The following is a 54086-nucleotide window of genomic DNA, read 5'->3' as shown; positions in this document are numbered from 1 at the left end:
GCGGCCTCGGCGCCATAGACGCCCGGCGCCCATTCGGCGACATTCAGATAGACCTCCATGATCCGCCGCTTGCCCCACAGGGTCTCGATCAGGACAGTGTAGCCGGCCTCGAACCCCTTGCGGATCCAGTCGCGGCCGGGCCACAGGAAGACGTTCTTGGCCGTCTGCTGGCTGATGGTCGAGCCGCCCCGCACCTTTCGCCCGCGCGCATTGCTGTCCAGCGCCTTCTCGATGGCCTTGAAGTCGAAGCCCCGGTGTTCGCAGAAGCGGGCGTCCTCGGCCGCGATCACCGCCTCCACCAGTCGCGGCGAAATGTCGTCGATGCCGCGCCAGCGATAGGTCAGGCCGTTCCCGGCCACGGCCTGCTTGACCATCAGAAGGGTGGTGGGCGGCGGCACGATGCGATGGATCGCCACCGCCCCGATCGGCAGCAGGGCCAGGATCAGCAGGGCCGTCAGGATCGGCCGCCCGCGCGTCTTGATCTCAGCCGCCCCGTTCATGCGCCAAGGCTTCCGCCATCACGGCCAAGGTTGCAAGTCAGAGATCGGCGATCCCGGCGCGCCCGTCCTCGTCGGCCCAGGCCAGGCGGGCGGCGGCGGCGTCGAAGGCCAGGGCCACGATGGGCGCACCCTTGTCCGCCTTGATGCGATCCAGCCCCTGGCCCGCCGGGTCGGCGACCCAGACCCGGCCGTCGTTCAGCCCGGCGGCGACGCGGCCGTGCTGCGGCCGGGCGGCGACCAGATTGACCAGGCTGGCCTCGTCATAGCCGATCTCGGTCGCCTCGCGTCCCATGGGGCCATGGGCGCCCTCGAAGGGCCACAGCACCACCCCCTGCGCCCCCGGCGTGGCCAGCAGCCGGCCGCGCGACAGGAAGGCCAGGTTGCGGATCTTGGCCGGATAGCCGCCCATCCGCATGTCCCGCTGGTCCTTCAGCCGCCAGCCGTGCAGCTGGCTGTCCTGCATGGTGGTGATCAGGAAGGCGCCGTCCGGCGACCAGGCCACCCCCGTGTGCGATCCGGCCCATTTCAGCATGACCGGCTGCTGCTGGGCGATCCGCGCATACCACAGGGCCGCCCCGCCATAGGTCGAGGCCGCCACCCGCCGCCCCCGGGGATCGAAGGCGACGCCCGAAACGGTGCGCTCATGGGCGAAATCGCGACGGAAATGGCTGTCAGCCGGGTCGATGACGGCCAGGGTCCGGCCATGGGCGAAGGCCACCAGCCCCGTCTCGGGCGCCGCGTCGATGGCGTCGATCCATTGCCCTTTCGCGGTGGCCAGGACCAGGGACTCGCCGCGCCGGCTCCACACCACCCTGCCGTCGTCGCCCCCGGTGATGACGCCCTCGCCCGACGGATGGACGCAGGCGCACAGGACGGCGCCGTCGTGCGCCTCGGCCCGCTCACCGCTCTCGAACACCACCGCCCCGTCGCCCAGGGCGAAGACGGCGCCGCTCGCATCGAACAGGGCGGCGGTGACCTGGGCGTCGAAGGTGAAATTCATGATGCGGCTTAGGCCAGAAGTCGGGCCGGTTGACCAGCCTGATCCAGCAGGCGGACCGCCTTGCGGTCGAAGGAGACGAACATGGCGGCGCCGCTCATTCGGCCTTGCTGGGCGATGACGCCGTCGGCGAAGTCGCCGCCCGCCTCCAGCATGGCAAGTCCGGCTTCGGCGGCGGACCGATCGAATTCAGCCGTCTCCGTATTGATCAAGGCGCGAAGCATGGCGGCGATCTCTGTTCCCGCCAACCGGTAGCGACGTTCCAGAACCCAGACGGTTTCGCAAAGGGTCACGGTCGGAAAGACGAGATACTCGGCGCTCTCCATCGCCTCGCGCGCAAGCGCGTACTGGTCAGGGTCGTCGCCGACCAGAAACCGGACCACGACATTGGTGTCGACAGCGACCCTCACAGGCCGCGCATACCGGCTTCCGCTCCGGCTTCTGCGATGGCTTCATTCATGTCCTCGATCGTCAGGACCGGCTGACCCGGCCGCTTCAGCATTCCGGCGAGGTCGGAGATTTTGCCTGTCCGGGGCCTGGGCGCGACCAGTTCGACCCGCCCGTCGGGCCGCAGATTGGCCTCGACCTTGTCGCCCGGCTTCAGGCCGAGATGCTTCACGACCTCCTTGCGGAGCGTCAGCTGGTTCTTGGCTGTGAGGGTGAGTGCGACCATATCGACAAAGTAAGGCAATATTGCCTTACCTTCAAGCCGCGCAGGCCTCGAACCCGGCTTTCAGGGCGGCTTCGTCCAGGTCGCGGCCGATGAAGACGGCGCGGCTCCAGCGGCGCTCCTTGTCGCCCCAGGGGCGTTGCAGGTCGCCTTCCAGGATCATGTGCACGGCCTGGAAGACCAGGCGGCGGTCTTCGCCGGCCAGGTCGATGATGCCCTTGGCGCGCAGGATGTCCTGGCCCTTTTCGGCCAGCAGACGGTCCAGCCAGGCGGTGAATCTGCCGCCGTCCAGCGGCCGGTCCAGCGACAGGCTGATGCCCTTGATGTCGTCCTGGTGGGCGTGGCCGCGCGGGCCATGGTCGTGGTGATCATGGTCGTGGTGATGATGGCCGTGATCGTGATCGTGGTCATGGCCACAGTGTTCGTCGTGGACGTGACCCTCGGCGCCATGGGGCGGGTTCACCCAGTCGGGCTTGACCTCCAGGATCCGGTCCAGGTCGAAGCCGTGCTGGCCCAGCACCTGGTCCAGCGGCACGTTCGACCGCTCGGCCCGGACGATGGGCGCCAGGGGGTTCAGGCCGCGCAGCCGGGCCTCGACGGCGTCCAGTTCCTCGGCCGTCGCCAGGTCGGTCTTGTTCAGGATGATGCGGTCGGCGAAGGCGACCTGTTCGCGCGCCTCTTTCGAGTCATCCAGCCGCGCCATCACATGTTTGGCGTCGACCAGGGCGGTGACGCTGTCCAGGGTGGTCTTGGCCTTGACGTCCTCGTCGACGAAGAAGGTCTGGGCCACCGGCCCGGGGTCGGCCAGGCCCGTCGTCTCCACGATGATGGCGTCGAAGGCCGGCTTGCCGGGGCGTTGCCGCTTCATCAGGCCCGAGACGACGCGGATCAGGTCGCCGCGCACCGTGCAGCAGACACAGCCGTTGTTCATCTCGAACACATCTTCATCCGCGCCGACGACCAGGTCGTTGTCGATGCCGATCTCGCCGAACTCATTGACGATGACGGCGTAACGCTTGCCGTGGTCCTCGGTCAGGATGCGGTTCAGAAGGGTGGTCTTTCCGGCGCCGAGATAGCCGGTCAGGACGGTCACGGGGGTCTTGTCGCTCATGGACGGGGAGATGGCGGCTGACAGCGCGAAAAGGAAGGGGTCAGACGCGCAGGATCGGGCCGGGATAGGCGCCCAGGGCGTGATCCGCGGTCAGGAGCGTCAGGCCCTCGGTCATGGCCTGGGCCAGAAGCAGACGGTCGAATGGATCTTTATGCAGGGACGGCAGAGCCGTCACCGCCAGGGCGTGATCGCCGGTGACCGGCAGCTCCTCATAGCCGCTTTCCAGCAATTTTGACCGCAACCGGACAGCATCGACGGCGAAATCGTCGTGGCGCTCCAGCATGGTCTTGATGACGATTTCCCACAGGCTGGCGATGCTGAAAGCCAAGGTGTTGCCAGGGTCTTCCAGCACCGCGCGCGCCCTTGCGGACAGCCGTTCAGGCCGCATGGAAGTCCAGAGGACCAGATGAGTATCGACCAGCAGGTTCACGACCGCCCGTAGAACATCTCTTCGATCTCTTCGGCGAATGGCGTCTTGATGTCGTCCGGAATTTTACCCTCGCCCTTCATGAAGCCCACGCGGCGCTTGGCGGCGTCGTCGGTCAGGCGAGGTTCCGGCTCAAGCGGCGCCAGCCGGGCGACAGGCTTGCCCGCCCGAGCGATGATCACGGTCTCGCCGCCGGCTGCCCGTTCCAGCAGGCGGGAGAAATGCGTCTTTGCTTCGTGGACGTTGACGGTGGTCATGGGTCCAATCTAGTGGACTAAGTCCACTTAGTCCATCCTAGCAGGCCGGACAGTCCGGCAGGGCGCCGGTTTCCAGCTGGAAGGTGGTGTGGCCGACGCCGAACTGATCCCGCGCCAGGCTCTGCGCCTGGGTCAGCAGGGCGGCCGCGTCGGGCCGGTCGTGCACCAGATGGGCGGTCATGGCGGCGTCGGTGGTCGACAGGCCCCAGACGTGCAGGTCATGCACCGCCGTGACGCCGGGCAGGGCCAGCAGGGCCGCGCGCAGATCGTCCACCCGGATGCCCGCCGGCGCCGCATCCAGCGCCAGATCGACCGAATCCCTCAGCAGGCCCCAGGTGCCGATCAGGATGACGGCCACGATCACCAGGCTGACGATCGGGTCGATCAGGCTGAAGCCCGTGAACATGATGGCGGCGCCCGCGACGACGACGCCCAGCGACACCCCCGCATCGGCCATCATGTGCAGATAGGCGCCGCGCACGTTCAGGTCCTTGTGCTGGTCCTTCATGAACAGCAGGGCCGTGCCCAGGTTGATGACGAAGCCGATCCCCGCCACCACCATGACGGTGACCGAATCGACCGAGGCCGGATCGCTGAACCGGTGCGCCGCCTCCCAGGCGATGGCCCCGCAGGCGAACAGCAAGAGGATGGCGTTGGCCAGGGCGGCCAGAACCGTGGCCTTGCGGAATCCATAGGTGCGCTGCGACCCCGCCGCGCGCCGCGCCAGCCAGGCCGCGCCCCCGGCCAGGGCCAGGCCCAGGACGTCGGACAGATTGTGCCCCGCATCGGCCATCAGGGCGGTGGACTGGGCGATCCATCCGGCCCCGAACTCGACCGCCACGAAGACCAGATTGACCGTCAGCCCGACCAGATAGCGCCAGTCGCCCGTGTCGGCCGGGGCATGGCTGTGCCCATGGGCGTGCGAATGCCCCCCGTGCCCATGTCCGTGATTGTGGCGGCTATGGTCGTGGCCCATGTGCCAGAGTCTAGTGCTGGTGCGCCATGACGAGAAGGCCCAGCACCATCAGGGCGACGCCCAGCACCATGCCTTCATACCGCGCCCACCGCTCCAGCCGCAGGATGGAGGCGCCGGCGCGGGCCAGGACGGTCAGGACCGCCATCCCCGCCACCGTGCCCGCGGCGAAGGCGGCCGTCAGCAGACCCAGGACCGCCAGCCCCTCCTGCGCCGTGGACAGATAGACCGGCAGCAGCACCTCGCCGGGCGACACGGCCATCATGGCCACCAGGCCCCAGAAGGCGGCGGCGTCGGTGACCGCCGGCTCGGGCAGGTCCAGGCTGGGCCCGCCGGCGGCGGCCGGCCGCTTCAGGGTCGCGCGCGCCAGATAGAAGGCGCCGAACAGCATCAGCAGGGCCGCCGAAATGTGGGGCAGCAGGCCCGACACCCACTGGTTCAGCGCCAGCCCCGCCAGCACGATCAGCCCGCCGAACACCGCCGTGGACGCGATATGGGCCAGGCCGGCGGCGACCACGGCGCCCAGGGTGCGCGACAGGCTCCATCTCTGGGCGCGCCCGACCAGGACGAAGGGCAGCCAGTGGGTCGGCAGGGCCGCATGCAGGAAGGCCGCCGCGAAACCGGCCCCCACGACGGAGACCAGGACGGGCTGTTGCAGATCGGGCGGGGACATGGGCCGCCTATATCGTGTTACTTTGTAACGGTCGAGAGGTTTTCTCGACGCCGGTTTTCGCCCGGCGGCGTTGACTCGGACCCCCGCCCCGTCTATGTCGCCCCCTCTTCGCCCGCGGGGTTCCTGCGGGCGCACTCTTTTTTGCGTTCAGCCGAGGCTTCCAAGATGTACGCGGTGATCAAGACCGGCGGCAAGCAGTACCGGGTTCAACCGGGCGATGTGATCGTGGTCGAGAAGATCGACGGCGAGGCTGGCGCCGACGTCAGCTTCGGCGACGTCCTGATGCTGGGCGGCGACAAGGGGGTGACCCTGGGCGCGCCGCTGATTTCGGGCGCCGCCGTCGCCGCCACCCTGATCGAGACCCGCAAGGGCGAGAAGGTGAAGATCTTCAAGAAGATCCGCCGCCAGGGCTATCGCCGCACCCGTGGCCATCGCCAGATGGAATCGGTCCTGCGCATCACCGGCATCGAAGGCGGCGGCGAAAAGGCCAAGTGGGACGGCGAAACCTCGCTGATGACCAAGGCCGAGATCAACGCCCGCGCCCGCGGCCTGGCCCCGCGCACGGCCGAAACCGAAGCCAAGCCGGCCAAGAAGGCCCCGGCTGCCAAGGCCGCCGCCTCCAAGGCTGAAGCCAAGGCCGCCCCGGCCAAGAAGGCTCCGGCCAAGAAGGCCGCCGCCAAGACGGCTGAAGACTGAAGATTTCACGGGCGCCCAAACCGGGCGTTTGTCGCTACAATAGGCGCTGAAGACAGGCCCCCGGGCCCGGCGCAAGAGGACGGAGCAGAGTTATGGCTCACAAGAAATCCGGCGGTTCGTCGCGCAACGGTCGCGACTCCGAGTCGAAACGCCTGGGCGTGAAGAAGTTCGGTGGCGAGCAGGTGCTGGCCGGCAACATCATCGTGCGCCAACGCGGCACCAAATGGCATCCGGGCGTCAACATGGGCATGGGCCGCGACCATACCCTGTTCGCCCTGGTGAACGGCGCTGTGAAATTCACCACCAAGGCTGGCGGCCGTTGTTACGTGTCGATTCTAGCCGCCAACGACCAGCAGGCCGTAGCCGCCGAATAGCGATCCGAGAAAGCCCATTTCGGATCGCGTTGCTGGAACAAGCAGCCGATCCGGACCAGGGGATTTTTCCGCGGGGAGTCTGGATCACCAGGCTCCCCGTTTTCGTTTCCCCGCCTCGAAGCCGCCCGAGCCCTGATCTAAGGAGGCGGCAGGAAATCGAGGCCACGCCATGTGCATCATCGAGACCTCACCCGTGATCGAGACGCGGCGGCTGATGCTGCGCGCGCCGGGCCTGCAGGACGTCAGCCGGCTGGCGCGCCTGGCCGACGATCCGGACATCGCCCGCATGACCCTGCGGATGCCGCACCCGTTCGGGGTCGGCGACGCCGAGGATTTCGTGCTGCAGGTGGCCGGCCAGGATCCGGCCCGGGCCGCGACCTTCGTCATCGACCATGAGGATCACGGCCTGGTCGGGGTGCTGGGCCTGTTCGAGGGCGGCGACGTGGCGCCCGAGACCGGATACTGGATCGGCCGCGACTACTGGGGCCGGGGGTTCGCCACCGAAGCCCTGGAGGCGGGCCTGGTCTGGGCCTCGCGCAAATGGCGCCGCCGCGCCCTGACGGCCGGCCACTTCGTGGACAACCCCGCCTCGGGCCGGGTGCTGGAGAAGGCGGGCTTCCTCTATACCGGCGAGGTGCGGCGCGGCTTCAGCAAGGCGCGGGGCGAGGCGGTCCAGACGCGGCGGATGGTCTGGCTGGCCTGAGGCCCGTCGATCAGCCGCCGGCCAGTCCGGGCCCGAAGGCGACGACGGCGGCGACCACGCCGCCCACCGCCGCCACCCCGACGCCGGCGATGAAGGCCAGGGCCACACGGGCCTGGCGCCGCCGCCGCCCGCCCGGCTTCATCGACCGGATATAGACGTGCGGCCGCTTTCCGAAGGCCTCGGAGCCGACGATATTGTGCTGGGACATGGCAACGCTCCCCTTACCGGCGCCCGGATGGGCGTCACCCGAAAAGGGAGGCGGTCTGGGCCGAAAGATGGCGAACGCTGCTAGGGCACGATCTCGTGAGCGTCAGCCGCACCAGACCAGTCGGCCGCTGTAGGCCCGGTAATAGCCGCTGGCCGGATCATAGGAGCGGTAGTTCCACCGGCACCAGTCGATCCGCGCCGGGTCACGCCCTGCGCTGGCAGGGCCGCCGCGTCCGCTGGGATAGACCAGGTCCGGCCGGCCATAGGCGCCGGGATAGACCGCCCCGGCCCCGCCGTGGGCCGATCCATAGCCCCGGCTGTAGCCGTAGCGGGACGCATATCCCCGCCCATAGCCGTAGCCATATCCGTAGCTCGAGCGATGACGCTGGTCCCGCCAGCCCGCGCCGCAGTCCGACCGGTTGGCGTCCCAGAAGGCGTCGCAGCGATAGTCCCCCGGCCGGTCCGCCTGGCCGTTGAACGACCGGTCATAGCCGCCGTAGCGGCCGTCGTAGCGGTAGGGATTGCTGTAATGACGGCCCGGCGTCGAATCGTAGGGTCGGTATCCGTCGTATGAGGTCCAGGTCTGGGCCGAGGCGGCGCCGGACGCCAGGGCGGCGGCGGCGCTCAATACGGCGATCGCGGACAGGCGCATGACGGCCTCCTTGCTTACATCACGACCTGGGTGACGCGGCCGCCGCGGGTCTGGACGAACCGCATCAGGACGATGCGCTCGCCGCCGGCGTCGACCGGCGTGATCAGGAACCAGCCGCCGTCCGGCAGGCCGGTGAACTGGAACCGGCCGTTCTGGCACGGCTCGGACCGCACATAGGCGCGATAGTCGGCGTTGGGATCCGGCACATTGCGCGCCCGGACCACCGCCTCGGGCACGGCGGCGCGGTCGGTCGAGCCATAGAGGGCCGCGAACCGCTGGCGCGTATAGGGGGTGTCGGGCGTCAGACCCACCGAGCCGGAACAGCCATAGGCCACGCCGTCGCGGCGATAATCGACCCGCCCCTCGATGGCGGCTGGGCCGCTGCGCTGCGACCAGGCGAAGTCCCCGGCGTTGAACACCGCCGTCGCGGGCGGGCCATAGCCGCCGGGCGGGGTGGTGGCGCAGGCGGCCAGGGTCGCCGACAGGGCGGCGGCCAGGACGAGGGCGAGACGGGCAGGGCGAACGGACATCGGCGCGCTCCGGGTGAGTCTGCGGCAGGGCGGAACCATCACGCCTAACGCAATGGCCAAGGTCAAGGTTGCGGCGATCACGAGGCGGCGCCACAAGCGGCTTACCGGGCGTCAAGACCTGGCGGGGCCGGGTGGCCCATGGGAGAACCGATGACCGTCACCTTCGCCGATATCGAGGCCGCCCGCGTCCGCATCGCCGGCCAGGTCGACCGCACCCCGACCCGCCATTCGCGCCGCCTGTCGCAGCTTACGGGCGCCGAGGTCTGGGTGAAGTTCGACAATCTGCATTTCACCGGCAGCTTCAAGGAGCGCGGCGCCCTGAACCGGCTGCTGCAACTCAGCCCTGATGAGCGCAAACGCGGCGTGGTCGCCGCCTCGGCCGGCAACCACGCCCAGGCCCTGGCCTATCATGGCGGCCGGCTGGGCATACCGGTGACCATCGTCATGCCGGAAGGCACCCCCTTCGTGAAGATCGACGGCACCCGCGCCCACGGGGCCAATGTGGTGATCCACGGCCTGGACTTCTCCGGCTCGACCGAAGAGGCGCACCGGCTGCGGGACGAGGAAGGCTTCATCTTCGTCTCGGCCTTCGACGACGCCGGCATCGTGGCGGGCCAGGGGGTCTGCGGCATCGAGTTCATGGAGGATGCGCCGGGGCTGGACGCCCTGATCATCCCCATCGGCGGGGGCGGTCTGATCGCCGGCTGCGCCATCGCGGCCAAGGCCATGCGGCCCGACATCCGCATCTTCGGCGTCGAGGCGGCCATGTATCCCTCCTTCAGCGCCCGCCGGGCCGGTCAGCCGTCCAAATGCGGCGGCCAGACCATCGCCGAAGGCATCGCCATCAAGGCCGCGGGCGACATCCCCTATGAACTGGGCAATCCGCTGATCGAGGACGTCCTGGTCTGTCAGGAGGCGGATTTCGAAAAGGGCGTGGCCTTCCTGGCGACCCTGGAGAAGACCGTGGCCGAGGGCGCCGGCGCCGGGGGACTGGCGGCGTTGCTGGCCTATCCGGACCGGTTCAAGGGCATGAAGGTCGGCATCGAACTGACCGGCGGCAATATCGACGCGCGCATGCTGGCGGTGGTGCTGAACCGCGAACTGGTCCGCGAACGGCGCCTGACCGTCTATCGCATCCTGTCGGACGACCGGCCCGGCATATTGTCGGCCATGGCGGCGGTGATCGGCGGGGTCGGCGGCAATATCATCGACGTGGTGCACAACCGCCTGGCCCTGGACGTGCCGGCCAAGGGCGCCGAGTTCGACATCATGGTGGAAACGCGCGACAGCGCACACGCCGACGAGATCGGCCAGGCATTGAAGGACAAGGGTTATGCGCTTCGCATGGGTTAGCGGCGTCGCGGCGGCGCTTCTGCTGTCGGCCTGCGGCGGCCAGGGGACCGGCCCCTCGCTGGAGGCGGCCCAGAAGGAGGCCGACTTCTACATGGCCGCCAACGCCCGCAAGGAGGGCGTCCACACCCTGCCGTCCGGCCTGCAGTACGAGGTGGTCCAGTCCGGCCCCGCCGGTGGCGCCAGCCCTGACAGCAACGATCTGGTCCGCGTCGACTATGAGGGCAAGCTAACCGACGGGACCATCTTCGACAGTTCGTTCAGCCGCGGCGCCCCGGCCGTCTTCAGCCCCGACGGGGTGGTGCCCGGCTGGACCGAGGCCCTGCAGCGGATGAAGGTCGGGGACGAATGGGTCCTCTATGTCCCGCCGGCCCTGGGCTATGGCGAGCGGGGCGGCCCGCCGCGCATTCCGCCCAACGCCGTGCTGATCTTCCGCCTGCGCCTCCTGGCCGTCGCCCCCACCCCCGGCGGCGACCGCCACGGCGCCGTGGCCATGGGCTGACGAATCCGTCGTCTCCTCCCCATTCCATGGGGAGGGGGACCGCCGAAGGCGGTGGAGGGGTTCTTCATGACACGATGAACAGACCCCCTCCGTCTCGTCGGCTGTCGCCGCCGATCCACCTCCCCATCGCTACGCGACAGGGAGGAGACGGACGTCATCGCGCCCACTCTTCGCGCACCTCCGCCTCCGCCTCATCGCCCTCCCGCGCCATCCGCTCGGTGGCCAGGCCTTCGGGGAACAGGCGCGACAGGGCCCAGACGGCGGCGCCGCGCACCACGGGCGCCGGATCGTCCAGCAGGGCGATGACGGGCGCGATCAGGTCCGGATCGTCGCTGTTGCCCGCCGCATAGAGGACATTGCGAAGGAACCGGTCGCGGCCGATCCGCTTGACCGGGCTCTTGGCGAACAGGGCGCGGAAGGCCGGATCGTCCAGCGCCAGCAGGTCCGCCAGCCGCGGCGAGACCAGGGCCTTGCGGGCCTGAAGCCGTCCTTCCCGCGACGCCTGGGCGAATTTGTTCCACGGACAGACCGCCAGGCAGTCGTCGCAGCCATAGATGCGCGCGCCGGTCGCGGTGCGGAACTCGACCGGCCAGGGCCCCGCGAATTCGATGGTCAGATAGGACAGGCACCGCCGGGCATCGAGCTGGAACGGGGCGGGGAAGGCGTTCGTCGGACAGGCGTCCAGGCAGGCCCGGCATGATCCGCAATGCTCGCCCTCGGGCGGATCGGGCGTCAGCTCGGCCGCCGTCAGTATGACGCCCAGGAACAGCCAGTTGCCGTGCTCACGGCTCAGCAGATTGGTGTGTTTCCCCTGCCAGCCCAGGCCCGACCGCTGGGCCAGGGGCTTTTCCATCAGGGGGGCGGTGTCGACGAAGACCTTTACGTCCTGTCCGGTCCGCGCCGCGATCTGGCCCGCCAGGGTCTTCAGCCGTCCCTTGATCAGCTCGTGATAGTCGTCGCCCCGCGCATAGACCGACAGATACCCCGCCGACCGGTCGGCCAGCTGCGGCAGGGGGTCTTCGCCCGGGCCGTAGTTCAGGCCCAGCACCACCGCCGACCGGGCGCCGTCCCACATGGCGGTCGGGTGGGCGCGGCGGTCGCGGGTCGTCTCCATCCAGCCCATGTCGCCGTGACGGCCGGCCTCGACGAAGGCGTGCAGCCGGTCGCCCGCGCCCCACGGCTCGGCCGCCGAGGCGAAGCGGCAGGCGTCGAAGCCCAGGGCCCGCGCCGCCTTGCGGATGGTGTCTCGCGGATCGGCCGCCATGGGCGACCCTTTGCAGCCGTCGGGCTCAGAAATCCAGTTCGGCGTACCAGGACGCCGGGGCCACCCCGGGGAAGCGGTCAGCCAGCAGCGGCCGGAAACAGGGCCGGGACTTCAGCTTCATGTACCAGGTCTTCAGGGCCGGATAGGCGCCCCAGGACACCTCGCCGAAATAGTCCAGCACCGACAGATGGCCCGCCGCGATCAGGTCGGCCTGGGACAGGCGACGGCCCGCCAGCCAGTCGCGCGCGCCGGCCAGGGTCTCCAGGATGATCAGATGGCCCTTCAGAGCCTCGCGCCCTTCGCGCAGCATCCGCGCCTCGGGCGGGCCCAGCCGCAGCAGGGGCTTCTCCATCCGTTCATGCAGCAGGACGGCGCCGACATCGTCGGTGAAGCGGCGGTCGAACCAGGCGGTCAGCCGCCGCGCCTCGGCCCGTTCGCCCGCGTCGGCGGGCAGCAGCAGGGGCTCCTTGGACTGGTCCTGGATCCAGCCCAGGACGGCGCCCGCCTCGCACAGGGTCAGGGCGCGGCCGGCGGCGGTGGTCTGCAGCACGGGCGGCATGCCCGAGGGGTTCAGGGCGTGCAGCGGACAGTCCGGCTCCCACGGGCGGCAGGCGGTCTCCTCGAAGGCGATCCGCGCCTCGCCCAGCGCCAGTCGCGCGGCGCGCGAGCCGGGATCGAAGGCGAAATGATACAGGACGGTCTCCGCCATCCCGCCGTTCTGGACCAAAGGGCCTTAAGCGGTCGTTTACTGCGTCTAGACCGAAATCGGTTCAGTCGGATGAAGTCCGACTGGGCTCGGATTTCGGTCCAGGGATTTCCCGGAGCCTGATTCACGGCATCGGCGGAATCGCGAAGCGATTCCCCCTCAACCGATCAGGCTTGAGGGAACCGCGGTCCGCGCGTCGGGGCCCGCGCCGTGCGGGTCGGGATGGATCATGACGTCCGCGCCGGGCCGCACGGCCTGGATGCGCCGCTCGGCCTCTTCCAGTATCTCGTGCGCGGCCTGCAGGCTGAGGTCGGCGGCCAGGTCGATGTGCATCTGGACCACCAGAGTAGTACCCGCCAACCGCGTCCGCATCCGATGCACCCCGCCGATGCGCGGATCGGCCAGCACGGCCTCGGTCACGGCGATGCGGTCCGCCTCGGGCGCCTGGCGGTCCAGCAGGTGATCGGCCGACCGGCGCAGCAGTCCTGTCGCGCCCCAGAAGATCCAGATCGCCACCACCAGCCCCGCCGCGGCGTCCAGTCCCGGCGCCTGCAGCCAGGCGCCCGAGGCCACTCCGATCAGCACCACCAGATTGCCCGCCAGGTCCGAGGCGTAGTGGGTCCGGTCCGCGCCGACGGCCAGGGATCCGCTGGCCCGGATCGTCCGGGTCTGGCGCCACACCAGCCAGCCGGTCAGCAGGCTGGAGGCCAGGATCACCGCCACGCCCCAGCCGCCGCCGGTGACCGGGCGCGGATCGATCATCCGCGAAATCGCCTCCCAGCCGATGAAGACGGTCGAGGCGAAGATCAGTCCCGCCTGGACCAGGGCCGCCATGGCCTCGCCCTTGCCGTGGCCGTAGCGATGCTCGTCATCCGGCGGGGCGGCGGCCCAGCGCACGGCGAAGAAGGTGGCCAGGGAGGCCGCCAGGTCCAGGGCCGAATCCGCCAGCGACGCCAGGATCGACACCGAACCCGAGGCGCCCAGGGCGAAGGCCTTCATGGCGATCAGGATCACCGCCACCGCGACCGACAGCCGCGTGACCTCGCGCGCGGCGGCGTGCGGATCGACAGGCGGCGGAAGCGGGGACTCGGCGGCGGCGCTCATCGCCGCCCTTCTCGCCGAAACCCGGCCGATTGCCAATGGCGGCCGCGGGCAGGGTTAATCTGACGGTCATCAAACCGCCGGAAAACACGGTTCCGAATGATCGGCGATCAAGGATCGGGGCAGCGAGCCATGGCGACCACCCAGGGATGGATCGCGCGCGAGGAGGCGCTGGCGCGTCTGGGCGTCAAGTCCCAGACCCTCTACGCCTATGTCAGCCGCGGCCGCATCGCCGCCCGTCCCGATCCGTCCGATTCCCGCCGCAGCCAATATGCCCTGCGCGACATCGCCCGCCTGATCCAGGGCGAGGCCGGTCCGCCCGCCGTCGTCATGCGCGCCCCGGCCCGAGGCGAGGCCGACCTGCGATCCAGCGTCAGCGTGGCCCTGGACGGGCGGCTGTTCTATCGCGGCCGCGACGCGGCCCAGCTGGCCGATCACGCGACCCTGGAGGCCACGGCCCGCATCCTGTGGGACGCGCCGGAAAATCCCTTCGCCGGCGTCCGGCCGCGCGTCGATGCGGTCGGCGGCGCCCGCCCGCGCCAGCGTCTGTTCGCCGCCCTGGCCCGGCGCGCGGTCGAGGACGGCTCCAGCCGGGGCAAGGACGCTTCGGCCCTGCGCGGGGCGGCCGCCTCCCTGCTGAACGAAGCCGTTGACGCGGTCGCCGGGCCGGGGCCGCGCCTGCATTTCCATCAGCGTCTGGCGCGGGGCTGGAAGGTGGCGGACCGCGATCACGACCTGATCCGTCGCGCCCTGGTCCTGGCCGCCGACACGCCCCAGGGGGACGAGGTGACCGCCGCCCGCGTGGCCGCCGCCGCCGGCGCCTCCCTGGCCGGGGCGGCCCTGGCCGGGATGGTCACCCTGGCGGCGCGCCCCACCATCCAGGCGGCCGAGACCGCCGCCTCGGCCATCGTCCAGGCCCGCCGCAACCCCTCGGCGCCCGACATCGATCCCGCCGGCGACCTGGACATGGGCGACCCCGTCTGGCCCGGCGCCGATCCGCGCGCCCAGGCCCTGCTGGCCGCCGCCGCCCTGCCATCCGAACTGGAGGCCGTGCGCCTGCGCGCCGAGGCCGGGGCCGGGCGTCCCGCCAGCCTGGCCTTCGCCCTGGCCCTGCTGGGGCGCCGGCTGGACCTGCCGCGCGAGGCGGTGCTGGACCTTCTGTTGGTGGCGCGCCTGTCCGGCCTTCTGGCCCATGCCATGGATCAGGTCACGGACGGCTCGCCTATCCGGTCCCGACTGCGCTATGTCGGACCCGAACCCGGCGCGAACTGAGGCCGGGTCTCTCTCCATAAAACGCGGGGCGTCATGTCGGACTGGTTGGCGGCGATCATCCTGGGCCTGGTCGAGGGACTGACCGAGTTCATCCCGGTGTCCTCCACCGGCCACCTGCTGTTGACCAAGGCGGCCCTGGGGCTGGCCGACGAGCCGTGGAACACCTTCATCGTCATGATCCAGCTGGGCGCCATCCTGGCGGTGGTGGCCCTGTATTTCGCCCGTCTTTGGAAGGTGCTGATCGGCCTGCCCGGCCGTGACCCGGCGGCGCGGCGGTTCGCCCTGTCGGTGCTGCTGGCCTTCCTGCCCTCGGCGGTGGTGGGGCTGCTGCTGCACGACTTCATCAAGCGGGTGCTGTTCAGCCCGACCATCGTCTGCATCAGCCTGGTGATCGGCGGCTTCGCCCTGATCGCCTTGGAGCGCTGGGCCCCCCGGCCGCGCCTGGACGACGCCATGCGGTTCGACTGGAAGACCTCGGTGGGCATCGGCCTGTGGCAGTGCCTGTCGATCATCCCCGGCGTGTCGCGTTCGGGGGCCACCATCGTCGGCGGCCTGCTTCAGGGGGTGGACAAGAAGGCGGCGGCCGAATTCAGCTTCTTCCTGGCCATCCCGACCATGGTCGGCGCCTTCGCCCTGGATTTCTGGGAAAGCCGCGACCTGCTGACGCCCGACTTCCTTCCGGTCCTGGCCATCGGTTTCGGCGTCTCCTTCCTCAGCGGCCTGGTGATCGTGAAAACCCTGATCGACTTCGTCGGCCGCCACGGCTTCGCCCCCTTCGCCTGGTGGCGGATCGCGGTCGGCCTGATCGGCCTGGGCCTGATCTGGTCCGGAACCCTCTGAACAGCCCCCGCTCCCAGATCCTCCCCCCTCGGGGGAGGGGGACCGCGCAGCGGTGGAGGGAGCCGGCCCCAGGCTCGGTCGCTTGACCTCACACACCCCCCTCTCCCACGGGGAGAGGGCTTGAACGCCCAAGAGCCCGTCAGGGCGATTGGACTTGCGTGAAAGGGTGAGGGGTTTCGCTCTCACCGGGCGGGCGCCGTAACCCCTCACCCTTTCGGCTATGCGCATCGCTACGCTCTGCGAGCCTCAAGCCCTCTCCCAACGGGAGAGGGGTCAGGACCGCCAACTGCGCGCGCCAAGGAACCTAGCCCCCTGACCCCGCTCACAAATCCCCATCGCTAGCCCCATCCCGCACGCCTGGGCTGAGAACGGCCCTATACTCCCCTGGTCCCGTCGCATGGGGAGGCCGCGAGGCCAGCGACTTCGCGGCGGCGGGAGCGGAGGAAGCGGGGCTGTGCGTGTCACTCACACGCACGGGCCTGCGGTCGTCGGATCGGACAGTCATTGGCGACGGGTCCGGCGACCGAGGGAGGGTCGAGGGGGTTACTCTGGCCGTTCCGGGACCGGGTCGTTGGCCCGGCCCGCCCGCCGCGGGCCACCGGGAGTAGCCGAAAAGATCGGCGCCCGCCCCGAGCTCGTGGAAACCCTCCGTGCGGAGCGTCAGACCTCTCGCCGAACACGGCATCGAATGCCCAATCCAGCCGGGCGAAGGCCCGACGCTCCGCCGCCTTCCCACAACTTCGCAGCCCCACCGGCGCGGAGGCGCCGCCAATTCCGCCCTCAAGCCGCGAGCCGCCGCGCGGCGAGCCTAGGGCAGGCAATTGCCCTCAAGCCGCGAGCGACCGCGTCGCGAGCCTAGGGCAGGCAATGCCCTCAAGCCGCGAGCCGCCGCGCGGCGAGCATAGGGCGCAAACATCCTTCTCCCCTCGGGGGAGAAGGTGTCATGCAGCGCATGACGGATGAGGGGGCTGGGTCCGCGCGATGGTCGTCGGATGATGGGGATGGGTCGGGCCGCCCCCTCATCCGAGCGGCTTCGCCGCCCACCTTCTCCCCCGAGGGGAGAAGGGCGATGGGGCAACGGAGAGGCTCTTGGGCCACGCGACGAACAGACCCCCTCCGTCTCGCCGGCTGTCGGTCGCCGATCCACCTCCCCATCGCCGCGCGGCAGGGAGGAAACGGCCGGCCTTCCTCCACCTGCAAGGGGAGACGAAAATCACAGATCGATCCGGGCCTCTCCGCGCAGGATGGCGTCGGCCCGGGGCGTGTGTTTGGCGTCGTCGCGGCCGTGCAGGACCAGGGGCGGCAGCAGGCGCAGGGGCGCCTTGCCCGTCCTGGTCGCCCCGACCAGCACCCGTTTGGCGGGTCCGTCCGCATGGGGGTGGACCGGCAGAATGGCGAACGATCCCGCCTTGGGCGCCAGCAGGCCCAGGAGATCGGCCAGGCGGTCGGCGCGGTGGATGAGGACGATGCGCCCGCCTTCCTTCACCGCCTTCAGCAGGAAACCGGTCCAGGCGGCCAGGCCGTCGTCGGCCATCCAGGCGGCGCGCTTGCCCTCGGCCGGGGCGCGCAGGGCGCCGGGGTCGTCGAAGAAGGGCGGGTTGGCCACGGCCCAGTCGCAAGGAACGCGGTCCAGGGCGCGGAACCCCTCGGCGACATCCGCGGTCAGGATCTCGGTGCGGTCGGCGACGCCGTTCAGCGCGGCGTTCTGGCGGGCCAGGTCGGCGACCGGCGCCTCGCGCTCGACGCCGATCAGGGCCGTATCGGGGCGCCGCGCCGCGATCTGGAACAGGGCCCCGCCCGCGCCGCAGCCGGCCTCGATCACCGTCTGGCCCGGCCGCGCCGCGACGGCGGCGGCCAGAAGAGCCGCGTCCATCCCGGCGCGATAGCCGCGCGCGGGCTGGCGCAGGCGGACCCGGCCGTTAAGCAGGGCGTTCTCGACGATGTCATCGGCTTCGGTCACGCAACTTGACCCCTCATGGCGCGCTCACCATTGTGCGCCGCGTCGCAAAGGGGCAAGAGCGCCCCTCGATCCTCACCCCAGCGAAGGTTTCCATCTTGGACGCAGCCGTCAGCCCCGCCGCCCGCGACAAGGGCGATGTCGAGGCCCTGGTCCGCCTGGCCCAGGCCGACATGACGGCCGTCGACGCCCATATCATCGCGCGGATGCAGTCGCCGGTGCCGGTCATCCCCAAGCTGGCCGAGCATCTGATCGCGGCGGGCGGCAAGCGGCTGCGCCCGCTGATCACGGTGGCGGCGGCGCGGGCGGCCGGGGCGGCGGCCGACATCGAACCGGCGCGCAAGCTGGCCGCGGCGGTGGAGTTCATCCACACCGCCACCCTGCTGCACGACGACGTGGTGGACGGGTCCGAGCTGCGGCGCGGCAAGGTGGCGGCCCACCTGATCTGGGGCGCCCCGACCAGCGTCCTGGTGGGCGACTTCCTGTTCGCCCGGGCGTTCGAGCTGATGGTCGAGACGGAGTCCATGCGGGCGCTGGGCATTCTGGCGCGCGCCGCCGGGGTGATCGCGGAGGGAGAGGTGCTGCAACTGACCCGCGCCCACGACCTGAACCTGGAGCGCGACACCTATCTGGAGATCATCACCGCCAAGACCGCCGAACTGTTCGCCGCCGCCGCCGAATCCGGCGCCGTGGGCGTGGGCGCGGACGAGGCGGCGGTTCAGGCCCTGCGCGCCTATGGGCTGAACCTGGGCATCGCCTTCCAGCTGGCCGACGACGCCCTGGACTATGGCGGCGCCGCGGCGGCCCTGGGCAAGAACGCGGGCGATGACTTCAACGAGGGCAAGGCCACCCTGCCGCTGCTGCTGGCCGTGCAGAAGACGCGTGGAACCGAAGACGCCTTCTGGGAACGCACCATCACCAAGGGCCAGCGGACCGAGGCGGATTTCGACCGTGCGCGCGAACTGATCGTCGCCTCGGGCGCGATCGCCGCGACGCTTGATGTGGCCGGCGACTACGCCGACGCGGCCAAGTCCGCCCTGGACGTGCTGCCCGACAGCGACTGGAAGACCGCCCTGGCGCAATTGGCCGACTTCGCCGTCAGCCGGGCGGCCTGAGGCAAATTCAGCCCAGGATCACTAGGATCCCGCCCAGAACGACGCCGAGCGCCGCCAGCACGCGGTGCCGACCTACCCTCTCCTTCAGGATCGCCGCTCCGATCAGCACGGCGAAGGCGACGCTGGTCTCACGCAGGGCCGAGACTCCGCCGGCCGGGGCCAGGGCCAGAGCCCACAACGCTGCTCCGAACGCCAGCACGCTGACCAGGCCGGCCGCGACGCCGCGCCGGAATTCGGCGCGCACCGCTCTGATCACGCCAGGACCGCGCAGGGCCAGGGCGATGGGCGCCAGGGCCAGGCCGTCCAGGAGGAAGAACCAGGCGATGAACAAAAGCGGTTCCGGCGCGGCCCGCACACCGGCCGCATCGATCAAAGTATAGGTTGTCGTCAGTAATCCCGCGCCCACGGCGGCGGCCAGTCCCGCCGGCGCGACGCGGCCCTTGGCGGCCATAAGCAGTAGGGCGCCGGTGACCACAGCCACCCCCAGGCCGGACAGGGGCGACAGTCGATCTCCCAGCCACAGGGCGCCCAGAAGCGCCGTCGCCAATGGCGCTGCGCCCCGCGCCAGAGGGAAGGCGACCGAAAAATCCGCGCTGTCGTACGCCCTGATCAGCACCAGCTGATACAGCGCATGGGCGCATGCCGAAGCCGCCAGCCACGGCCACAACTCGCCGCCGGGCAGGGGCAACAGCAGCACGAAGGGCAGGGCGACGACCGTCTGTGTCAGGCCCAGAACCAGCCGCACCGTCAGGCGATCGCCGCCGGATTTGAGCAGGGCGTGAGCGCAGGCCGTGGTCAGGGCCGAGCTCAGGGCCAGCAGCAGGCCTAAGGCCGCGCCGCCCATCCTATTTCAAGCTGGCGCAGAACCTCTGGATCCGGCGGCAGGCTTCCTCCAGCAACGCGTCCGACGTCGCGTAGCTGATGCGGAAATAGGGCGACAGGCCGAAGGCCGCGCCCTGGACCGCCGACACCCCTTCGGCGTTCAGCAGTTCGGTGACGAAGGTCTCGTCGCCGTCGACGACCACGCCCGACGGCGTCGCCTTGCCGATTAGACCGGCGATGGACGGATAGACATAGAAGGCCCCTTCGGGCCGGGCGCAGGTGATGCCCGTCGCCTGGTTCAGCATCGACACCACCAGGTCGCGCCGGCGCTGGAAATGGGCGGCGCGTTCGGGAATGAAGTCCTGCGGCCCGTTCAGGGCCTCGACCGCCGCCCACTGGCTGATGGAGCAGGGGTTGGAGGTGGTCTGGCTGATGACCTTGCGCATCAGGTCGATCAACGGCTTGGGCCCGGCCGCATAGCCGATGCGCCAGCCGGTCATGGAATAGGCCTTGCTGACGCCATTGACCGTCAGGGTGCGGTCGTAAAGATCCGGCGCCACCTGAGCCATGGTGACGAAGTCGAACCCGTCGTAGATCAGGTGTTCGTACATGTCGTCGGTCATGACCCAGACGTGCGGATGACGACGCAGCACCTCGGCCAGGGCCTCCAGCTCGGCGCGGGTATAGGCGGCGCCGGTGGGGTTGGACGGGCTGTTCAGGATCAGCCATCTGGTGCGCGGCGTGATAGCCGCCTCCAGCACCTCGGGCCGCAGCTTGAAGCCGTCGGCTTCCTGGCCCACCACCTCGACCGGCTCGCCGCCCGCCAGCAGCACCATGTCCGGATAGCTGACCCAATAGGGCGCCGGCACGATCACCTGGTCGCCGGGCGACAGGGTGGCCAGAAGGGCGTTGTACAGCACCGGCTTGCCGCCGGGCGCGACGTGAATCTGGTTCACCGCATAGGTCAGGCCGTTCTCGCGCGCGAACTTGGCCGCGATGGCCGCCTTCAGCTCGGGAATGCCGTCGGCGTCGGTGTAGCGGGTGCGGTTAGCCTGGATGGCGGCGACGGCGGCGGCCTTGACGTTCTCGGGCGTGTCGAAATCCGGCTCCCCGGCGCCCAGGCTGATGATGTCCCGGCCCTCGGCCTGAAGCTGGCGGGCGCGGGCCGACACGGCCAGGGTGGCGGACGGCTTGACGCGGGCGAGAGCGCTGGACTGAAGGCTGGACATGGCGAGGAAGACCCTGGGGCAGGTTCGGCGTCGGGGAGGCGTCCTCCTTAGGCTTTGCCGCACGTCGGATCAAACGGGCGGCGCTCGCCGACGGCGCCGACGGGTGATATGCCAAGGCCATGCGCCGACTGCTCGACTTCATCCTGAACATGGAGGCCGCGCGCTGGCGCACGCTGGCGGCGGGGGTGCTGCTGCTGGCGGCCATGGCGGGGTTGCTGATGGCGGGCAAGGCCATGCTGGGGCTGGAGGCCGAGCATCGGATGGAGGCCTGGCTTCAGGGCTATTCCGGCGGGCCGATGGCCTTTGTCGCCACCGTGGCCCTGTTCGTCGCCGCCGCCTTTGTCGGAGCGCCCCAGTTCATCCTGATCGCCGCCTGCGTGGTCGCCTTCGGGCCGTCGCTGGGGTTCGCCTATAGCTGGGCGGCGACGGTGGCCTCGGCCGGGGTGACCTACTGGATGGGGCGCGGACCGGCGGCCCGGATGCTGGACCGGTTCGGGGGGGCGACGGTCGAGCGGCTGACGCGGTTCATCGGCAAGAACGCCTTCTACGCCAGCTTCATCATCCGCAATGTGCCATCGGCGCCCTTCATCGTGGTCAACATGGCCTTCGGCGCCGCACGGGCGTCCTTCCCCGCCTTCCTGCTGGGATGCGCCCTGGGCGTCCTGCCCAAGACGGCCCTGGTGGCCTTCTTCGGCGGGGCGGTGGCGGCGGCCGCCAGCGGCGACGGCGTCTGGACCAGCCTGATCCTGGCCGGGGTGGCCGCGGCCTGGCTGGGCCTGATGCTGGCCGTGCGCGAATGGGTCAGGCGGCGCGAGGAGCGGGTCGCTCGGAACTGAACCTAATCTTGTGGCGGAAAGGGAGGGGGTCCATAGCGTTCTTCAGGAACCGCAATGTGGAGATCGCCGATGCTGACCCTCTATTATTCGCCGGGCGCCTGCGCCATGGCCTCGCATTCGGCCCTGGAAGAAGCCGAGGCCGACTTCGCCCTGGAGAAGATCGACCTGAAGGCGGGCCAGCAACGGACCCCTGAGTATCTGGCCGTCAATCCGGCCGGCGTCACCCCGGCCCTGAAAACGGAAAAGGGCGTCATCACCCAGAACGCCGCCATACTGACCTTCGTGGCCGAGACCTTTCCCCATGCGGGCCTGGCGCCAGTGGACGATCCGTTCGAGATGGCGCGATTCAACGCCTTCAACGGGTTCCTGGGCGCGTCCCTGCATCCCGCCATCGGCAAGCTGCTGTTCAGCCGCCCGCCGCTGGAGGGCGCGGCCAGGGATCAGGCGGCCGATCAGGCCCTGGCCAAGTATGACCTGGTCGAACAGCAACTGCTGGAAGGCCCCTGGGTGTTCGGCGAGGGCTGGACCCTGGCGGACGACTATCTGATGGTCTTCACCCGCTGGGCGCGCCAGGGCGGCCTGCTGGACAAGGGGCGGTTTCCCAGGCTGAACGCCCACCTGGACCTGGTCCAGGCCCGGCCCGCCGTCCTGCGTATGCTGAAGGTCGAGGGGCTGGAGCCCGTCACGGCCTGAGCCCAGGGGCCGCGCCGCCCTCACCATCGAGTGATCGTGTCGCGGCCCGTGCGAAAGGGGTTGTCATCGCCGGCTCATACGGGCAAACGGGCCGTTGGTCGGCGCGGCGAAAGACGATCAGGATTGCTCGGCGTATGGGGATGCGCCTGGGCGGGGCGTCGCCGGTGCAGGCCAGACCTTCAGACGCCCGACCAGGCCCCAACGCACGGTATCCGCACCCCATGTTCAACGTCTTCGGCGCCATCTCCAACGACATCGCCATGGATCTGGGTACGGCCAACACCCTGATCTACATGAAGGGCAAGGGCATCGTCCTGAACGAGCCGTCGGTCGTGGCGCTGAGAAACGTGGGCGGACGCAAGATCGTCCATGCCGTCGGCATCGAGGCCAAACAGATGCTGGGCCGCACCCCCGGTCACATGGAAGCCATCCGTCCGATGCGCGACGGGGTCATCGCCGACTTCGAAGTCGCCGAGGAGATGATCAAGCATTTCATCCGCAAGGTTCATAACCGCAAGGGCTTCGTGAACCCCAAGATCATCGTCTGCGTCCCCTCGGGCGCCACGGCGGTCGAGCGGCGCGCGATCAACGACAGTTGCCTGAACGCCTCGGCCCGCCGCGTCGGCCTGATCGACGAGCCGATGGCCGCCGCGATCGGCGCCGGCCTGCCGATCCACGAACCGACCGGCTCCATGGTCGTCGACATCGGCGGCGGCACCACCGAGGTGGCCGTGCTGTCCCTGTCGGGCATCGTCTATTCGCGCTCGGTCCGCGTCGGCGGCGACATGATGGACGACGCCCTGATCAGCTACATGCGCCGCAACCACAACCTGCTGATCGGCGAGACCACGGCCGAGCGCATCAAGAAGGACATCGGCACCGCCCGCATCCCGGCCGACGGCGAAGGCCTGTCGATCGAGGTCAAGGGCCGCGACCTGATGCAGGGCGTCCCGCGCGAGGTTCGCGTCTCGGAACGCCAGGCCGCCGAGGCCCTGGCCGAGCCGGTCAACCAGATCGTCGAGGCGGTCAAGGTCGCGCTTGAGGCCACCCCGCCCGAACTGGCCGCCGACATCGCCGACAAGGGCATCATGCTGACCGGCGGCGGGGCCCTGCTGCGCGGCCTGGACGCCGAACTGCGCGATCACACCGGCCTGCCCGTCTCGGTCGCCGACGACCCCCTGTCCTGCGTCGCGGTGGGTTGCGGCAAGGTGCTGGAGCATCCGCGCTGGATGAAGGGCATCCTCGACTCGGCGCTTTGAAGCCGCAGCACGGTCTTTTTGGCGCAAATCCACGTGATTCCGCGCCAGATCGCGGTTTCCAATCGGCCCGGATTTTGCGATAGGCTGCCAATCGTCGGCGCGAGGCGCTGCGCCGACTCCCTCAATCAGGAAGGCTGGCCGTGGCGTTTCGCGACGGACCGTTCGAGAATCTGAAGGTGCCGCTGGCCTGGACGGCCGCGGCCATGATCGGGGCCGGGCTGGTGGCCGCGACCCTTCTGCTCATCGCCGACGGCAAGACGCGCGAGGCGCAGGATCGTTTCGGCCCTGTCCGCGCGGGCTTCACCATGGGCGCCGGGCCGGTCGGCGGCCTGTTCGCCGCTCCGGTGCGATGGACCGGCCACGTCACCGACTATATCGGCGGCTATTTCAACGCCGTCGAGGAGAACCGCCGCCTGCGCGCCCAGGTGGCCGAGCTTCAGCCCTGGCGCGACCAGGCCATCGCCCTGAAGAACGTCAACGCCCGTTACGAGGCCATGCTGGGCCTGCGGACCGAGCCGCCCGTGGCCATGGCCACCGCCCGTTCGATCTCAGAGGCGCGCGGCCCCTTCGTCAACGCCCGCCTGATCGACGCCGGGTCCGGCCGCGGCGTTCGGGTCGGCAACCCGGTCATCAACGAACACGGCCTGGTCGGCCGGGTCGTGGGGGTTTCGCCCACGGTCAGCCGCGTCCTGCTGATCACCGACGTCTCGTCGCGCATCCCCGTCCTGATCGACCGCTCGGACGCCCGGGCCATGCTGACCGGGGACGGCAGCGGCAACCCGCGCCTCGAATATGTGCGCGGCCAGGATTCGGTGCGCAGCGGCGACCGGGTGCTCAGTTCGGGCGACGGCGGCGGCATTCCGCGCGGCGTACCGATCGGCGTGGTCGCCAAGGGCGTCGACGGGTCCTGGCGGGTCAAGCTGTTCAGCGACCGGGGCGCCATCGACTATGTGCGCGTCATGCTGTTCGAGGATTTCGGCCAGCTGGCCGATCCGGAGGCGCTGAACGCGCCGCCGCTGGCCGCCCTGGACACCGCCCCGCCGCCGTCGCCGGAGCAGGCCGCCTCCATCGCCGACGCCCAGGCCCGCCGCCAGGCCGCGGCCCAGCAGGCCGCCCAGGACGCCGCCCGCCGCGCCGCCGCCGCGGCGACCGCCGCCGCTCCGCCGCCCCAGCCCACCCCGGCGCCGGAGCAACCGACGTGAGACGGCCGATCGCGGTCCGGGTGATCGGCCCGACCCAGTGGATCCTGCTGCCCTCCCTGGCCGCCGCCGCCGCGACCGTGATCCTGGCCACCCCGGTCGAGCTGTTCGGGCTGAAACTGCCCGAACTGGTCCTGCCCATGACCCTGGCCTTCGCCTGGCCCCTGATCCGGCCCTCGGTCCTGGGGCCGGTCATGCTGCTGGTGCTGGGTCTCTTCCTGGACCTTCTGTGGGGCGGCCCGCTGGGCCTGTGGGCCATCTGCCTGCTGGCCGTCCACGCGGCCGTCCTGGTCTCGCGCAGCTTCCTGGCCGGACAGGAGACGCGCGTCCTGTTCGCCTGGTATGCGGTCTGCACCCTGGGCGCCTTCGCCCTGGCCTATCTGATCGTGGGGCTGCGCGCCGGCAATCCGCCCAGCCTCCTGGCTCTGTTCTGGCAGGTCATCCCGACCCTGCTGCTGTTTCCCATCTCGGCCTGGATGATCGAGCGGTTCGACGACGGAGACCTGCGTTTCCGATGATCCGTCTTCGCCAAGGCTTCGAAGGACAAGTCCTGCAGGGTCGGGGCGGGTCGGCGTGCGCGCGGGTCGTCCCTGTTTCCGCTTCAAGGTCCTCCGAAGCTCTCGCAGGGAGCGAAGGAGGATGAGCAGCGAACCGTCCATCTTTTTCTCGGACGTCAACGAGCGGCAGGGCTCCTTCCTGCGCCGCACCTTCGTGCTGGGCGGACTGACGACGCTTGGGATCACGGCCCTGGTCGGCCGGCTGGGCCAGCTTCAGGTGATCCAGGCGCGCGAATACGCCACCCTGGCCTCGAACAACCAGTTCAACTTCCGTCTGGTCCCGCCGCCGCGCGGCCTGATCAAGGACCGCAACGGCGTGGTCATCGCCGGCAACCGCCCCAGCTTCCGCGTCCTGGTCCTGCGCGACGAGACCAAGGACCTGGACCAGACCCTGGACCTTCTGGGCCGGCTGCTGCCCGATACGGTCGATCGGCGCCGGGCCATCATCCGCGACGTCAACGCCGCCCCACGCTTCAGCCCCGTCCCGGTCAAGAGCGACCTGACCTGGGAGGAGTTCGCCCGGGTCAACCTCTACGCCAACGAATTGCCGGGCGTCATGGCCGACATGAACGACGCCCGCTACTACCCCTTCGGCGGGGCCTTCGCCCATGTGGTCGGCTATGTCGCCAAGCCGAACGAACGCGACGTTCAGGCCTATCGCGACAAGGGCCAGACGCCGCCGCCCATCCTGTTCAACCCCGGCTTCCGCGTCGGCCGCCAGGGCCTGGAGAAGTCGCTCGACACCGCCCTGCGGGGCGACGCGGGCGGCAATCGGGTCGAGGTCGACGCCCGCGGCCGGGTGGTGGGCGAGGACCTGGCCGGATCGCGCCCGGCGGTTCAGGGGTCCGAAATCGTCCTGACCCTGGACAACGACATCCAGCAGCGCGCCCTGGAGGTGTTCGGCGAAGAGGCCGGAAGCTGCGTCGTCATGGACGTGCGCAACGGCGACATCCTGGCCATGGTGTCCTCGCCTTCGTTCGATCCGAACCTGTTCGTTTCGGGCGTGCCGTCCAAGATCTATCGCGCCCTGGCCGACTATGAGCGGCGGCCTCTGCTGGACAAGGCCCTGGGCGGCACCTTCGCCCCCGGATCGACCTTCAAGCCCGTCATCGGCCTGGCGGCGCTGAAGCGGGGGGTGGACCCCAGCCGCCGCATCGTCTGCAACGGCAGCTTCTTCCTGGGCCGGCGCTTCGCCTGCCTGGGCCGCCACGGGGCCCTGGACATGCGCGGCGCCATCAAGGCCTCGTGCAACGTCTATTTCATGACCCTGGCGACCGAGATGGGCCCCGACGCCATCGCCGAGACGGCCCGGAACATGGGCTTCGGCCAGACCTTCGACATCGATCTTCCGGGCCAGAAGGCCGGGTTGGTGCCCGACCGGGAATGGCGTCGCCGCAACCCGGTGCGCGGCGATCCCAAATGGTATCCGGGCGAGACGCCCAGCTATGGCATCGGCCAGGGCGCCCTGACGGTGAACGCCCTGCAGCTGGCGGTCTATACGTCGCGCATCGCCAACGGCCGCAAGGCGGTGACGCCGCGCCTGGTCAAGTCGGTCGGCGGGGTCGAGACGCGTCGCACCGCCTTTGCCGACCTCCCCTACGATCCCGATCTGGTCCAGGTCCTGCGCGACGGGATGGAGGCGGTGACGGCCGCCGGAGGCACCGGCTTCCGCAACAGCCAGCTGGGCCTGGGCGCCGTGCGGATGGCAGGCAAGACCGGCACGGCCCAGGCGCGGAACTACGGCTCCGGATCGCGCAAGGGGGCGGGGCGGCCGTGGGACCAGAAGGACCACAACCTGTTCATCGCCTATGCGCCGACGGACAATCCGCGCTACGCCGTCTCGGTCATCGTCCAGCATGGCGGCCTGGGCGGGGGCACCGCCGGGGCGCCCCGCGCGCGCGAGGTCATGAAGGTCGCCCTGCTGAAAGACCCCGAGATCCGCGCCCGCATCGAACAGGAAGGCTTCGAGGCGCCCGAGGACGCCGGCGCGCGCGAGGCCGAGGCCCGGGGCGAACCGGTCGAAGGCGCGGCCATCGAGGACGCGGCCGCCGAAGCCGCCCCGCCGCCTGTTTCGGAGCCGCCGCAATGACCGCATCCGCCCTGACCCGTCCCGGCGAACGCGAGCGCCTGCCGGTCAAGATCGGCCAGATCGACTGGCGGTTCGTGGCCCTGCTGTGCGCCATCGCCGGCACGGGGGCGGTGATGCTCTATTCGGTCGGCAAGGGCTCGTGGGAGCCCTGGGCCGCCAACCACCTTATCCGCTTCGGCGTCTGCCTGATGATGATGCTGGTCCTGGCCATGATCAGCCTGCGCTGGTGGTTCCGCGCCGCCTATCCGGTCTATTTCCTGGCCCTGCTGCTGCTGGTGGCGGTCGAACTGTTTGGCGATGTCCGGATGGGGGCCCAGCGCTGGCTGGCCTTCGGCCCGATCAGCTTCCAGCCATCCGAGATCATGAAGATCGGCGTCGTCCTGGCGCTGGCGCGCTGGTATCACGGCGCTTCGGCCCAGGATGCGCGGCTCAGCTGGAAGCTGATCTTCCCCATCATGATCATCGGCGCCCCCTTCCTGCTGGTGGCGCACCAGCCGGATCTGGGCACGGCCATGCTGATCGGCCTGACCGGTGCGGCCATCATGTTCATGGCGGGGCTCAGCTGGCGGCTGATCGCGGCCGTCGCCATCCCGGTGGTCGTGGCCGTGCCCTTCTATGTGGCCTTCGGCATGCACGGCTATCAGCGTGACCGGGTCCTGACCTTCCTGAACCCCGAGTCCGACCCCTCGGGCGCCGGCTATCACATCATGCAGTCCAAGATCGCCCTGGGTTCCGGCGGCTTCCTGGGCAAGGGGCTGGGCCTGGGCAGCCAGAGCCAGCTGGAATTCCTGCCCGAGAAACACACCGACTTCATCTTCGCCGCCCTGGCCGAAGAGAACGGCTTCCTGGTCTCGGGCCTGGTCCTGGCGGCCTATCTGCTGGTGGTGGTGATCGCCCTGCGCATCGCCTCGCTGTCGCACAGCCATTTCGGCCGCCTAGCCGCCGCCGGGGTGACGGTCACCTTCGCCCTCTATGTGCTGATCAACGGGGCCATGGTCATGGGCCTGGCGCCGGTGGTGGGGGTGCCCATGCCGCTGCTGTCCTATGGCGGCACGGTCATGTTGACGGTCATGATCGGCTTCGGCCTGGTCCTGGCGACGCGGGTGCACCGCTATGCCGAGCTTCCCAAGGGCCACGGCCTGTTCTGATCCGCGCCTTCAGGCGTTAGGATCGATCCATGACCGTCATCAGCAAGACCCCGCCGCCCGTGAAGGCCGACCCGACCATGTTCTCGGGTCCGCCCTGTCCCCAGCCCGTGGTGCCCGACAGCGCGCCCGAGGACGCCGAGGCCATGGCCCAGGGCCTTCGCATGCGCGACAATCCGGCCGAGTGGGCCTTCGTGCGCCTGTCCAGGATGATCGAGGCGTTCGAGACGGGTATCGACAAGGACGAGGAGGTCGCCGCCTCCATCGTCGGCCTGCCCGGCGACGGCACCCTGCGGATCGAGGACGTCGGCTTCTGGGGCCCGGACCTGATCATGTTCTTCGGCAAGAACGGCGACGGCAAGCCGGTGCGTCTGATCCAGCACTACGGACAGATCAATGTGGTCCTCAGCGTGGCGCGCAAGCCCGAGGATCGCCCGGCCCGCCGCATCGGCTTCCAGCTCAGCGAACTGGTCGAAAAGACCAATCCGAAGGCTTAGGTTCTGAATCCCTCGGGCTTGTCCCGAGGGTGACGGGGTTCTGAAAATCTTGAAGAAACGAAGCCCAGTTATGGGTTCAGAACCCAGGCCGCCTTACAGTCTGGCCGCCCAGTCGGTGGCCCGGATCAGGCTGTCGATGATGCCCGGCTCGCTGGAGGCGTGGCCGGCGTCGCCGACGATGTCCAGCTTGGCCTCGGGCCAGGCGCGATGCAGCCGCCAGGCGCCGTCGATCGGCGTCACCACGTCGAACCGGCCCTGGGCGATCCAGGTGGGGATGTGGCGGATGCGGTCGATGTTCTTCAGGATCCAGCCGTCCTCGGGGAAGAAGCCGCGGTTCATGAAATACCAGCATTCGATCCGTGCAAAGGCCAGGGCGAACTCCGGCTCGGCGAACTTGTCGGGCCGGGCGTCGGGGCCCTGGACGCTGACCGTCTCGCCCTCCCAGCTGGACCAGGCGACGGCGCAGTCCAGCTGCGCCTGACGGTCGGCGCCGGTCAGGCGTTTGTAATAGGCGCCCATCAGGTCGCCGCGCTCGGCCTCGGGGATGGGGGCGACGAACCGTTCCCAGGCGTCCGGGAAGATCATCGACGCCCCCTCCTGGTAGAACCAATGCAGCTCCTTCTGGGTCAGCAGGAAGATGCCGCGCAGCACCAGGGCCATGACCCGCTCGGGGTGGGTGATGGCGTAGGCCATGGACAGGGTCGAACCCCAGCTGCCGCCGAACACCACCCATTTGTCGACGCCGCAGCGTTCACGCAGCCGCTCGATATCCTCGATCAGGGTCCAGGTGGTGTTGTCCTCCAGCAGGGCGTTGGGCCGCGACTGGCCGCAACCGCGCTGGTCGAACAGGATGATGCGGTAAAGCGCCGGATCGAAATAGCGCCGCATGCCCGGATTGCAGGCGCCGCCGGGGCCGCCATGCAGGACCAGGACCGGGCGGCCGTTCGGATTGCCGCACTCCTCGAAATAGATCTCGTGCACGCTCTCCGTGGCCATCCGACCCGCCGCAAAGGGTTCAATGTCGGGATAGAGGTCTCTGCGCGGGGAATCGGTCACGGGAAAAGCCATTCTGAGCACGGAACTCCTGTGTGGACGATCAGGCGTTGACGGAAGGTGACTTCAACAAGGCGACCGCCAGGATCAGCCATCCGGCCACCATCATGACGCCCCCCGCCGGGGCGACGGCGCCCAGGATCCGCAGGTCCGCCAGGGCGATGCCCGCCAGGGCGCCGCTGAACACCAGCCCGCCCGACGCGGCCAGCCATCCGGCCACGGTCGTCGCCCGCCCTCCGCCCAGCGGCCCGGCGCAGGCCAGGGCCAACAGGGCGTGGACGATCTGATAGTGGCTGCCGGTGGCCAGCAGGGCCTTGGCCTCCGGATCGACCCCATGGGCCGCGAAGGCGCCCAGCAGAACGGCGCAGCCGCCACTGAGGGCGGAGAAGACGGCGAGTCGCTGATCCCGGATCATGATCCAGTCCTAGCCGACGAGGCCGCGCGAGTCTGCTATGCGCGGGACATGAAGCCCGACATCCGCCTGGCGCTGCATTATGTCCTGCTGTTCGGGGCCACGGGGGTCAGCCTGCCGTTCGCGGGCCTGTGGCTGACCAGCCGGGGGCTGACCGGGGCCGAGATCGGCGTCCTTCTGGCCGCCCCCATGCTGGGCCGGCTGGTCACCGGGCCGATGATCGCGGTCTGGGCCGACGGATTCCGGCTGCGGCGCACGCCCATGGCCTGGCTAGGGTTGGCGGCGGCCCTGGGCTATGGCCTGGCGGGCCTGTGCGACCAATCCCTGATCCGCGCCGCCGCCTGGTTCGTCGCCGCCAGCGCCGCGGCGGCCCTGATTCCCCTGACCGATGTGCTGAACCTCAGGGTCGCGCGCCGCACCGGCCACGCCTTCGCCTTTCCGCGCGGCTGCGGCTCGGCGGCCTTCGTCTGCGCCAATGTGGCGGTGGGCGCCCTTCTGACCGCCGCCCCGGTCGATCTGGTGATCGCCTGGATCACGGCGGCGGGCGCCGCCATCGGCCTCTACGCCTGGCGCGTCCTGCCGGCCGAGCCGGTCAGCGCGACAGGGCCGGTCGACGGCATGGCCCGGTTCCGAGGGCTGGGCCGACTGGTCCGCGACCCGATCTTCGTCATCGCCCTTCTGGCCATCGGGGCGGTCCAGGCCGCACACGCCTTCTATTACGCCTTCTCCGCCATCCTCTGGAAAGCCCAGGGGATCGACGAGCGGACGACGGGCCTTTTGTGGGCCTTCTCGGTGATCATCGAGATCGGCTTCATGTGGTGGGTCGAGCCCTGGCGCCGCCGCCTCGGGATCGGGCCCTGGGCGGTGCTTATGGCCGGGGTGGTCGCGGCCGTGGTGCGCTGGGGCGTCATGGCCCTGGCGCCGCCGCTGTGGGCCCTGTGGCCGTTGCAGACCCTGCACGCCCTGACCTTCGCCGCCACCTATCTGGCCGGGGTCCAGATCATAGACCGCCTGACCCCTGACGACAGCCACACGGCCGCCCAGACCCTGAATTCCATGCTGGCGGCGGGGGTTCTGATCGGCCTGGCCACCCTGGCCTCGGGGCCGCTGTACGACCAGGGCGGGGCTCTCGGCTATCTGGCCATGGCGGCCATGGCCCTGGTCGGGGGCGGCCTGGCCTGGGCTGTCCGCCGCCGCCTTGCCGAACCCGTCTAGGGCAGAGGGCGGATCCGGTTCACATGGGCCATCTTGCGGCCGGGCCGGGCCTCGGCCTTGCCATACAGATGCAGGCGGGCGTCGGCCCGGGCGGCCAGTTTCGCCCACCGGTCGATCTCGTCGCCCAGCAGATTGGTCATCTCGACCTGGGCGTGGGCCTTCGTCGGGCCCAGGGGCCAGCCGGCGATGGCGCGGACATGCTGTTCGAATTGGTCGCAGGCGCAGCCGTCCTGGGTCCAGTGGCCCGTGTTGTGCACCCGCGGCGCGATCTCGTTGACCAGAAGGGCGCCGCCGTCCATCTCGAACAGTTCGACCCCCAGGACACCGACATAGTCGAGACCCTCCAGCACGGCCTTGGCGATGGCGCGGGCGCGGCGGTCGGTCTTCGCATCGACCGCGGCCGGCGCCAGGGTGGTCTTCAACACCCCGCCGGCATGGGTGTTCTGGCCCAGGGGATAGACGGCCATCGCGCCGTCCCAGCCGCGCGCGGCGATCACCGACAGTTCGCGCACGAAGGGGGCCCGGGCCTCCAGTATGGCCGGGCGTTCGCCGATGGCGTGCCAGGCGTCGGGGGCCATGGCCGCCGACCGGACCCAGATCTGTCCCTTGCCGTCATAGCCTTCACGCCGGGTCTTCAGCAGGGCGGGGGTTCCCAGGCGGTCGAGACCGGCGATCAGGTCGTCCAGGCTGTCGACCGGATGGAAGGCCACGGTCGGGGCGCCGACGGCGTTGAGGAAGGTCTTCTCCTCGACCCGGTCCTGGGCGACCTTCAGCGCGGTGGGGCCGGGCGCGACCAGGGCGCCGCCCTCGGCCAGGGTCTCCATCGAGGCGGCGGGGACGTTCTCGAACTCGAAGGTCACCACCTGGCAGACCTGACCCAGGACGGTCAGGGCGGTGACATCGTCATAGGCGGCGACGATCTGACCGCGCGAGACGCGGCCGGCGGGCGAATTCTCTTCCGGGTCCAGGATGACCACGTCGAACCCCAGGCGCGAGGCGGCCTGGGACAGCATCCGCCCCAGCTGGCCGCCGCCGACGACGCCGATCGTGGCTCCGGGGGGCAGGGGCAGGTCCGGCATCAGTCCTCGACGGTCTCGTGCACGGCCTCGGTCTGGGCCTCTCGGAAGGCCTCCAGCCGGTCCATCAGGGCGGGATCGCCCAGGGCCAAGATCTGGGCCGCCAATATGCCGGCGTTCCTGGCCCCCGCCTCGCCGATGGCCAGGGTCGCCACCGGGACGCCGCCGGGCATCTGGACGATGGACAGCAGGGAATCGAGCCCTTTTAGCGCCTTGGACTGCACCGGCACGCCCAGCACCGGCAGCTCGGTCATCGACGCGGCCATGCCGGGCAGGTGGGCGGCCCCGCCCGCGCCGGCGATGATGACCTTGTGCCCCGCCGCGCGGGCGCCGGAGGCGAAATCCCATAGGCGTTTCGGGGTGCGGTGCGCGCTGACCACCTGGGCCGACCAGGCAACGCCCAGCCGATCCAGCATGTCGGCGGCGTGCTTCATCGTCGGCCAGTCGGACCGGCTGCCCATGATGATGGCGACGGGAGGCGTCGTCTCGGCCATGTCGGGAATCCCCGGTGTCGGAAGACGGCCCGTTACAGCAGCCGCGTTGCGCCCGCAACCGAGCGGGCTAGGATCGGCGGCGCGCGATCGCTGGTGAGTCGCGCGGGCGGAGCCTGTTTTCGTGACCCATGCGGCCGCGACCGACCTGAACGCGGAGATCGCCCGGCTGCGCGCCGAGGTCGAGGCCCTGCGCCTGCGGGCCGAGGCGGCCGAGGCGGCGGCCGACCATGACGTCCTGACTCCCGCCCTGAACCGCCGCGGCTTCATCGCGGCGGTGAACCGGACCATGGCCTACTGCCAGCGATACGCGGCGCCGGCGGTGCTGCTGTATCTGGACCTGGACGGGTTCAAGGGGGTCAACGACCGGCTTGGCCACGCGGCGGGGGATGCGGCCCTGGTGCGGGTGGCCGAGCTGATGCTGGCCAACCTGCGCGAATCCGACGCCGTGGGACGGCTGGGCGGCGACGAATTCTGCCTGTTGATGCTGAACGCCGGCGTCGAGGAGGGGCGCGACAAGGCCCTGCGCCTGGCCCAGGCGCTGGAGACGGACGGCTTCCTCTGGCAGGGCGAGCGGGCGCAGCTGGGCGGCTCGTTCGGCGTCCGCGCCTACGCCAGCCAGCCGGACGCGGAAACTTGGCTGGCCGAGGCCGACGCGGCCATGTGGGTTCGCAAGAAAGGCAGTAGGGCTTAGGCAGTAGAAATTTGGGCAGGCGGCAGGATTGAGCATCCCTACTGCCTGCTGCCTAAGCCCTACTGCCTGATCCTCAGGCGATGATGTCCGGCAGAATCCGGGCCTCGATCTTCACGATCTCGTCGCGCAGGGTCAGTTTCTTGCGCTTCAGGCGGGCGATCAGCAGCTGGTCCGGGATGGGCATGTGGCCCAGGGCCTCGATGGAGGCGTCCAGGTCGGCGTGTTCCTGCTGCAGCGCCTTCAGGCGGCCGTGCAGGGCCTGTTCCGCTTCCGTCAGTTCGGGACCGTCGTCGTTCATGAGCGGCGCTTATAGCCGAGCCGGATTTACCCGGAAAGCCGCTGGTCCAACGCCGTCAGCAGGGCGCGCGGGGCGGTCCCGGACCAGTCGCGGGCGACGGCGGCCAGGGCGTCGATGCGTGCGGTCGGAGACGGGCGTTCGGCCGGGCGAGAGGCCCGTTCCAACGCCTCCAGCAGGTATTTCTCGGCGGCCAACTCCAGCGCCTTGACCTGATCGCGCACCGCCTGGCGGGCGGCGTCGTCCATGTCCAGGATGCGCGGCTTCAGGCGGCGGCGAATGGCGCGCAGGGGGCCGACGGCGGCGTCTTCCCAGGCCCGGGCGATGTCGCAGGCGTCGGCGCGGGCGTCGGCGTCCAGGGCCCGACCGGTCTCGGCGGCCCAGGCGGCCCACAGCAGCAGGCAGACGTTCTGGCCCCCCGCGTCCTGCAACTCCAGGCAGGCTTCGGAGACGCCGGGCCTGGCGTAGGCCCGAACCGCCCAGTCCCACAGAGTCATGGGGCCCACAGCCTCATTCGGCGCCCTTCAGCCCTGTCCAGCGGGTCACCGGCGCCCAGTCCAGGCCGAACAGATCCAGCACCCGACCGACCGACTGGTCGATCATGGCCTCGATGGATTGGGGCCGGGCGTAGAGGGCGGGCAGGGGCGGGGCGATGACGGCGCCCATCTCGGCCAGGGCGGTCATGGTGCGAAGGTGGCCCAGGTGGAACGGCGTCTCGCGCACCATCATCACCAGGGGGCGACGCTCCTTCAGCGTCACATCGGCGGCGCGGGTCAGCAGGGACGAGGTCACGCCGGTGGCGATCTCGCCCATGGTCCGCACCGAACAGGGGGCGATCACCATGCCCATCGTCCGGAAAGAGCCCGAGGCGATCACGGCGCCCACATCGGCCAGGCGGTGCGTCACATCAGCGCGGCCGGCCAGGTCGTCGGGGCCCAGATCCGTCTCCTGGGACAGGGTCAGCAGGGCCGCGCGGCTGACCACCAGATGGCTTTCCACGCCCAGGTCGCGCAGGGCGTCCAGCATCCGCACGCCATAAGCCACGCCAGACGCGCCGGAAATCCCGACGACCATGCGGCGGGGCGGATCGGATACGGCTCCGTTCACGGGATCGACCAATTTCGCGTCCAGTCTCGATCAGGTCCGGAGCGGCGGTGGGCGTCACTGGAATGTGATTCCACAGCGGCGCGGTCCGGGCGCTCATTCTAGTGGTCCCTAAGCCAAGGAGGCGCAAGCCATGACCGTTGATGCTCGTATCCGCGAACTGGGCCATCGTCATCGCCAGCTGGATGAAGCCATCCGCCAGGAGATGATCCATCCCGCCGCGGACTCGCTGCAGCTTAGAAGTCTCAAGCAGCGCAAGCTGCGGCTGAAGGAAGAGATCAGCAGCCTGGAGGCGCGCGCCGGCTGAGCCGGGGTTCCCTTGGAAAATGCGAACGGCCCCGGAGGGAACTCCGGGGCCGTTTTCCTTTGCGCCCTCTCTCGGCGAGAGAGGGAGAATTATTCTCTGGAACCGAAGACGGATTCGGCGGTGTGTTCGCCCTGGCCGCGGTCGTCGGTGTCGGGCGCTTCCGGTTCGGCCCGGGGCGCCTCTTCGGCAGTGGCGGCGTCCAGGGTGGGGCCGCCGCGCTTGGCGTCCTCGCGGGCCTTCTTCTCGGCGGCCTTGCGGACCACCTCGTCCAGCTGGATCTGGCCCACCAGGCCCAGGGTCACTGGATCGACCGGCTTGATGTTGGGGCTGTTCCAGTGGGTGCGGTTGCGCACGCTCTCGATCGTGGCCTTGGTGGTGCCCAGCAGCTTGGCGATCTGGGCGTCGGCGACCTCGGGGTGGTGGCGGACGAACCAGGCGATGGCGTCCGGACGATCCTGGCGGCGCGAGACGGGGGTGTATTTCGGCCCGGTCTTGGTCGGCTTCAGCAGCTCGGCGTGGCGGCTGACCACCGCCTTCATGCGGTAGTTGGAATCGGCGTGGGCCTTGTCCAGTTCATCGCGGGTCAGCTGGCCGTTGACGATGGGGTCGGCGCCGCGAATGTCGCGCGCCACGTCGCCGTCGGCGATTCCGCGCACTTCCAGCGGGTGCAGGCCGCAGAAATCGGCGATCTGTTCGAACGTCAGCGAGGTGTTGTCGACCAGCCAGACCGCGGTGGCCTTGGGCATCAGGATGTCGGTCATGGGCTTAAAAGTCCCGGCGAAAGGCCCGGAATCCAGGCGTTTGAAACAGCGGCGCCCGACCTTTCGGCCGGGCGCGGAGGCGCGAGATATAGGCCCATTCTCCGCAAAAGAAAACGTCGCCCGACTATGTCATACAGCCAAGGTTCATGTGGCGTGATGAACTGTGTTCGTCATCGGCGCGTTGAGGCGCCAGTTTCGAGAGGATGGAGGAAACCATGATGATCCTGACCGCCGTCGCCATGGCGACCACTTTGATGGCCCCGGCCCAGCAGCGCGGGCCGCAGAACCACTACAACGACCGCGCCCCGCGTGGCAGCTATTCCCAGACCTGTTCCAACGTGTCGATGAACCAGGGCCGCCTCTATGCCGAATGCCGCGACATGCGCGGCCAGACGCGCGGCACCTCGATCGAGGCCAACCGCTGCGGCCAGGCCGACATCGCCAATGACAACGGACTGCTGATCTGCGGCAATATCCGCGGCTCCTATACGAACAATCGCCCCGGCCGGAACAATGGCGGCGGCTGGAACAATGGCGGCAACAACGGCGGCGGCTGGGGCGGCGGGCGCGACTCGATCACCGTCTATCGCGACGCCAACTTCCGCGGCGCCTCGACCCGGTTCGACGGCGAGATGGCGAACCTGGACCGCACCGGCTTCAACGACGCCATCAGCTCGATGCAGATGCGCGGCCGGTGGGAGGTCTGCACCGACGCCTATTTCCGCGGCAACTGCCAGGTGCTGGACGGCGACGTCCGCAACCTGGACCGCTGGGGCCTGAACGACCGCATCTCCTCGATGCGCCCGGTTCGGGGCGGCGGCCGCTGGTAAGCGCAAGGCTTAAGCGCAAAGGCTGGGGCCGGTTCCTGCGAAGGGGCCGGCCTCAGACGGTCAGGACGATCTTTCCGACATGACCGCCGGCCTCCAGCCGCCGGTGGGCCTGGGCGGCCTGGGCCAGGGGAAAGGTCGCCTCGACCGGGGGGCGAACGCGCCCGGCCGAGACCCAGGGCCAGACATGATCATGCACCGCGCGAGTCAGCCGCGCCTTTTCGTCCGCCGGGCGTGACCGCAGGGTGGTCCCCGTCAGGACGATCCGCTTCAGCATCAGCCGCATCAGATCGACCTGGGCCACGGCGCCGCCCAGGGTGGCGATCACCACCCAGCGCCCGCCGGGGTTCAGGGCGTTCAGGTTCAGTTCGGCATAGGACGCCCCGACCATGTCCAGCAGCACGTCGGCGCCGCCGAAATCGGCGATGGCGGCGGCCATGTCGTCCGTTTCCGCATCCAGGCTGAGATCGGCGCCCAGGGCGCGGGCGGCGGCGGCCTTTTCCGATCCGCGCGAGGTGGCGATGACCCGGGCCCCGGCGGCGCGAGCCATCTGGATGGCGGTGACGCCGATGCCGCTGGTCGCCCCATGGATCAGCAGGGTCTGGCCCGCCGCCAGCCCCCCGGCCTCGAACACATTGGCCCAGACGGTGAAGACGGTTTCCGGCAGGGCGGCGGCCTGGACCTCGTCCAGCCCCTCCGGAACCGGCAGGGCGTGGCGCGCGTCGACGACGGCGTATTCGGCATAGCCGCCCCCGCCCAGAAGGGCGCAGACCCGGTCCCCGACCGCCCATTGATCGACGCCCTGCCCCAGGGCGGCGACCTCTCCGGCGACTTCCAGGCCCAGGATGTCGGGCGCGCCGGGCGGCGGCGGATAGCGGCCCTGGCGCTGGAGCAGGTCGGGGCGATTGACCCCGGCGGCGGCGACGCGGATCAGGATTTCGCCCGGGCCGGGCAGGGGATCGGGCCGTTCGGCCAGGACCAGGGCCTCGGCCGGGCCGCGCCCCCCAGCGATCTCGATCACCTTCATCGGCTGCGCTTTCCCTTGCAATCGTCCGTTGGCGGGGGTTCAGATAGGGGTTCGCAGGGTGCAAGGCCAAGGGAGGCGGTGATGACCTTCGACGATCTGGAGCCCCGGCCGCAGCGCGGCGCGGCCTTGACGGCCCTGGGCCGAGAGGACCTGGACCTGTTTTCGGGCGAGGAACTGACCGAGCGGATCGCCCTGCTGGAGGCCGAGATCGCGCGGGTGCGGGCGGCGATGGACGGCAAAAAAAGCAAGAAGAGCGCCGCCGACGCCCTGTTCAACCTGGGCTCATGAGCGATTTCGATCCGGACACGGCTGGCACGGGGGTTGCAGGCCCCGGCCTGGCGGCCTCGATCCGGGCCGACAGTGACACGGACCTTTCGGACCCCATGCGTATGACCGAGTATTCCTCCGAGGCCGATGTCATCGACGCCGCCCTGTCCGTTTCGGGCGACCGGGACGTGGTGGTGCGCGATTTCGCGGCGTCGGAACTGTTCGACCGCACCTTCGCCGAGGGCATGGCCCTGGTCGAGGAGACGGCGGCCTATCTGGACGGCGAGGGGCGTCGCGACTCCAAGCTGCTGTCGCGGGCGGCGGCCCTGGCCTATGCGTCCGAGAGCATGAAGCTGACGACCCGGCTGATGCAGATCGCCTCCTGGCTGCTGGTCCAGCGGGCGGTGCGCGAGGGGGACATGAGCCCGGCGGCGGCGGCCGAGCCGCGCTATCGCCTGGCGCCGCGCAAGATCGAGACCGAGCCGACGCACGGCGACCTGCCCATCGCCCTGATCGAATTCCTGGTGCGGACCGACCGGCTGCACGACCGCATCCTGCATCTGGACCGGCGCATGTATCTGGACGCCGTCGAGGCGGGACCGGCCAATCCGGTGCAGAGCCAGATGGACCGGCTGGCGGCCGCCTTCGGGCGCTGAGGCGGCTACGGCCCGACGTCGTTGGCGTCGGTCCGGCCGTCATCGACGGGGCGCGGCAGGCTGACGGCGATGCCCAGGGCGCGGGCCAACTTCTCGTCACGCGAATAGACGTCCTCGCGGAAGGCGACGCGGCCCTGGCCGTCGACGAAGGCGGTCCAGTACAGCAGCCGCACCCCGATCTCGCGGCCGGTCTGGATGCGGGTGGTGGTCTTGGCGTCCAGGGCGGTGTCGAAATCGCCCAGCAGGGCCGGATCGGGCGACAGCAGCAGCCGGGCGAACTCGATGGCGTCCTGAACCCGCACGCAACCGTGGCTGCGGTGACGGTAGGCGTTGTTGAAGGCGGCCTTGGACGGGGTGTCGTGCAGGAAGATGGCGTAGCTGTCGCGCAGCTCGAACTTCACATAGCCCAGGGCCGCGGTCGGGCCGGCGCGCTGGATCACCTGGCCGTTGGAAACATACATGTTCTGGCTGGCCAGATAGCCGGGGCCGCGCGGCAGGATCTCGGCCCGGGCGATGCCGGCGGGGACATACCAGGGCGGGTTGGCCACGACCGAGGCGAACTGCTTTTCAAGGCTGGGCGTCTGGTTGGACGGGGTGCCGACCACCACGCGGTTGGAGCGGACCGGCCGGCCGTCCTTCCAGTAGACCATGATGGCCGCGGCGGTGTTGACCTCGATCCGCTCGCTGGGAACCTCGCGCTTCAGCCAGCGGCGGCGTTCCAGGTTCAGGGCGATCTGCCGGGCGCGGTCTTCCGTCGACGCCGACAGCGACCGCTGGGTGCCCGTGCCGATGCGGCCGTCGGCGGCCAGGCCGTGCCGGGTCTGGAAACTGCGGACCGCGGTCTGAAGCTCCGAGCCATAGACCAGGCCCTGGGCCTCCAGCCGCGCGCCGTCGGCGGCGGACAGGTCGCCCTCGGCCGTCAGCCGCTTGATCAGGGCCGGGATGCGGGTGTCGCTGGCGCCCGGCTCGATGGTCGGGCCGGGGCGGAAGGCGGGCCAGCCGCCGTCCCTGATCAGGCGGCGGTAGCGGACATAGCCGGCCGACAGATTGGCGTAGCCGATGTCCTGGGGGGCCAGATCCTCGTACCATTCCACCAGCCGGTCGCGGGCCAGGGCGTCGTTCAGACCGGCGGGAAGGTCGACGCGGTTCTTCTGCATCTCCCACAGATCCTCGACCGTCTCGGGCCGGACCCGGCCTTCGGACAGGACGCGGGCGTAGGTCAGTGCGGCGGCCGTGGTCCGCATCTCGCTGGTGGCCGGATCGGCGGCCAGGCCGACGAAGTCGAAGAAGTCCGCCGGCGCCAGACCGTGGCGTTCGGCGCGGGCCGCGGCCTGGTTCAGGGCGCGCAGCCGTTCGGGCGTCCACAGCGGACGCCAGCCGTTCATTTCGTACAGGGCGCGGACATCGCCCTGGATCGTCTGGGGCAGGCGTGCCAGCTGGTCGTTGAAGGTGTCGTAGAAGGCGACGGCGCCGGGGCTGCGCGCCTGTGCGGCGGCCTGTCCCGCGAGGGTCATCGTCGCGGCCGCGACGCCAAGGCCCAATTCCCGTCGATTCATCGTCAATCCGCTCTCGTCCGGACGGCGTTCGGACACCACGCCCGCACCCCCGGATCGAACGGCCGCGATGTTATCGGCGTTCCCGCAAAACAAAAAGCGCCGCGGATCGCCGCAGCGCTTTTCGGTTGCAGGTGCGGCGTTTCCGCCGCGATCGCATCCTTCGTGGCGTGAAATCTAAGCCCGGCCGTTGGCCGGACCGATTTCTCGCGCCTTACTTCTTGATGAAGCCGGCGAACTTGTTGTTGAAGCGCGAGACGCGGCCGCCGCGGTCCATCAGGTGCTGGTTGCCGCCGGTCCAGGCCGGGTGGGTCGTCGGATCGATGTCCAGGTTCAGCGTGTCGCCTTCCTTGCCGTAGGTCGAACGGGTCCGGTAGGTCGTGCCGTCGGTCATCACCACATTGATGAAGTGGTAGTCGGGGTGCGTTTCCGCTTTCATGGCTTCGTCCGTCTCTGCGCGATGACGATGCCGACCGTCGCTGCGCGAAAATGAGAAAACCCGCCAAGGCGTCCGGCGGGCGAGCAGCGGCGTTTACACCGAGGGGTGTTCCGGGGCAAGAGCCCCGCCATGACCGACGCGCGCGCATCATCCGGCCTGGACGAACAGAGGGGGCGGCCGGGCGCCGGCGCCCTGCTGGCCGAACATATGGACGAGGCGGGCGAACGGCGCGAACGCCGCCGCGACATCCGTCCGCTGGCCCGGCTGTGGCCCTTCGTCATGAGGCACAAGCTGGACGCCGCGATCGCGGGATTCTGGCTGCTGCTGTCCACCGGGGCCTCGCTGGCCCTGACGGTGGCGGCGCGCGGGGCCATCGACCAGGGGTTCCAGAACGGCGGCGACCATATCGACCGCTGGTTCCTGCTGCTGGGGGCCAATGCGGTCTTCCTGGGCGTCGCCACGGCCGTGCGCTATCTCTATGTCACCAAGACGGGCGAGCGGGTGATCGCGGACGTGCGGACCGCCCTGTTCGCCCGGATCATCACTCTGGACCCGTCCTTCTTCGCCCGGATGCGGACGGGCGAGGTGCTGTCGCGCCTGACCACCGACATCCAGCTGGTGGACACCTTGCTGACCACCTCGGTGTCCTTCGCCCTCAGGAACCTGCTGACCCTGGTGGGGGGGACGGCCCTGCTGTTCGTGGTCAGCGCCAAGCTGACGGGGATGGTGCTGCTGGCCGTGCCGCTGATGCTGGGGCCGCTGTTCCTGTTCGGGCGAAAGGTGCGCCGCCTGACGGTGGTCAGCCAGGACCGGTTCGCCGGGGCGGTCGGCTTCGCCGGCGAGAGCGTGGACGCCATCGAGACGGTCCAGGCCTTCGGCCGCCAGGATGCCGCCCGGTCCCGTTTCGGCCAGGCGGTGGAGGAGGCCTTCGCCATCTCCCTGGCGCGGATGCGGGCGCGGGCCCTGATGACGGCCATGGTCATCACCGTCATCTTCGGCGGGGTGACCCTGGTGCTGTGGCTGGGCGCGCAGGACGTGGTGGCCGGGCGGATGACGCCGGGGGCCCTGCTGCAGTTCGTGTTGCTGTCGGTCTTCACCGCCGGCGCCGTGGGGGCCCTGGGCGAAAGCTGGGGCGATGTGCAGAAGGCCGCCGGGGCCATGGAGCGGATCGACGAACTGATGCGGGCCACGCCGTCCATCGCGCCGCCGCCCTCGCCGGTCGCCCTGCCCGAACCGCCGCGCGGAGAGGTGGCGATGACGGGGGTGGCCTTCGCCTATCCGGGCCGGCCCGACCTGCCGGCCCTGAAGGGGTTCGACCTGAAGGTGCGGCCGGGCGAGACGGTGGCCCTGGTCGGGCCGTCGGGGGCGGGCAAGTCGACCGTCTTCCGCCTGCTGCTGCGCTTCTATGATCCTCAGGAGGGCGTCGTAAGCGTCGATGGGGTGGACGTGCGCGACGCCGATCCGGTGGCGGTGCGCGGCCGCTTCGCCTGGGTGTCGCAGGAGGCCCCGCTGTTCTCCGGCTCGGCCCTGGAGAACATCCGTTTCGGGCGCGAGACCGCGACCCTGGAAGAGGCCCGCGCGGTGGCCGAGGAGGCCCAGGCCCTGGGCTTCATCGAGGCCCTGCCGGAGGGGTTCGACACCCCGCTGGGCGAACGCGGCAAGAGCCTGTCGGGCGGCCAGAGGCAGAGGCTGGCCATCGCCCGCGCCCTGACGCGCCAGGCGCCGATCCTGCTGCTGGACGAGGCCACCAGCGCCCTGGACGCCGAGAACGAACGCCTGGTCCAGGCCGCCCTGGACCAGGCCATGGCCCAGCGCACCACCCTGGTCATCGCCCACCGCCTGGCCACGGTGCTGAACGCCGACCGGATCGTGGTCATGGACGACGGCCGGGTGGTGGAGGAAGGCTCCCACGCCGAACTGATCGCCCGCGGCGGCCTCTACGCCAAGCTGGCGGAGCTTCAGTTCCGGGCGGAGTGAGGGAGCGATCCTTCTCTCCTTGCGGACGGACGCGTCCCTTCCACTGATCTCCTCCCCATCGTCCTTCTCCCCTTGCGGGAGAAGGTGGCAGGCGAAGCCTGACGGATGAGGGGTCGCACAGGCCCTAGGTGATATCGACATTCAGGATTCTCAGACGCTGAGATGTCTGATTCATAGGGCTCCGTTCGATGGACGGAGCCCTTTTGATGTCAGCCAAGCGCTACGAGTTGAGCCAGGTTCAGTGGGAGCGGATCGCGGACCTGCTGCCGGGCAAGGCGGGCGATCCTGGGCGGACTGCCGCCGACAACCGGCTGTTCGTCAACGGGGTGCTGTGGGTGCTGCGCTCGGGGGCGCACTGGTGCGATCTGCCCGAGCGCTATGGACGCTGGAAGACGCTGCACAAGCGCTTCAGCCGATGGTCGAAGGCCGGGGTGTGGGATCGGGTGTTCGCCGACCTGATCAAGGACCGTGACAATCAGTACCTGATGATCGACAGCACCTTGGTCCGAGCCCACCAGCAGGCGGCGACCGGAAAAGGGGGGCCTCGGATCAGGCTCTGGGGCGCTCCCGAGGCGGACTGACCACCAAGATCCACATGGCCGCCGACACCCTCGGCCGGCCGATCCGGTTCATCCTAACCGCCGGCCAAAGCGGCGACGCCCTGGCCGCGCCAGCCCTGCTGGAAGGCTTTCGCCCCCGCGCCGTGCTGGCCGACAAGGCCTACGATTCCAACGCCCTGCGCCAACTCATCGCCGACGCCGGCGCGCAAGCCGTCATCCCCTCCAACCGCACTCGCAAGGTGCTGATCGCCCACGACATTGAAGCCTATCGCGCTCGTAACCGCATCGAGCGTTGCTTCTCAAAGCTCAAGCACTTCCGACGCTTCGCCACCCGCTACGATCGCAGAGCCATTCACTTCCTAGGCTTCGTTCACCTCGCCGCCGCCATGATCTGGATGCGATGAATGTCGATTCCACCTAGCCATCATCCGGCGCTAACCCCACAGGCCGGAGAGCCCCCTCATCCGACCCGCTGCGCGGTCCCCCTCCCTCGAGCGGGGAGGATCCAGGGGGATCAGGCGGCGCGGAGAATCTTGCGCAGGGCGCCGTGGACATCCGGGTTGGCGGCCAGGATCTGCTGGCCCTTGGCCGGGTCGCCGTCCGGGTCGATGGTGGTGACCAGGCCGCCGGCCTCGTGCACGAACAGCAGGCCCGCCGCCACGTCCCAAGGCTGGAGGTTGCGTTCCCAATAGGCGTCGTAGCGGCCGCAGGCGACCCAGGCGAAGTCCAGGGCGGCCGAGCCCAGGCGGCGGATGCCGGCGACACGCTGGCCGACCGCATGAATGTCCTTGATGGCCTGGGCATGGCCGGTCTTGCCGATGAAGGGCAGGCCGGTGGCGATCAGGCAGTCGGACAGGTCCTTGCGGCCCGCGCACCGGATGCGCGTGTCGTTCAGGTAGCAGCCCTTGCCCTTTTCGGCCCAGAACATCTCGTTCATCACCGGATTATAGGTGACGGCGGCGACGATCTCGGCTGTGCCGTCGGGCGCGCGACGCTCAAGCCCCACGGTGATGGCGAAATGGGGCATGGCGTGGATGAAGTTGGTCGTGCCGTCGATGGGGTCGACGATCCAGGTGTGGGTCTTGTCCGTGCCCTCGACCAGACCGCGTTCCTCGCCCAGGAAGCCGTAGCCGGGGCGGGCCTTCAGCAGCAGTTCGAACAGGCTCTCTTCGGCCTTGATGTCGGCGGCGGTGACGAAGTCGCCGGGACCCTTCCTAGAGGTCTGGAGGTTCGACACCTCGCCGAAGTCGCGCAGCATCGGCCGGGCGGTCTTGCGGACCGCGTCCATCATCACTTGCAGCAGGGCGGAGGCGAGGGCCATGGGGGCTTTCAGTGGCGAGTGACGAGTGGCGAGTGGCGAGCCTGGATCGAGCGTGTCGCAGCGTATGTGAGCCAAGCGCGGTCAGCGCGGCCGCCCGACATGGTCGGGGGCGCTCGCCACTCGCCACTCGTCACTCGCCACTCCATCAGTCGGCGCGGCGGACGTATTCGCCGGTGGTGGTGTCGACCACGATGCGTTCGCCCGCCGACATATAGGGCGGGATCATGATGCGGACGCCATTGGAGGCGACGGCGGGCTTGTAGGAGGAGGAGGCGGTCTGGCCCTTCACGGTCGGCTCGGTCTCGGCGACTTCCAGGACCACCTGTTCGGGCAATTCCAGGCCGATCGGGCGGTCTTCGTGGGATTCGATGATGACCTTCATCCCTTCCTGCAGATAGGGGATGCGCTCTTCGCCGACCCATTGTTTCTGCAGTTCGATCTGCTCGTAGTTCTCGTCGTTCATGAAGACCAGGCTGTCGCCGTTGTCGAACAGGTAGGAATAGTCCTTCTGCTCGAGCGTGACGCGCTCGACCTTGTCTTCCGAACGGAAGCGTTCGTTCAGCTTGTTGCCGGTTTCCAGGTTCTTGGCCTCGACGTTGGCGAAGGCGCCGCCCTTGCCGGGCTTGACGTGGCTGGCCTTGGTCACGACCCAGAGGCCGCCGTTCACCTGAAGCACCATGCCGGGCTTGATGGTGTTGCCGTTGATTTTCGCCATGGGTTCGCCGGGGACAGGGGTGGAAGAAGCGCCGCGCGGGCGCGTGAAATCGGGCGCGATCCCTTAGAGGAAGGCGAGCCGCCGGGCAAGGTTTGGAGGGCTTAGGGGGTAGGGCTTGGAAATCAGGGGCGGGCCTGATCATCCGCCTAAGCCCCAAGCACCAGGGTCTCCCAAAACGAAACAATCGGAAACCCGAGTTTCATTTCCCGCTTCCGGCCGCGCCTTTAGGGAACGAGCGACCGCCTTTCCGCGCCCCGGCCCGGAGGGCGCCGACAGTGAGTTTCCGTTTGCCGTTTACGCCTGACCATCACGAAAAGACGCTCGTCGCGCCCGCGATCATCGCCGGCGTGGGCGTTCACACGGGTCAGCGCGTGCGCCTGGCCGTGCGTCCGGCCGCGCCCGGAACCGGCATCGTCTTCGTCCGCACCGACATCTCCGACCGCGACAACCGCATCCCCGTCTCGGGTGAGGCCGTGGTCGACGCCCGTCTGAACACCATGATCGAGAACGCGGCCGGCGTGCGCCTGTCGACGATCGAGCATCTGATGGCCGCCTTCTGCGCCCTGGGCGTCATCAATGCCGTGGTCGAGGTGGACGGGCCCGAACTGCCCATCCTGGACGGTTCGGCCCTGCCGTTCGTCCAGCTGCTGGACCGCGCCGGCTTCCGCCGCCAGTCCGCCCCGGTCCGCTACATCGAAATCCTCAAGCCGATCATGGTGGAGGAGGGCGACAAGTCCGCCGCGCTCCTGCCCTGCGACCGCTACGAAATGCGGTTCGAGATCGACTTTCCCACCGCCGTCATCGGCAATCAGGTGGTCGATTTCGTCGTCGATGAAGACACCTTCCGCGCCGACATCATGGCCGCCCGCACCTTCGGCTTCGCCCATGAGGTCGAGGCCCTGCGCCAGGCCGGCCTGGCCCGCGGCGGCAGCCTGGAAAACGCCGTGGTCATCGACGGCGACGAGATCCTGAACCCCGGCGGCCTGCGGATGGAGCGGGAGTTCGTGCGCCACAAGGCCCTGGACGCCATCGGCGACCTCTATGTCCTGGGCGCGCCCCTGATCGGCCGCTACGAAGGGGTCAAGGCGGGCCACGCCATCAACAACAAACTGGTCCGCGCCCTCCTGGCCCAGCCCGACGCCTGGCGCGAAACCGTCCGCATCCCCGAACTGGCCCAGGCGGGCTGAGGCTTTACCAAGGCGCGGCGCCCCGCCACTGTCCGGGCATGTCTTTCTCCAGCTTCTCCGCCGACATGTCGCCCGACGCGATTGTGCGGGTTCAGGCCATTCTTGACGGCGTCGCGCGCGATGAGGGCGTTCATATCCCCTTGGCTATAGAGAGCGGCAGCCGAGCCTGGGGCTTTCCGTCTCCCGACAGCGACTACGATGGCCGCTTCATCTATGTGCGTCCCGCGCATCAGGCTCTGACGATCTGGCCGCGCCGGGACGTGATCGAGACGCCTCTGGTGGGGGAGATGGACGTCAACGGCTGGGACTTGTCCAAGGCCCTGCGCCTGCTGCTCAAGGGCAATGCCGTGGTGGTGGAATGGCTCCAATCGCCTATCGCCTATCGCGACACGCCCTGGTTCCGTGACGCCCTGCTGGGCTTCGCCGATCACTGGCTGGATCGCGGCCGGGTCATCAACCACTATCTGCGTCTCGGTCAGCGTCAGAAGATGCTGCACGTCGATCGCGGCGCCGAAGTCTCGCTGAAGAAGACCTTCTATTGCCTGCGCCCGGCCGCCGCCCTGCTCTGGCTGGAACAGCATCCCGGCCGGGCGATTGCACCGATGCATTTCCCGACCCTGATGGCGGGTATCGACGCCTCGCATGATGTCCAGATCCGGATTGCCGACCTGATCGCGCAAAAGGCCGTGACGCGGGAAATGGGCGTGGCCCCCGCTCCGCCGGAATTGCTGGCCTTTATCGACGACGCCTTCGCCCGCGCTGAGGCCTGGATTTCCGAACCGACAGCGGCGTCGCCCGACGCCATGCGCGCCGGCGACGCCCTGTTCGTCGAGGTGACCCGGCGACTGGACGCTACCCCAAGCTGATCGCGCTCATCATCCGCCCGAAGTCTGGCTCTCCCCGCTGGAAGGCCCGGCGGTTGGAGTAGAAGCGCGTTTCGTCGGCCCAGGTGTCATGTTCGGTCCAGGCGGCCTGGCCCACGCCCGCCTGCTCCAGCCGCCACAGGACGAAGCCCGGCAGGTCGAACTGGCGCTTGTCGGCCGCGGCCCCCGGCGCGAAGAAGCGGCCGGCGCCCGGATCGTGGTGTTCGAACCGGTCCTGATAGTCGGCCCCCACCTCATAGCTGGCTTGGGCGATACAGGGCCCGACCACCGCCACCATCCGCGCGGGCGTCGCCCCCAGGGCCTGCATGGCCGTCACCGCGCTGTGCACCACCCCGTTCAGCGCCCCCTTCCACCCGGCGTGGACGGCGCCGACGACCCCGGCCTCGGCATCCGCCAGCAGCACCGGGGCGCAGTCGGCCGTCAGCACGGCGCAGATCACGCCCGGCGCGGCGGTGACGCTGGCGTCGCCTTCGGGCCGTTCGCCCTTCCATCCCGCCTCGGCCACGCGGGCCAGGGCGGAATGCACCTGATAGCAGGCGGCCAGATCGTCCGGCGCGCCGCCCATGGCTTCGGCCACGCGCCGCCGGTTCTCGGCCACGGCGGCCGGATCGTCGCTGGACCCCACCCCTGTGTTCAGCCCCTCATACAGGCCCGTCGACACCCCGCCCTGGCGCGTGAAGAAGCCATGGCGCACGCCCGCCCGGTCCAGCAGCGGATGGGTCAGGGGCTCCAGGCTCATCGATCAGTCCTCCCAGCCCGGAACCACCAGGCCGTGCGGGGCGAAAACGGCCGCGGCCTTGAACAGTTCGCCCATCTGGTCCGGCGCGGTCAGGCGGGCCAGCTGGCGGTCGATGACCGCCGCCGCCTCGGGCCGCCCGGCCTTCAGCGCGTCCGCCCGCGCCTGGACGCCCAGCCGCCCCAGGAACTCGCCCTGGCCCATGCAGCCGGTGACGTCGGCGCCCGCATGGACCGCCGCTTCCAGCACGGTCGGAAAGTCGGCCCATTGCGTCAGGTCCGCCTGGCCCGGCTCGGCCAGGGGATCGACCTTCCGGTGCCGTCTCAGGGCCTGAAGCGTATCGCCCGCCTCGGGCCGCGCCCGGCCATAGTCGATCAGCAGGGCCGCCCCCGTCGCCGCCCGCATCATCCGGCCCAGGGCATGGCCAAAGCCCGCCTGCTGGGCCGAAATCTCGATCACCTGGCCCGGCGCCATGTCGAAACCGGGCCGCACGAAACCGGCGCTGGGCGACGTCAGGCCGAAGGCCAGTTCGCCGTCCTCGCCAACGACCACCCGCCGCTCGGCCCAGCCGTCCTCGGTCCTGACGAACTGGCGCGCCGGCAGGCAGTCCAGAACCTCGTTGGCGATCAGGATGATCGGGGCGTCCGTCTCCACCCCGTCCAGGCCCGAGACCCAGCGCGGCGCCACGTCCCCGTCCGCCAGTCGCCGGGCCTGCATCCGCCGCAACGGCCCCGACGGCTCGATCAGCACCAGGTCGCAGGCCTCCAGGAACCCCGGCGCCAGACGCGCGGCCCTCAGGGCGTCGGCCATCAGCGTCCCGTCCCCCGGCCCCACCTCGACCAGGCGGAACCGGTCCGGCGCGCCCAGCCGCGACCACAGCTCGACCGCCCACAGGCCGATCAGTTCGCCGAACATCTGGCTGACCATGGGAGCGGTGACGAAATCGCCGCCTTCGCCGATGGCCGGCCGCGTGGCGTAATAGCCGCCTTCCGGATCATGCAGGCAGCGGGTGACATAGTCGGCCACCGTCATCGGCCCGCCGATGGCGATCTCGCGCGCCAGCCGCGCCTTCAGCGACATGGGCGATCAGCCCCGGACGGGCGGCCGGCTCCAGGCGCGCCAGATCAGCCAGGCCCCGGCGATGATCATCGGCGTCGACAGGATCATCCCCATGGTCAGGTGCAGCGGCAGGTTCTCCAGCCCCGCGTCGGGCTGGCGCACATTCTCCAGCGACGCCCGCGCCAGCCCATAGCCCAGCAGGAACAGGCCGGTGACATAGCCCGGCTTGGCCAGCAGCCGCCCCTTCCAGATCGCCAGCGACAGGATGGCGAACAGCACCAGCCCCTCCAGCCCGGCCTCATACAGCTGGCTGGGATGACGCGGCGCGTCCCCGGCCGGACAGTATCCGTAGGTCTCCAGGATGCGGGCGTTGCAGAAGCGGATGGCCCAGGGAACATCGGTGACCCGGCCCCACAGCTCGCCGTTGATGAAGTTGGCCAGCCGCCCGAAGAACAGGCCCAGGGGCGCGACCGGCGCGATCAGGTCGCCCAGCGACAGCAGATTGGCCCCCTGTTTGCGCGCGAACCAGACGATGGCCAGGGCCACCCCCAGGAAGCCGCCGTGGAAGCTCATTCCCCCGGTCCACATCTGGAACAGCTCCAGCCGCTCGCCCCAGCTGTGGCCGGTGAACAGATGGGCGAACATCTCCGGCTTGTAGAACAGGGCGTAGCCCAGCCGCCCGCCCAGGATGACGCCCAGCACCAGATACAGCGCCAGGTCATCCAGCTGCGGCCCGGTGATCGGCGCCCGGCCCGGCGCCCAGACCCGCTCGGTCTTCACCAGCCGCGCCGCATACCACCAGCCCAGGACGATGCCCGCCACATAGGCCAGGGCATACCAGCGGATGGGCACGGGCCCCAGCCAGATCAGGACCGGATCGAATTCGGGAAAGGGCACGGGCGCTCCTGGGTCTGGCGGCGTTTCGGGCGCATTTCTAGCAAGGCTTGGCGCCGCCGTCGCCTGTCATCGGGCCACAGGAATCCGCGCCGGTCGCCGCCGAACCCCATGGCGGGTTAAGGCGGCGTTCACCATATTCGTCAGACCCTCGTTAAGTCTCCCGGGTCGCCCGGGCCGGAGCCTCAGATGCAGACCCGCAACCCCATCCTCGACGAATTCTCCAAGATGGCCACCGGCGCCATGGGCCTGGCCCAGTCGGCCGGGGAGGAGGCCAAGGCCGCCTTCCGCGCCCAGACCGACCGCATGGTCGCCGAGCTGGACCTGGTCCGCCGCGACGAGTTCGACGCCCTGAAGGCCGAGATCGCCGCCCTGCGCGCCGAGATCGCGGCCCTGAAACCGGCCCCGGCCAAACCTAAAAAGGGAACGTCCACAGGCGCGACTCCCCCTGCGGACGCAGCCGGTTGAGGCGAATCTTCGAACACGCCTACCGTCACGATGTCGGTCGTGAGTCGCGGCCGGCGCGAATTTTCCCAAGGATCGTCGCCTGATGGACGCAGCCCGCCCCGAAGAGATCGACGTTCCCATGGATCCGCTGGACGTGGTCGAACACGTCCTGAACGCCGAAAATCTTCCCTTCGACCGCACCGACGACGGCGATCTGGCCTTCGCCCTGGCCGGGGACTGGAAGGACTACGAACTCTGGTTCGCCTGGCGGCCCGAGGGCGACTGCCTGCAACTGTGCTGCGCCCTGGACCTGCGGATCACCAAGTCGCGCCGCGCCGCCGCCTATGAACTGACCGGCCTGATCAACCAGCGCACCTGGCTGGGCCATTTCGAGGTCTGGCCCGACGAGGGCGAGATCGTCTTCCGTCACAGCCTGGCCCTGCCCCTGGGCGAACGCCCCACCCTGGGCCAGGCCGCCAGCATGATCGACGCCGCCATAGAGGCCGCCGATCGCTACTATCCCGCCTTCCGCTTCATGGCCAAGGGCATGAAGAAAGCCGACGACGCCCTGGCCGCCTGCCTGTTCGAGACGGTCGGCAGCGCCTGAGGCCGCGATTATGAGCGGTTGGGCCATCGCACCGCTCTGCATTGTCGTGTTCATCCACTGGGCAGCCACGTTCTGGGCGTCTCGGCTGCTGCCTCAGGAGCGACGTCGCCTACACGATCCCCGGCGTGTGCCGAATCTATTCGACCCCATGGCGTCCCATAAATGGTTCTCCATCGCGCTTTTCGAGAACACCAGAGGTTTTCGGCTGCCCGCCCGATTGGCGTTCCTGGTCATGCGCGTTTCGCTTGTGATGATTCCCTTTGTCGTCATGGCCAGTATCGTCACCGCCGCTAACCCGCCTGCTGACGCCCGGCCTTCGGCTCAGGCGGAAGCGCCGCCCGAGATCGCGCGATAGCGACACAGGCAGTGTCGCGCTCTAAACAGGAAGACATGGACACTTCGGCGGCTCCCATCATCCTCGTCGGCTGCGGCCGGCTCGGCTCGGCCCTGGTCGAGGGTTGGCGGGCGACGGGGGCCGTCGATCCGCGCGACCTGATCATCCTGACCCCCTCCGAAAAGCCCGCCGCCCGGGCCGCGCGCGCCGCCGGCGCCCGCATCAATCCGCCCGCCGACGCCCTCTCCGGCGCCCGCGCCGTGGTCCTGGCGGTCAAGCCGGCGAAATGGCGCGATGTCGCCGCCGACCTGGCCCCCAGGATCGACGATACGCCCCTGATCTCGGTCATGGCCGGGGTGCGGGCCGCCGACCTTTCCGCCGTCTTCTCCGGCCCCGTGGCCCGCGTCATGCCCACCACCGGCGTCGCCGTCGGCAAGGGGGTCGCGGGCCTGTGGAGCGCCGACGCCGACGCCTCCGACGCCGCCCGCGCCCTATTCGCCCCGGTGGCCACGGTGGTCGACATCCCGGACGAGACCCTGATGGACGCCGTCACCGCCGTGGCCGGATCGGGCCCCGCCTATGTCTTCGCCTTCACCCGCGCCCTGGCCCAGGCGGGACAGGCGCAGGGCCTGCCGCCCGCCGTCGCCGCCGCCCTGGCCCGCGCCACCGTCCGCTCGGCCGCCGCCGGCCTGGACGGACCCGAGGCGGTCGAGGCCCTGATCGCCCGCGTCGCCTCGCCCGGCGGCACGACCGAGGCCGGCCTGAACGCCCTCTCCCCCGGCCTCGACACCGCCGTCACCGCCGCCGCCGCCGCCGGAATCATGGCGCTCTTCGGCCTCGCACTCGCCTTGGCCCTCTCGGAACGCCACATGCGCGAGCTCGAACAAGCAAACACCCTCGCCGAGGCTCGCCTCGATCTGGCGATGGAAGCCGTCGCCGACTACCACACCGGCGTCAGCGCGGAGCTACTGCTCGCTCAGCAAGAAATGGCAAGCCTCCGGCGCCGCTTGCTCGAAAAGCCCGCGCAGTTCTACCAGAAGCTGGCGGATGACCCGGCCCTCCAGACCAACCGGTCGCCTCGTTCAAGACTCCTGCTCGCGCGCGGTCTTGGCGGCCTGGCCAAAATTAGGTGGGCGCTGGGCGACTTTGAGGGAGCCGAGGCAAAGCTCCGCGAAGCAACCAAACTTTTCGAGGAATTCTCCTCCGCAACGACAACCCAATCGGGCGAGACCGGCGCGCAGTTAAACCTCGTGAAGCTCTCCGCATCCGCGGACCTCGCCGAGTTGTTGAGACTGCAAGGCAAAGCCCGAGAATCGCTGGAAGCGGCCGAGCACGCGCTCCGTCAACTCGAACTCGACGGCCTTCCGATCGAAAGGCGCGACGATACCATCCGCCTCCGGGCTAGTCTGCTCAACCAAATCGGCATGGCTCAAGACACGCTCGGGCGACTCGATGATTCGGAACGATCTCTCGCCAACGCCCTTGAATTCCATCTGAATGCAGGGCCCGAAAGCCCCGATCAACTCAGCCGACACGCCCAACGGGCAGGCGCGATTGCCGGAAACCTCGCCTCACGGCTCGCGCGGCGTGGCGCTCTCGACGAAGTCCGCGCCTGCATGCAACGACCGATCCAGCTCCTAGAGGCTGCAATGCAAGACGACCCGTCGCACGTGTCCGTTCGAAGCGCGCTTGCGGATACGCTGGCAAACTACGCCTATGCGCTCAGAATGTGCGGGCAGACAGAGGAATCGCTCACTCTGTTACGCCGAGCGATCGAATTGCACCGGATCATCGCGGCCGAACAACCCAACGTGCGCGAGTTTCAGTCCGACCTCGCCGCGGCCTATCTCAACCTGGGCTTCTTTGTGGGTTCGAGCGCCTCCGTTGAAGAGGCCGAGCGGGTCCAGCTCCAAGCCATCGATGCGTACCGAACGCTTCTTGCCCGATTCAACACAACCCCCGACGACCGCCTCTGCCTGGCCAGT

64 protein-coding genes (1 of these 64 running past the window's edge) are annotated in these 54086 nt (G+C 69.6%); 30 read left to right on the top strand and 34 right to left on the bottom strand.

What is annotated here, in order from left to right; genetic code table 11:
• The 9 genes from mtgA to KF910_RS10760 form a co-directional block, all read right to left on the bottom strand.
• On the bottom strand, positions 1-500 hold the 5' portion of the coding sequence (gene mtgA, locus KF910_RS10800) for a monofunctional biosynthetic peptidoglycan transglycosylase (protein WP_292262337.1). 196 nt of this gene lie to the left of the window's left edge; the window shows 500 of its 696 coding nt (coding positions 1-500); it begins with the start codon at positions 498-500; its stop codon lies beyond the left edge, outside the window.
• 37 nt (positions 501-537) lie between these two features.
• Positions 538-1500, bottom strand: a complete 963-nt coding sequence (locus KF910_RS10795; protein WP_292262332.1) for a WD40 repeat domain-containing protein — start codon at positions 1498-1500, stop codon at positions 538-540.
• Between the two features lie 8 nt (positions 1501-1508).
• Positions 1509-1907 (bottom strand): type II toxin-antitoxin system VapC family toxin, encoded by a 399-nt coding sequence (locus tag KF910_RS10790; protein ID WP_292262327.1) that lies wholly within the window; start codon positions 1905-1907, stop codon positions 1509-1511.
• The gene (locus tag KF910_RS10785; protein ID WP_292262322.1) at positions 1904-2116 is read right to left on the bottom strand and encodes an AbrB/MazE/SpoVT family DNA-binding domain-containing protein; all 213 of its coding nucleotides are present in this window, start codon (positions 2114-2116) and stop codon (positions 1904-1906) included. The genes KF910_RS10790 and KF910_RS10785 overlap by 4 nt, the downstream gene beginning before the upstream one ends.
• 85 nt (positions 2117-2201) lie before the next feature.
• Positions 2202-3278, bottom strand: coding sequence for a CobW family GTP-binding protein (locus KF910_RS10780; RefSeq protein ID WP_292262317.1), 1077 nt, complete (start codon positions 3276-3278; stop codon positions 2202-2204).
• 40 nt (positions 3279-3318) lie between these two features.
• Entirely contained in the window at positions 3319-3708 is a 390-nt protein-coding gene (locus KF910_RS10775) for a type II toxin-antitoxin system VapC family toxin (protein ID WP_292262312.1), read from the bottom strand.
• The gene (locus tag KF910_RS10770; RefSeq protein ID WP_292262307.1) at positions 3705-3962 is read right to left on the bottom strand and encodes a type II toxin-antitoxin system Phd/YefM family antitoxin; all 258 of its coding nucleotides are present in this window, start codon (positions 3960-3962) and stop codon (positions 3705-3707) included. The genes KF910_RS10775 and KF910_RS10770 overlap by 4 nt, the downstream gene beginning before the upstream one ends.
• A 37-nt stretch (positions 3963-3999) precedes the next feature.
• Positions 4000-4938, bottom strand: coding sequence for a cation diffusion facilitator family transporter (locus KF910_RS10765; protein ID WP_292262304.1), 939 nt, complete (start codon positions 4936-4938; stop codon positions 4000-4002).
• A gap of 10 nt (positions 4939-4948) precedes the next feature.
• Positions 4949-5608, bottom strand: a complete 660-nt coding sequence (locus KF910_RS10760; RefSeq protein ID WP_292262299.1) for a hypothetical protein — start codon at positions 5606-5608, stop codon at positions 4949-4951.
• Between the two features lie 165 nt (positions 5609-5773).
• On the opposite strand from KF910_RS10760, the gene rplU reads away from it, so the two are divergent.
• The 3 genes from rplU to KF910_RS10745 all read left to right on the top strand — a co-directional run bounded on the left by rplU (position 5774) and on the right by KF910_RS10745 (position 7381).
• Entirely contained in the window at positions 5774-6304 is a 531-nt protein-coding gene (rplU, locus tag KF910_RS10755; protein WP_292262295.1) for a 50S ribosomal protein L21, read from the top strand.
• A gap of 92 nt (positions 6305-6396) precedes the next feature.
• Positions 6397-6678 (top strand): 50S ribosomal protein L27, encoded by a 282-nt coding sequence (rpmA, locus tag KF910_RS10750; RefSeq protein ID WP_292262290.1) that lies wholly within the window; start codon positions 6397-6399, stop codon positions 6676-6678.
• Positions 6679-6847: 169 nt separating this feature from the next.
• Positions 6848-7381 (top strand): GNAT family N-acetyltransferase, encoded by a 534-nt coding sequence (locus KF910_RS10745; protein ID WP_292262285.1) that lies wholly within the window; start codon positions 6848-6850, stop codon positions 7379-7381.
• A gap of 10 nt (positions 7382-7391) precedes the next feature.
• Here KF910_RS10745 and KF910_RS10740 read toward each other — a convergent pair whose 3' ends face one another.
• The 3 genes from KF910_RS10740 to KF910_RS10730 form a co-directional block, all read right to left on the bottom strand.
• Positions 7392-7589: a hypothetical protein gene (locus KF910_RS10740; RefSeq protein ID WP_292262277.1), complete on the bottom strand. Its 198-nt coding sequence runs from the start codon at positions 7587-7589 to the stop codon at positions 7392-7394.
• Between the two features lie 102 nt (positions 7590-7691).
• The gene (locus KF910_RS10735; protein WP_292262272.1) at positions 7692-8240 is read right to left on the bottom strand and encodes a BA14K family protein; all 549 of its coding nucleotides are present in this window, start codon (positions 8238-8240) and stop codon (positions 7692-7694) included.
• Positions 8241-8254: 14 nt separating this feature from the next.
• Entirely contained in the window at positions 8255-8770 is a 516-nt protein-coding gene (locus KF910_RS10730; protein ID WP_292262268.1) for a hypothetical protein, read from the bottom strand.
• A gap of 150 nt (positions 8771-8920) precedes the next feature.
• Here KF910_RS10730 and KF910_RS10725 point away from each other — a divergent pair, with 150 nt between their 5' ends.
• Complete coding sequence (locus KF910_RS10725; protein ID WP_292262263.1) at positions 8921-10123, top strand: threonine ammonia-lyase; 1203 nt, start codon at positions 8921-8923, stop codon at positions 10121-10123.
• On the top strand, positions 10104-10622 hold the full coding sequence (locus KF910_RS10720) for an FKBP-type peptidyl-prolyl cis-trans isomerase (protein WP_292262258.1): 519 nt from the start codon (positions 10104-10106) through the stop codon (positions 10620-10622). The genes KF910_RS10725 and KF910_RS10720 overlap by 20 nt, the downstream gene beginning before the upstream one ends.
• A 154-nt stretch (positions 10623-10776) precedes the next feature.
• Here the strand turns inward: KF910_RS10720 and queG are convergent, their stop codons facing one another.
• The 3 genes from queG to KF910_RS10705 form a co-directional block, all read right to left on the bottom strand.
• Positions 10777-11886 carry a tRNA epoxyqueuosine(34) reductase QueG gene (gene queG, locus KF910_RS10715; protein WP_292262254.1) on the bottom strand — a complete coding sequence of 370 codons (1110 nt, stop codon included), beginning with the start codon at positions 11884-11886 and terminating at the stop codon, positions 10777-10779.
• A gap of 25 nt (positions 11887-11911) precedes the next feature.
• Entirely contained in the window at positions 11912-12595 is a 684-nt protein-coding gene (locus tag KF910_RS10710) for a glutathione S-transferase family protein (RefSeq protein ID WP_292262245.1), read from the bottom strand.
• A gap of 156 nt (positions 12596-12751) precedes the next feature.
• Positions 12752-13696 carry a cation diffusion facilitator family transporter gene (locus tag KF910_RS10705; protein WP_292262240.1) on the bottom strand — a complete coding sequence of 315 codons (945 nt, stop codon included), beginning with the start codon at positions 13694-13696 and terminating at the stop codon, positions 12752-12754.
• 129 nt (positions 13697-13825) lie between these two features.
• Between KF910_RS10705 and KF910_RS10700 the strand changes: the two genes are divergently transcribed.
• Both KF910_RS10700 and KF910_RS10695 read left to right on the top strand, forming a co-directional pair.
• Positions 13826-14965 carry a citrate/2-methylcitrate synthase gene (locus KF910_RS10700; RefSeq protein WP_292262236.1) on the top strand — a complete coding sequence of 380 codons (1140 nt, stop codon included), beginning with the start codon at positions 13826-13828 and terminating at the stop codon, positions 14963-14965.
• Positions 14966-14998: 33 nt separating this feature from the next.
• Positions 14999-15805: an undecaprenyl-diphosphate phosphatase gene (locus KF910_RS10695; protein ID WP_292262229.1), complete on the top strand. Its 807-nt coding sequence runs from the start codon at positions 14999-15001 to the stop codon at positions 15803-15805.
• Between the two features lie 1213 nt (positions 15806-17018).
• Here KF910_RS10695 and KF910_RS10690 read toward each other — a convergent pair.
• The gene (locus KF910_RS10690) at positions 17019-17765 is read right to left on the bottom strand and encodes a tRNA1(Val) (adenine(37)-N6)-methyltransferase (RefSeq protein ID WP_292262224.1); all 747 of its coding nucleotides are present in this window, start codon (positions 17763-17765) and stop codon (positions 17019-17021) included.
• 95 nt (positions 17766-17860) lie between these two features.
• Here KF910_RS10690 and KF910_RS10685 point away from each other — a divergent pair, with 95 nt between their 5' ends.
• Positions 17861-18877 (top strand): polyprenyl synthetase family protein, encoded by a 1017-nt coding sequence (locus tag KF910_RS10685; protein WP_292262219.1) that lies wholly within the window; start codon positions 17861-17863, stop codon positions 18875-18877.
• A gap of 7 nt (positions 18878-18884) precedes the next feature.
• Here the strand turns inward: KF910_RS10685 and KF910_RS10680 are convergent, their stop codons facing one another.
• Both KF910_RS10680 and KF910_RS10675 read right to left on the bottom strand, forming a co-directional pair.
• Positions 18885-19721 carry an EamA family transporter gene (locus KF910_RS10680; RefSeq protein WP_292262216.1) on the bottom strand — a complete coding sequence of 279 codons (837 nt, stop codon included), beginning with the start codon at positions 19719-19721 and terminating at the stop codon, positions 18885-18887.
• A 1-nt stretch (position 19722) separates the two neighbouring features.
• Complete coding sequence (locus tag KF910_RS10675; RefSeq protein WP_292262213.1) at positions 19723-20928, bottom strand: pyridoxal phosphate-dependent aminotransferase; 1206 nt, start codon at positions 20926-20928, stop codon at positions 19723-19725.
• Between the two features lie 119 nt (positions 20929-21047).
• Between KF910_RS10675 and KF910_RS10670 the strand changes: the two genes are divergently transcribed.
• The 8 genes from KF910_RS10670 to KF910_RS10635 all read left to right on the top strand — a co-directional run bounded on the left by KF910_RS10670 (position 21048) and on the right by KF910_RS10635 (position 29203).
• A complete protein-coding gene (locus KF910_RS10670; protein WP_292262208.1) occupies positions 21048-21764 on the top strand; it encodes a TVP38/TMEM64 family protein in 717 nt (238 codons plus the stop codon).
• Between the two features lie 69 nt (positions 21765-21833).
• On the top strand, positions 21834-22457 hold the full coding sequence (locus KF910_RS10665; protein WP_292262204.1) for a glutathione S-transferase family protein: 624 nt from the start codon (positions 21834-21836) through the stop codon (positions 22455-22457).
• 221 nt (positions 22458-22678) lie between these two features.
• Positions 22679-23716, top strand: coding sequence for a rod shape-determining protein (locus KF910_RS10660; RefSeq protein ID WP_292262752.1), 1038 nt, complete (start codon positions 22679-22681; stop codon positions 23714-23716).
• 140 nt (positions 23717-23856) lie between these two features.
• The gene (gene mreC / locus KF910_RS10655) at positions 23857-24918 is read left to right on the top strand and encodes a rod shape-determining protein MreC (RefSeq protein ID WP_292262199.1); all 1062 of its coding nucleotides are present in this window, start codon (positions 23857-23859) and stop codon (positions 24916-24918) included.
• The gene (locus tag KF910_RS10650) at positions 24915-25433 is read left to right on the top strand and encodes a hypothetical protein (protein ID WP_292262190.1); all 519 of its coding nucleotides are present in this window, start codon (positions 24915-24917) and stop codon (positions 25431-25433) included. Before mreC ends, KF910_RS10650 begins: the two co-directional genes overlap by 4 nt.
• A 121-nt stretch (positions 25434-25554) precedes the next feature.
• Complete coding sequence (gene mrdA / locus KF910_RS10645) at positions 25555-27561, top strand: penicillin-binding protein 2 (RefSeq protein WP_292262184.1); 2007 nt, start codon at positions 25555-25557, stop codon at positions 27559-27561.
• Complete coding sequence (rodA, locus tag KF910_RS10640; RefSeq protein WP_292262177.1) at positions 27558-28709, top strand: rod shape-determining protein RodA; 1152 nt, start codon at positions 27558-27560, stop codon at positions 28707-28709. Before mrdA ends, rodA begins: the two co-directional genes overlap by 4 nt.
• Before the next feature lie 29 nt (positions 28710-28738).
• A complete protein-coding gene (locus KF910_RS10635) occupies positions 28739-29203 on the top strand; it encodes a DUF6173 family protein (protein WP_292262169.1) in 465 nt (154 codons plus the stop codon).
• A gap of 93 nt (positions 29204-29296) precedes the next feature.
• Here the strand turns inward: KF910_RS10635 and pip are convergent, their stop codons facing one another.
• Positions 29297-30271, bottom strand: coding sequence for a prolyl aminopeptidase (pip, locus tag KF910_RS10630; protein WP_292262158.1), 975 nt, complete (start codon positions 30269-30271; stop codon positions 29297-29299).
• Between the two features lie 28 nt (positions 30272-30299).
• Entirely contained in the window at positions 30300-30671 is a 372-nt protein-coding gene (locus tag KF910_RS10625; protein ID WP_292262150.1) for a DUF423 domain-containing protein, read from the bottom strand.
• 48 nt (positions 30672-30719) lie between these two features.
• Here KF910_RS10625 and KF910_RS10620 point away from each other — a divergent pair, with 48 nt between their 5' ends.
• Entirely contained in the window at positions 30720-31883 is a 1164-nt protein-coding gene (locus KF910_RS10620; RefSeq protein WP_292262141.1) for an MFS transporter, read from the top strand.
• Here KF910_RS10620 and KF910_RS10615 read toward each other — a convergent pair.
• Entirely contained in the window at positions 31880-32962 is a 1083-nt protein-coding gene (locus tag KF910_RS10615; protein WP_292262137.1) for a 5-(carboxyamino)imidazole ribonucleotide synthase, read from the bottom strand. The genes KF910_RS10620 and KF910_RS10615 overlap by 4 nt on opposite strands.
• The gene (gene purE / locus KF910_RS10610) at positions 32962-33453 is read right to left on the bottom strand and encodes a 5-(carboxyamino)imidazole ribonucleotide mutase (RefSeq protein ID WP_292262128.1); all 492 of its coding nucleotides are present in this window, start codon (positions 33451-33453) and stop codon (positions 32962-32964) included. The genes KF910_RS10615 and purE overlap by 1 nt, the downstream gene beginning before the upstream one ends.
• Positions 33454-33574: 121 nt before the next feature.
• Here purE and KF910_RS10605 point away from each other — a divergent pair, with 121 nt between their 5' ends.
• Positions 33575-34144, top strand: a complete 570-nt coding sequence (locus tag KF910_RS10605; protein ID WP_292262123.1) for a GGDEF domain-containing protein — start codon at positions 33575-33577, stop codon at positions 34142-34144.
• 73 nt (positions 34145-34217) lie between these two features.
• Here KF910_RS10605 and KF910_RS10600 read toward each other — a convergent pair whose 3' ends face one another.
• From KF910_RS10600 to KF910_RS10590, 3 genes are read right to left on the bottom strand one after another with little or no spacing between them, the layout of a single operon-like run.
• Complete coding sequence (locus tag KF910_RS10600) at positions 34218-34442, bottom strand: YdcH family protein (RefSeq protein ID WP_292262117.1); 225 nt, start codon at positions 34440-34442, stop codon at positions 34218-34220.
• Positions 34443-34468: 26 nt separating this feature from the next.
• The gene (locus tag KF910_RS10595) at positions 34469-34936 is read right to left on the bottom strand and encodes a TIGR02444 family protein (protein WP_292262112.1); all 468 of its coding nucleotides are present in this window, start codon (positions 34934-34936) and stop codon (positions 34469-34471) included.
• Positions 34937-34949: 13 nt separating this feature from the next.
• Positions 34950-35513: a UbiX family flavin prenyltransferase gene (locus KF910_RS10590; protein WP_292262748.1), complete on the bottom strand. Its 564-nt coding sequence runs from the start codon at positions 35511-35513 to the stop codon at positions 34950-34952.
• Between the two features lie 163 nt (positions 35514-35676).
• Between KF910_RS10590 and KF910_RS10585 the strand changes: the two genes are divergently transcribed.
• A complete protein-coding gene (locus KF910_RS10585) occupies positions 35677-35850 on the top strand; it encodes a YdcH family protein (protein ID WP_292262106.1) in 174 nt (57 codons plus the stop codon).
• Between the two features lie 89 nt (positions 35851-35939).
• Here KF910_RS10585 and KF910_RS10580 read toward each other — a convergent pair whose 3' ends face one another.
• The gene (locus tag KF910_RS10580) at positions 35940-36611 is read right to left on the bottom strand and encodes a DUF1013 domain-containing protein (protein ID WP_292262099.1); all 672 of its coding nucleotides are present in this window, start codon (positions 36609-36611) and stop codon (positions 35940-35942) included.
• A gap of 215 nt (positions 36612-36826) precedes the next feature.
• Here KF910_RS10580 and KF910_RS10575 point away from each other — a divergent pair, with 215 nt between their 5' ends.
• A complete protein-coding gene (locus KF910_RS10575; protein ID WP_292262094.1) occupies positions 36827-37441 on the top strand; it encodes a beta/gamma crystallin-related protein in 615 nt (204 codons plus the stop codon).
• Positions 37442-37493: 52 nt separating this feature from the next.
• Here KF910_RS10575 and KF910_RS10570 read toward each other — a convergent pair whose 3' ends face one another.
• The gene (locus KF910_RS10570; protein ID WP_292262087.1) at positions 37494-38465 is read right to left on the bottom strand and encodes an NAD(P)H-quinone oxidoreductase; all 972 of its coding nucleotides are present in this window, start codon (positions 38463-38465) and stop codon (positions 37494-37496) included.
• Positions 38466-38546: 81 nt separating this feature from the next.
• Between KF910_RS10570 and KF910_RS10565 the strand changes: the two genes are divergently transcribed.
• Positions 38547-38753 carry a DUF1192 domain-containing protein gene (locus KF910_RS10565; protein ID WP_292262078.1) on the top strand — a complete coding sequence of 69 codons (207 nt, stop codon included), beginning with the start codon at positions 38547-38549 and terminating at the stop codon, positions 38751-38753.
• Positions 38754-38854: 101 nt separating this feature from the next.
• Complete coding sequence (locus tag KF910_RS10560) at positions 38855-39388, top strand: DUF1465 family protein (protein WP_416354701.1); 534 nt, start codon at positions 38855-38857, stop codon at positions 39386-39388.
• Between the two features lie 5 nt (positions 39389-39393).
• On the opposite strand, the gene KF910_RS10555 is transcribed toward KF910_RS10560, so the two are convergent.
• On the bottom strand, positions 39394-40902 hold the full coding sequence (locus KF910_RS10555) for a L,D-transpeptidase family protein (protein WP_292262069.1): 1509 nt from the start codon (positions 40900-40902) through the stop codon (positions 39394-39396).
• A gap of 253 nt (positions 40903-41155) precedes the next feature.
• Positions 41156-41380 (bottom strand): 50S ribosomal protein L31, encoded by a 225-nt coding sequence (gene rpmE / locus KF910_RS10550; RefSeq protein WP_292262058.1) that lies wholly within the window; start codon positions 41378-41380, stop codon positions 41156-41158.
• A 129-nt stretch (positions 41381-41509) separates the two neighbouring features.
• On the opposite strand from rpmE, the gene KF910_RS10545 reads away from it, so the two are divergent.
• Both KF910_RS10545 and KF910_RS10540 read left to right on the top strand, forming a co-directional pair.
• Positions 41510-43357, top strand: a complete 1848-nt coding sequence (locus KF910_RS10545; protein WP_292262052.1) for an ABC transporter transmembrane domain-containing protein — start codon at positions 41510-41512, stop codon at positions 43355-43357.
• 206 nt (positions 43358-43563) lie between these two features.
• Positions 43564-44321 (top strand): IS5 family transposase gene (locus KF910_RS10540; protein WP_292258833.1). Its coding sequence is split into 2 segments (ribosomal slippage): positions 43564-43906 and positions 43906-44321, totalling 759 coding nucleotides; the frame shifts between segments, so codons are not numbered across the junction.
• A 110-nt stretch (positions 44322-44431) separates the two neighbouring features.
• Here KF910_RS10540 and KF910_RS10535 read toward each other — a convergent pair.
• Together KF910_RS10535 and efp are read right to left on the bottom strand one after the other, a co-directional pair.
• A complete protein-coding gene (locus tag KF910_RS10535; RefSeq protein WP_292262041.1) occupies positions 44432-45238 on the bottom strand; it encodes an inositol monophosphatase family protein in 807 nt (268 codons plus the stop codon).
• A gap of 145 nt (positions 45239-45383) precedes the next feature.
• Positions 45384-45953, bottom strand: a complete 570-nt coding sequence (gene efp, locus KF910_RS10530) for an elongation factor P (protein ID WP_292262032.1) — start codon at positions 45951-45953, stop codon at positions 45384-45386.
• A gap of 287 nt (positions 45954-46240) precedes the next feature.
• On the opposite strand from efp, the gene lpxC reads away from it, so the two are divergent.
• Positions 46241-47140 (top strand): UDP-3-O-acyl-N-acetylglucosamine deacetylase, encoded by a 900-nt coding sequence (gene lpxC / locus KF910_RS10525; protein WP_292262028.1) that lies wholly within the window; start codon positions 46241-46243, stop codon positions 47138-47140.
• Between the two features lie 38 nt (positions 47141-47178).
• Entirely contained in the window at positions 47179-48006 is an 828-nt protein-coding gene (locus tag KF910_RS10520) for a nucleotidyltransferase domain-containing protein (protein WP_292262023.1), read from the top strand.
• Here KF910_RS10520 and pgeF read toward each other — a convergent pair.
• The 3 genes from pgeF to lgt are packed head-to-tail and all read right to left on the bottom strand — an operon-like array spanning position 47993 to position 50716.
• Entirely contained in the window at positions 47993-48763 is a 771-nt protein-coding gene (pgeF, locus tag KF910_RS10515) for a peptidoglycan editing factor PgeF (protein WP_292262012.1), read from the bottom strand. The two genes, KF910_RS10520 and pgeF, sit on opposite strands and share 14 nt — an antisense overlap.
• Before the next feature lie 3 nt (positions 48764-48766).
• Positions 48767-49840, bottom strand: a complete 1074-nt coding sequence (locus tag KF910_RS10510; protein WP_292262001.1) for a class I SAM-dependent methyltransferase — start codon at positions 49838-49840, stop codon at positions 48767-48769.
• A 6-nt stretch (positions 49841-49846) separates the two neighbouring features.
• Positions 49847-50716 (bottom strand): prolipoprotein diacylglyceryl transferase, encoded by an 870-nt coding sequence (gene lgt, locus KF910_RS10505; RefSeq protein ID WP_292261980.1) that lies wholly within the window; start codon positions 50714-50716, stop codon positions 49847-49849.
• A 186-nt stretch (positions 50717-50902) separates the two neighbouring features.
• On the opposite strand from lgt, the gene KF910_RS10500 reads away from it, so the two are divergent.
• From KF910_RS10500 to KF910_RS10485, 4 genes are all read left to right on the top strand, one after another.
• The gene (locus KF910_RS10500; RefSeq protein WP_292261960.1) at positions 50903-51181 is read left to right on the top strand and encodes an accessory factor UbiK family protein; all 279 of its coding nucleotides are present in this window, start codon (positions 50903-50905) and stop codon (positions 51179-51181) included.
• Between the two features lie 82 nt (positions 51182-51263).
• The gene (locus KF910_RS10495) at positions 51264-51767 is read left to right on the top strand and encodes a YbjN domain-containing protein (RefSeq protein ID WP_292261951.1); all 504 of its coding nucleotides are present in this window, start codon (positions 51264-51266) and stop codon (positions 51765-51767) included.
• 148 nt (positions 51768-51915) lie between these two features.
• Positions 51916-52122: a hypothetical protein gene (locus tag KF910_RS10490; RefSeq protein WP_292261942.1), complete on the top strand. Its 207-nt coding sequence runs from the start codon at positions 51916-51918 to the stop codon at positions 52120-52122.
• A 35-nt stretch (positions 52123-52157) separates the two neighbouring features.
• Positions 52158-54086 (top strand): pyrroline-5-carboxylate reductase dimerization domain-containing protein (locus KF910_RS10485; RefSeq protein ID WP_292261934.1); only part of this gene is annotated, 1929 nt, incomplete at its 3' end.

This window comes from Brevundimonas sp. (genome assembly GCF_019636155.1).
Lineage (GTDB): Bacteria > Pseudomonadota > Alphaproteobacteria > Caulobacterales > Caulobacteraceae > Brevundimonas.
The sequence above is the reverse complement of the archived record's forward strand: the minus strand, read 5'-3'. Positions and strand labels throughout refer to the sequence as shown.

Coding starts and splice junctions, on each gene's coding strand:
- KF910_RS10555 (WP_292262069.1), bottom strand. CDS start 40,902: ATGACCCTCGCGGGACAGGCCGCCGCACAGGCGCGCAGCCCCGGCGCC.
- efp (WP_292262032.1), bottom strand. CDS start 45,953: ATGGCGAAAATCAACGGCAACACCATCAAGCCCGGCATGGTGCTTCAG.
- KF910_RS10500 (WP_292261960.1), top strand. CDS start 50,903: ATGCAGACCCGCAACCCCATCCTCGACGAATTCTCCAAGATGGCCACC.
- KF910_RS10660 (WP_292262752.1), top strand. CDS start 22,679: ATGTTCAACGTCTTCGGCGCCATCTCCAACGACATCGCCATGGATCTG.
- rplU (WP_292262295.1), top strand. CDS start 5,774: ATGTACGCGGTGATCAAGACCGGCGGCAAGCAGTACCGGGTTCAACCG.
- KF910_RS10680 (WP_292262216.1), bottom strand. CDS start 19,721: ATGGGCGGCGCGGCCTTAGGCCTGCTGCTGGCCCTGAGCTCGGCCCTG.
- KF910_RS10560 (WP_416354701.1), top strand. CDS start 38,855: ATGACCGAGTATTCCTCCGAGGCCGATGTCATCGACGCCGCCCTGTCC.
- KF910_RS10780 (WP_292262317.1), bottom strand. CDS start 3,278: ATGAGCGACAAGACCCCCGTGACCGTCCTGACCGGCTATCTCGGCGCC.
- purE (WP_292262128.1), bottom strand. CDS start 33,453: ATGGCCGAGACGACGCCTCCCGTCGCCATCATCATGGGCAGCCGGTCC.
- KF910_RS10730 (WP_292262268.1), bottom strand. CDS start 8,770: ATGTCCGTTCGCCCTGCCCGTCTCGCCCTCGTCCTGGCCGCCGCCCTG.
- KF910_RS10600 (WP_292262117.1), bottom strand. CDS start 34,442: ATGAACGACGACGGTCCCGAACTGACGGAAGCGGAACAGGCCCTGCAC.
- KF910_RS10665 (WP_292262204.1), top strand. CDS start 21,834: ATGCTGACCCTCTATTATTCGCCGGGCGCCTGCGCCATGGCCTCGCAT.
- KF910_RS10545 (WP_292262052.1), top strand. CDS start 41,510: ATGACCGACGCGCGCGCATCATCCGGCCTGGACGAACAGAGGGGGCGG.
- KF910_RS10520 (WP_292262023.1), top strand. CDS start 47,179: ATGTCTTTCTCCAGCTTCTCCGCCGACATGTCGCCCGACGCGATTGTG.
- KF910_RS10735 (WP_292262272.1), bottom strand. CDS start 8,240: ATGCGCCTGTCCGCGATCGCCGTATTGAGCGCCGCCGCCGCCCTGGCG.
- KF910_RS10765 (WP_292262304.1), bottom strand. CDS start 4,938: ATGGGCCACGACCATAGCCGCCACAATCACGGACATGGGCACGGGGGG.
- KF910_RS10570 (WP_292262087.1), bottom strand. CDS start 38,465: ATGAAGGTGATCGAGATCGCTGGGGGGCGCGGCCCGGCCGAGGCCCTG.
- KF910_RS10725 (WP_292262263.1), top strand. CDS start 8,921: ATGACCGTCACCTTCGCCGATATCGAGGCCGCCCGCGTCCGCATCGCC.
- KF910_RS10760 (WP_292262299.1), bottom strand. CDS start 5,608: ATGTCCCCGCCCGATCTGCAACAGCCCGTCCTGGTCTCCGTCGTGGGG.
- KF910_RS10745 (WP_292262285.1), top strand. CDS start 6,848: ATGTGCATCATCGAGACCTCACCCGTGATCGAGACGCGGCGGCTGATG.
- KF910_RS10720 (WP_292262258.1), top strand. CDS start 10,104: ATGCGCTTCGCATGGGTTAGCGGCGTCGCGGCGGCGCTTCTGCTGTCG.
- rpmE (WP_292262058.1), bottom strand. CDS start 41,380: ATGAAAGCGGAAACGCACCCCGACTACCACTTCATCAATGTGGTGATG.
- KF910_RS10635 (WP_292262169.1), top strand. CDS start 28,739: ATGACCGTCATCAGCAAGACCCCGCCGCCCGTGAAGGCCGACCCGACC.
- KF910_RS10495 (WP_292261951.1), top strand. CDS start 51,264: ATGGACGCAGCCCGCCCCGAAGAGATCGACGTTCCCATGGATCCGCTG.
- KF910_RS10580 (WP_292262099.1), bottom strand. CDS start 36,611: ATGACCGACATCCTGATGCCCAAGGCCACCGCGGTCTGGCTGGTCGAC.
- KF910_RS10575 (WP_292262094.1), top strand. CDS start 36,827: ATGATGATCCTGACCGCCGTCGCCATGGCGACCACTTTGATGGCCCCG.
- KF910_RS10670 (WP_292262208.1), top strand. CDS start 21,048: ATGCGCCGACTGCTCGACTTCATCCTGAACATGGAGGCCGCGCGCTGG.
- KF910_RS10590 (WP_292262748.1), bottom strand. CDS start 35,513: ATGGTCGTCGGGATTTCCGGCGCGTCTGGCGTGGCTTATGGCGTGCGG.
- rodA (WP_292262177.1), top strand. CDS start 27,558: ATGACCGCATCCGCCCTGACCCGTCCCGGCGAACGCGAGCGCCTGCCG.
- KF910_RS10565 (WP_292262078.1), top strand. CDS start 38,547: ATGACCTTCGACGATCTGGAGCCCCGGCCGCAGCGCGGCGCGGCCTTG.
- queG (WP_292262254.1), bottom strand. CDS start 11,886: ATGGCGGCCGATCCGCGAGACACCATCCGCAAGGCGGCGCGGGCCCTG.
- KF910_RS10710 (WP_292262245.1), bottom strand. CDS start 12,595: ATGGCGGAGACCGTCCTGTATCATTTCGCCTTCGATCCCGGCTCGCGC.
- KF910_RS10595 (WP_292262112.1), bottom strand. CDS start 34,936: ATGACTCTGTGGGACTGGGCGGTTCGGGCCTACGCCAGGCCCGGCGTC.
- KF910_RS10695 (WP_292262229.1), top strand. CDS start 14,999: ATGTCGGACTGGTTGGCGGCGATCATCCTGGGCCTGGTCGAGGGACTG.
- KF910_RS10490 (WP_292261942.1), top strand. CDS start 51,916: ATGGCGTCCCATAAATGGTTCTCCATCGCGCTTTTCGAGAACACCAGA.
- rpmA (WP_292262290.1), top strand. CDS start 6,397: ATGGCTCACAAGAAATCCGGCGGTTCGTCGCGCAACGGTCGCGACTCC.
- pip (WP_292262158.1), bottom strand. CDS start 30,271: ATGGCTTTTCCCGTGACCGATTCCCCGCGCAGAGACCTCTATCCCGAC.
- KF910_RS10625 (WP_292262150.1), bottom strand. CDS start 30,671: ATGATCCGGGATCAGCGACTCGCCGTCTTCTCCGCCCTCAGTGGCGGC.
- pgeF (WP_292262012.1), bottom strand. CDS start 48,763: ATGAGCCTGGAGCCCCTGACCCATCCGCTGCTGGACCGGGCGGGCGTG.
- KF910_RS10535 (WP_292262041.1), bottom strand. CDS start 45,238: ATGGCCCTCGCCTCCGCCCTGCTGCAAGTGATGATGGACGCGGTCCGC.
- KF910_RS10620 (WP_292262141.1), top strand. CDS start 30,720: ATGAAGCCCGACATCCGCCTGGCGCTGCATTATGTCCTGCTGTTCGGG.
- mrdA (WP_292262184.1), top strand. CDS start 25,555: ATGAGCAGCGAACCGTCCATCTTTTTCTCGGACGTCAACGAGCGGCAG.
- KF910_RS10675 (WP_292262213.1), bottom strand. CDS start 20,928: ATGTCCAGCCTTCAGTCCAGCGCTCTCGCCCGCGTCAAGCCGTCCGCC.
- KF910_RS10585 (WP_292262106.1), top strand. CDS start 35,677: ATGACCGTTGATGCTCGTATCCGCGAACTGGGCCATCGTCATCGCCAG.
- KF910_RS10705 (WP_292262240.1), bottom strand. CDS start 13,696: ATGAGCGCCGCCGCCGAGTCCCCGCTTCCGCCGCCTGTCGATCCGCAC.
- KF910_RS10795 (WP_292262332.1), bottom strand. CDS start 1,500: ATGAATTTCACCTTCGACGCCCAGGTCACCGCCGCCCTGTTCGATGCG.
- KF910_RS10700 (WP_292262236.1), top strand. CDS start 13,826: ATGGCGACCACCCAGGGATGGATCGCGCGCGAGGAGGCGCTGGCGCGT.
- KF910_RS10510 (WP_292262001.1), bottom strand. CDS start 49,840: ATGTCGCTGAAGGCGCGGCTGGCGCGCGAGATCGCCATCGGCGGGCCG.
- KF910_RS10740 (WP_292262277.1), bottom strand. CDS start 7,589: ATGTCCCAGCACAATATCGTCGGCTCCGAGGCCTTCGGAAAGCGGCCG.
- KF910_RS10770 (WP_292262307.1), bottom strand. CDS start 3,962: ATGACCACCGTCAACGTCCACGAAGCAAAGACGCATTTCTCCCGCCTG.
- KF910_RS10615 (WP_292262137.1), bottom strand. CDS start 32,962: ATGCCGGACCTGCCCCTGCCCCCCGGAGCCACGATCGGCGTCGTCGGC.